This window comes from Arthrobacter sp. 2RAF22 (assembly GCF_052115325.1).
Taxonomy (GTDB): domain Bacteria; phylum Actinomycetota; class Actinomycetes; order Actinomycetales; family Micrococcaceae; genus Arthrobacter.
Window position 1 is genome coordinate 1 of sequence record NZ_JBFRGL010000014.1, and the last position, 56,863, is coordinate 56,863.

Genomic DNA, 56,863 nt, shown 5'->3' on the forward strand with positions numbered 1-56,863 from the left:
GCCTCTTCAAACTCTGCAACAACAACGGCACCTGGACCCAGCTCACCGCCGACCTCACCGCCTACAAAGGCCAAACCATCACCCTCTGGTACAACGTCCACCTCGACGGCTCCAGCCCCGCCGACGACACCTGGATGTACCTCGACGACATCACCCTCACCAACAGGTGAGGCACAGACGCCAAAAATCCCCGCCCTCTACTGAGGACGGGGATTTTTGAGTAGCGCTCCTCCGACTGGACTTGAACCAGTAACCCTTCGATTAACAGTCGAATGCTCTGCCAATTGAGCTACGGAGGAATGAAGCGTGTACAAGCCTAACAAAGGGCTGCCGGGAAACGAAATCGGCGCCAGGGCGGCCCTCAGCTGTCCATGCGGAGCGCGCGGCGCTGCATTTCCAGCTGCATGAGTTCCCGGTTGAGGCGCTGGAACTCCTCCGGCTGGGCCGAGGCGTCCAGTCGCTGCAACTGGCCCATCTTGTCCGCCTTGACCCTGGTGATCTGCAGCTCGAAAAGCCGGGCCAAAATGTCGCGGCAATAGCGCTGAAGCGCTTCGGGCGTGCTGGCCGGCAGTGGGACGACGGCAAGCTCGGAGACCAGGCCTTGGAGCGGTTCCGGAACCTCCTGGCGAATCCCTTCCACCCAGGCCACAGGGTCTCCCGCGTGTGCCAGCCCGGCGGCCCGGATGGCGGTGTGCACGGCTGAGTAGGCCGGAGTGACGAAATGGGACGCTTCAAACCGTTCCCATGCTCCGCCGCTAAGCGCAGCTTCGCCACCCAGTACGGCCGGGTTCTGGATGACCACTTCGAGGGCCTGCCGTTCCATGGCGGCAATGGGATCCCGCGGATCCGGGCGCATGAACGCGATGGGAGCGTTCGACGGCGGTGCTGCCGCCGGCTGGCCGGACTGGCCCGGCGCTGCGCCTTGCCCGTGCCCCGGGGTTCCTGGAGTGCCTGCAGATCCCGCAGTTCCTGTATTGCCCGCCGCGCCGGAAGCAGCGCGTTTGGCGGCCAAGCCCACGGCCCGGCTGACTTCCTCGATGGGCATGCCGAGCCAGCCTGCCAGCTCGCGGACATAGGCGGGACGGATACCGGAATCACGAATCTGCGCCACGACGGGGGCCGATTCCCGCAGGGCGGCGACCCGGCCTTCCACGGTGTCCAGGTTGTGGCGTTTGAGTGAGGCCCGGATAGCGAATTCAAAGAGGGGCCGACGGGTGCCGATCAGGTCCCGGACAGCCGCGTCGCCCTTGAGCTGGCGAAGATCACAGGGGTCCGCTCCGCTTGGTTCCACGGCCACGTACGTCTGCGCGACGAAACGCTGGTCTTCTTCAAAGGCGCGCAATGCGGCCTTCTGCCCGGCGGCGTCGCCGTCGAAGGTGAAGATGACCTCTCCCCCGGTGCCGTCGTCGGACAGCAAGCGGCGGGCGATCTTGATGTGGTCCGTACCGAAGGCCGTACCGCACGTGGCCACAGCGGTACCGACGCCGGCAAGGTGGCAGGCCATGACGTCCGTGTACCCCTCCACCACCACCAGTTGCCGGTCCTTGGCGATGTTCCGCTTGGCGAGGTCGATGCCGTAGAGGACTTGGGACTTCTTGTAGAGCACGGTCTCCGGAGTGTTCAGGTACTTCGGTCCTTGGTCGTCCTCGTAGAGCTTGCGGGCGCCGAAGCCGATGGTGTCGCCGGCGATGTCCCGGATGGGCCAGATGAGGCGGCCCCGGAAGCGGTCGTAAATGCCCCGGTTGCCTTCGGAAAACATGCCCGTCAGCTTCAGCTCAGCGTCCGTGAATCCGCGTCCGCGCAGGTATTTCAGGAGTGAGTCCCAACCCTGCGGCGCGTAGCCGACGCCGAACTGTTCGGCCGCGGTCCGATCGAAGCCGCGGCCATGGAGGAAATTGCGGCCCTCGGCGGCCCCTGCCGTGAGCAATTGGGCACGGAAGAATTCGTCGGCGATCTTGTGGGCATCCAGCAGCCGTTGGCGCTTGCCGACCTCTTCGCGGTTGGGACCCGTGCCGCCGTCTTCATAGCGGAGCTCGTAGCCGATCCGGGCTGCGAGCTTTTCCACGGCTTCGTGGAAGGAGCTGTGGTCCATTTTCTGGACGAAGGAGATGGCATCGCCGTCTTCGCCGCAGCCGAAGCAATGGTACCGGCCCACTTGCGGACGGACAGTGAACGACGGCGAGCGCTCGTCGTGGAAGGGACACAGGCCTTTGAAGGTCCCCAAGCCGGCACCCTTGAGGGTGACGTAGCCGTCCACTACTTCCTTGATATCGGTGCGCTGGCGTACTTCGTCGATATCTTCACGTTTGATCAGGCCAGCCACGTCACCATCCTAGTCGCTCCGCACGGGCAGCCGCGGGCCGCCGTCGGGCTACCAGAGCGAGGGGAGGCTGCCCACGAGGCGTTCGTACATCGCCAGCGCCGAAGCGTCCGTCAGGGACGCCACCTGGTCGATGACAACGCGAAGCCGGGCGCCGTCGTCGGGGGCGTCCCGCCAGTCCGCGGCGAACATCGGTTCCAGATGCCGGTCTCCGCTCGCGTTGAGCACGCCGACGAGGGCGTGCAGGACTTCGCGCTGGCGCTCATAGACGGGCTGCCGATGGTCGGTGGAGATCACGAACGTCGTGGCAAGGCCCTTCATGGCCGCGATCTCGGTGACGGTTTCCTCGGGGACCATGAGTTCCGCAGCGTACCGGGTGAGGTGGTCCGGTCCGAAGTGCGCCCTCGTGGTCTCCAAGGCACTCTGGCAGAACCGGCCGATCAACTGGCTGGTCATGTCCTTCAGCGCGGCCATCGACTTGCGGCTGCCGTCGGCTTCGCGGACCCACACGCTCGTGGCTTCGAGGCGGGCCAAGGCAGCATCGATTTCAGCGGGATCGTTGTGGGGCAAGTACCACTGCTTGGTGTAGCCCACCACGCGGGCCCGGTGGTCCGGATTGTCCAGCCACTTCAGCTGGAAATGGCCGGCAACAATGGCGTCCTCGACGTCGTGGACGGAGTACGAGATATCGTCGGCTAGGTCCATCACCTGGGCCTCGATGCAGGAACGGTTGCCCGGTGCGCCGTCACGAAGCCAGGCAAACACGGGCAGATCGTCCTCGTACGCACCAAATTTGCTGCTGCGCTGTCCGTGGATGACGGGGGCGTCGACGGCGGACCACGGGTATTTGGACGCGGCGTCAAGGCTGGCGCGGGTCAAGTTCAGGCCCGCGGGCCGGCCGTCGGCGGCAAGGACCTTGGGTTCAAGCCGGGTCAGCAGGCGCAGAGTCTGGGCGTTGCCTTCGAAGCCACCGATTGCATGGGCGACCTCGTTGAGCGCCGATTCCCCGTTGTGGCCGAAAGGCGGATGGCCAAGATCGTGGCTCAGGCACGCCGTATCCACAACATCCGGATCGCAACCGAGCGCGCGGCCCAATTCGCGGCCCACCTGGGCCACTTCAAGGCTGTGCGTCAGTCTGGTGCGCACGAAGTCATCGGTATCCGGGGCCACCACTTGGGTCTTGGCCCCGAGCCGCCGGAGCGCTGACGAATGCAGCACCCGTGCCCGGTCCCTTTCGAAGTCCGAGCGGTAGGTATTCTTGCGGGGTTCCTGGACCCAGCGTGCCGAGTCGGCCTCCACGTAGCCTGGAATGCCCGTTGCGTTTTCGGCCGGGCGTGCTGCAGACATCGCTTCAGTTCCCATGGGTATCTGCCTCCTCCGCTTGCCGTGCACCGGCGTCTCTTCAGCCCGTGCCTATGCAGCCAGTTTTCCACGACTCGGGCCGTGCGCGTGCACGCGCCGGTCCGGGCCGCGCTTTAGCCGCCTGAGACGTCGAGTTCGGCTGCGGCGATATCGCGCGTCTGGTCCGCGTCCATCTGCCGGCTGAGAAGCCAGTCCTTGGGCAACGCCGGCTTTTTGGGGGAACCTGCGCGTCCGCGCGGGCCTTCCGAATCGATGCCTGGGTACGGCAGGTCCATGTCCAGCTGGTCCAGCAGCTCGCGCAGGACCTCGAGCGTCGGTACCGTGGCCAGTTTGGCACGCAGCTCCCCTCCCACCACGTAGCCCTTGAAGTACCAGGCCATGTGCTTGCGGATCTCACGCAGCGCCTTGTACTCGTCGTTGCCGAAGGTTTCGATCATGAGCTCGGCGTGGCGGTAGACGCCCTCGGCTACTTCGCGCAGGCCCGGACGGTGGCGCTGGTCGCTTCCCTCAAACGCGGCTTGGAGGTCGCCGAAGAGCCACGGGCGACCTTGGCAACCGCGGCCCACTACGACGCCGTCGATCCCGGTTTCGCGCACCATGCGGACTGCGTCTTCGGCGGACCAGATATCCCCGTTGCCCAGGACGGGAATGTCCGGGAGGGCTTCGCGCAGGCGTGCGATGGCGGACCAGTCGGCCTGGCCGGAGTAGAACTGAGCGGCCGTGCGGCCGTGGAGCGCGACGGCGGCAACGCCCGAATCGCGGGCGATCCGGCCGGCGTCGAGGTACGTGAGGTGGTCCTCGTCAATGCCCTTGCGCATCTTGATGGTCAGCGGGATGTCGCCCTTGGAGGCTTCCTTGACAGCGGTCTGGACGATCGAGGTGAAAAGGTCGATCTTCCAGGGGAGGGCGGATCCGCCGCCGCGCCGGGTGACCTTGGGCACGGGGCAGCCGAAGTTGAGGTCGATGTGGTCCGCCCGGTCTTCTTCGACGAGCATGCGCACTGCCTGGCCAACGGTGACGGGGTCCACGCCGTACAACTGCACGGAACGGACTTTTTCATCGTCGTCATGGGAGATGATGCGCAACGATTCCGGGGTGCGCTCCACTAAGGCACGGGAGGTCACCATCTCCGCCACATACAGGCCGCCGCCGTATTCACGGCACAGCCGACGGAAGGCCGAGTTGGTGATTCCGGCCATCGGGGCGAGGATCACGGGGGTGTCCACCGTGATCCGGCCGAGCTGCAGCGGGGGCAGTTCGAGCTTGGGCGAAGGGGGCGTTGCTACTACAGTCACCCGTCCATTGTCTCAAAGCGGGGCAAATCGACGGGACGGTCGAATACGTGCCTGGCCGCTAGAGCAGCCAGCCGTTGTCTTCGGCGATGCGCACGGCCTCGGCACGCGTCCGGCCGCCGGTCTTGGCCATCGCGGCGGACAGGTAGTTCCGGACGGTCCCTTCGGAAAGCATCGCTGACTTCGCGATGTCGGCTACCGTTCCGCCGTCGGACGCTGCCTTGAGCACCTCCCCCTCGCGTTCGGTCAAAGGGCTGTCTCCCGCGGTCAACGATTCCGCGGCAAGCACCGGGTCCACCACCCTGAGCCCTTGGTGTACGCGGCGTACCGCTTCGGCCAGTTGCCGGGCAGGCGTGTCCTTGACGACGAATCCGGAGGCGCCGGCCTGCATGGCGCGCTTGAGGTAGCCTGGCCGCCCGAAGGTGGTCACCATGAGGACCCGGCAGGACGGCGCGGCCCGCCGCACGGCGGCTGCCGCGCTGATCCCGTCCAGGCCAGGCATCTCGACGTCGAGCATTGCCACGTCGGCGGAGTGCTCGACGACGGCGGCCGCCACCCCTGTCCCGTCGCCCAGTTCGGCGACCACCTCGATGTCCGGCTCCAGCCCCAGCAACGCGGCCAATGCTCCGCGCACGAGCGCCTGGTCGTCTGCGATCACCAATCGGATACTCATACCTCCACCGCCAATCTGAACCCTCCCAGGTCGCTCGGGCCAATGCTGACCGTTCCCCCGGCGGCACCCACGCGTTCACGGATCCCGGCCAGTCCATTCCCGGAGCGGCCCCCGGAGGCCGGACCGACGCCGTCGTCCTCGACTAGAACGCTCGACGCCGTCAACCGGACGCGGCAGCGCGCGGCGCCGGAGTGCCGCACAACGTTGGTGACGCCTTCGCGCAGCACCCAGCCGAAGAGCTCCCGGTGACGCGCCGGAACCTGTTCGACGGTTCCCGGCAATTCGGCGTCGATCCCTGCCGATTCCAGGGCCGTCCGGGCGACTGCGAGTTCCGCCAGGACGTTGACGCCGCGGTAACCGGCCACCGTGGCGCGGACGTCGGCGAGCGCGCCACGGGCCAAGTCCTGCACCGCGGAGATCTCGGCGGCGGCCCGGTCGCGGGCCGGGTACTCGCCGGGGACGGTGTCCAGCATCCTGCCGGCCAATTCGGCCTTCACGGCGATGACCGTCAGGGAATGCCCCAGGATGTCGTGCATGTCCCGGGCCACGCGGCTTCGCTCCGCCGCCACGGCTGCATCGGCCAGTTCAGTCTGCGCTTCCCGGAGCCGTGCGGTCTGCCTGATCAGCCGCGCGAAGGCGGACATCATGAGGCCGAGGGACACGATGATCCCGGCCTGGAGCAAGGCCTGCTCCCCGTTGCCCGTCACCAACTGGGTGGTGAAGGAAGCGAGGGCCAATCCGACGATGAGGAAGAAATCCGCGCGCGGCGGAAGGGACGTCATGGCGATGGCGCAGGCCAGGAACGTCCAGGTCCACAAGGTTTCCCGTCCGATGATGAGGATCATCACCCCGTTCAGCGCCAGCAGGATGAAGACGGACACGATCCCCGCCCGGACGCCCAGGCGCCAACTGATCTGTGGCAGGAAGACGTAGGCGGCGAAGAACACCATCAGGGACGCCGACGCCGCCGTTTTCCAGGCCAGCGGCTCGTCCACGGACCACACGATGTTCCACGTTGGCCAGGCCCAGAGCAGGATGGAGAGTCCCGCGCCGATGAACCAGCCCCGTGGCCCAGGACCGCGGAACATGGCACCGCGGAACATGTTGCCGACGAGCATGTCCCTGAAGGAGGTTCGGCCTTGGCTGCTGGTCATGGTGACCACCCTAGCGGCCTGTTCAGACACGTTTCGTGTCGCGGCGGAACGCCATCGCAGCCCCGGCCACGAAGATTGCGAGCCAGATGAGGACGTTGACGATCCACGCCCAGTCGAACTCGCCGGTGATGGGGCTTCGGGCCAATTGCCCGATCCCGTACGCGGGCGTGAACTTGGCGATGTTCCCGAAGGTCTCCCCCATGATCTCGATCGGCATGAACAGTCCACCGAGCATGGCAAGGATGGCCAGGGCCGGGCCGAGGATCTGCATGACGTTCTGGCTCGGCATAAGGTATCCGACGAACAAGCCCAGGGCCGCGAAGACCAGGGAACCCAGCCAAGCGACCAACCCCGCGGTCAGCCAGGTCTGGGCATCCATGGTGACACCTGCAAGGGCGCCGATGACGAACTGGGCCACGACGGCAACAAGGGACAGCGTGAGGGCGGCCATGGCTTTCACCGCGATGTACGCACCGGGCAGGAGGGGCGTGAGGCGAAGCTGGCGGCTCCACCCTTGGGCACGCTCCACCGCCACTTGGCTGCCGGCGCCCGTAGCGGCGGTCATCGCGGCATAGACCGTGAGGCTGATGAGGATGTACTGGCCGTAGCTGTGCCCGTTGGGCAGGAGCTTGTCCTTGTTGGAGAGGCCGAAAATGAAGAAGAAGACGGCTGGCATGAATACCGTGAACATGATGGTCCGGCGGTTCCGGAGCATCCGCTTGATCTCGATCCAGAGGAACGTGCGGTTGACCCCGCCGGTGGACGGTTTCCGTTCCTGGAGGACTGTTGCCGCGCTCATACGAGGTCTCCTTCAAACGTGATGCTTGTGGATTCCGGCGCGGCATCGTCTCCGGTGAGGGCGACGAAGGCCTCCTCGAGGTTGTTGGCCGCCACTTCGACGTCGTGGGCGCCCGTGTTGTTGAGCAGGAAGCGCACGACGGCGTCCGAGTCGCCCGTGCGGACGGTGAGGCGGCCGCCGTCGTAATCCATGCTTTCGACGGGCGGCATCCCGGCCAGGAGCCCGCGCTCAGCCGCCGGAAGCGAAGCCTTGACGGTTCGGCCCGAGGCAAGGTTCTTGATCTGGGCGGCGGTGCCGTCCGCCACGATGCTGCCTTGCCGGACCAGCACAATCCTGTCCGCGTAGGCGTCGGCTTCTTCGAGGTAATGGGTGGCGAAGATGACGGTCCGTCCGCGCTGGGCGTCGCTCCTGATCGCGGTCCAGAAGTCCCGTCGTCCCGCCACATCCATGCCGGTGGTGGGCTCGTCCAGGATCAGCAAACCGGGATCGGAGACGAGGGCCATGGCGAAGCGCAGCCGCTGCTGCTGGCCGCCGGAACACTTTTCGACCTTGCGGTCGGCGATCTCCAGGATGCCCGCCCGCGCCAGGACTTCGTCCACGGGCCGGGAGGAATCGAACATGGCAGCGTTGAGCTGCACGGTCTCGCGGACGCTGATGTCCCGCAGCAAGCCGCCGGTCTGCATCACGGCTGCCACCTGGCCGCGGGCGATGGCTCCCCGGGGAGTGTGGCCGAAGATGGAGACGCTACCCTGGTCCGGGGCGCTCAATCCGAGGATCATGTCGATCGTGGTGGTCTTGCCCGCCCCGTTGGGACCGAGGAACGCCACCACCTCCCCCGGCTGCACGGTGAGGTCCAGGCCGCGTACGGCGTGGACCTTCCCGAAGCTCTTGTGCAGTCCGGCGGCTTGGACGGCCGGCACACTCGCTGTTGTCATGACTCTCCTTGGCTTTGGTTTGCTCCACTACCCATCAAAGCCGGGATCCGTGTCCGGCGCCCGGGCGTGTGTCACCAATGAGGGATGACAAATGTCATCGGAGGCTAGCGGCGCTCGGCTTCCCTGCGTGCCCGCCTGGTCATGACGACGGCGGCAAGCTCGCCAGTATCGAAGGACTCGAAGGCATCGGTGGAACCGGCGTTTTCAAGCTCGCGGACCTTGCCGTCGTCGTCGAGAGCTGGCGCCGCATCCGCCGCGACGGCAGCCGCGAGCCGCCTCGGACCGGTCGCCTTCACCACCAGCACGGCGATCAAGGTGGTCACGGGGATGGCCAGCACCAGGCCGATGGAGCCCACCAGTGTACGGATGACTTCCTCGGACAACTCGGCACTGGTCAGGGCATCGACCAGCGGACGGTCGTAGAGCATGACGATGATCAGGAGGGGAAGGGCTGCGCCGGCGTAGGCAAAGGCGATGGTGTAGACCGTGGAGGCGATGTGGTCCCGGCCGATCCTCATGGCCGAGGTGAACAGCTTTCGCGCGCCAGTCTCGGGTGCGAGCTCGTAGAGTTCCCACACGGCCGCGGACTGGGTGATCGTCACGTCGTTGAGCACTCCGAGCCCGGAAATGATCAGACCGCAGAGAATGATTCCGGAGAGCGAGATCTTGTCCGACATGTTCACGAGCGTGGCGCCCTCGCTGCTCGCGATCCCGGTCAGGTTGGCCGCATCCGTGGCCCAGGCCGCCAGCAGCGCCGTAATGCCGAGGCCGAAGATCGTACCCAGCAACGCGGTGGAGGTCTTGGCCGAGAATCCGTGGGCGAAATAGAGCACCCCCATCATGATGGCGGTGGAGCCGACCAAAGCCACGAGCAGCGGCGGCTTGCCTTCCACCAGTCCCGGAAGCATGAAGCTCACCATCACCACGTAGGCTCCGGCCAGCCCGAGGAGCGCCCTGAAGCCGCGCCAGCGCGCCACCGCAATGACCACCACGGCATACAGGATCGCCAGAAGGGCCATGGGAACGGTCCGCACGAAGTCGAGGAAAACGTACGACGGCGAGCCGTTGCCCGCCGCTGCGCCCTGCACACCGGAGAGGTTCAGGTAGCGGATGCTGTCCCCCACTTTGACGCCGTGGGACTTGGCCACGTCCGGGTTGATGACCACTTTCACCGGGCTGCCGCCGTTATCCGGTTGCGTGGACGCGAAGGTGCACTGGGAGCCCTGCGGCTGTGCGCCGCTGCTTTGGTTCGTGCCGTTCGTACTCGGAGCCTGCGTACCTTGCGTGCAGCTTTCCTGAGTAACCGCCTGGATCTTGCCCGTATCGAACGTCACCCCGGGAGCGGCCGTGTAGGGGCTCGCGAACGTGATGCCCTCTTTGCTCCCCGATGGCCACATGACCAGCATGGCAACGATCGTGAGTACCGCGATCGGAGCCAGCACGGCCACGAGGAGCCAGTTGGCCCGCCTGCGTGACGCGAGCGCCGTCGGGCTTGGCTCGAAATGCTCCGCGTGTCCGTGTGAATGGCCGTGACCCATTAGCTGCAAAACCTCATGCCCACAAGCCTACGTGGGGCAGCGCTGTGTCCCACCCAACTAGCTCGCAGTTGTTGTCGTTATGAGGGCTCAGAACGACAACAAATGCGTGGGCCCACGCCGCCAGGGTTCCCTGGCCGAGCTTGCGAGGCGAGGGTGGCGGTGGGGATCAGTTGGGCTCGCTTGATACCCGAGTGCTCAGGCGGGTTTGATGTTTTGGTTCACGTGGAAGAGGTTTCCTGGATCGTACTTGCCCTTGATGGCTTGCAGCCGCTCGTAGTTGACCCCGTAGTTGTCACTGATCCTGCTCTGGTCTTCCGCATCCATGAAGTTGATGTAGCCGCTGGCAGCAGAGTGCGGACGGAGAGCCTCCGCGTAGTTCCGGGCCCAGGCAATGTTGGCTTCATTGTCCGCGGGGTCCGGCCATTGTGCCGCGATCACCGGGGCGAACTTCATGCCGCGGTTCGCGAAGGCGGTGTCCTGGGCTCCGACCCGGGCCGCCGCGCCGTCGATCGGGTAGACATGGACGGCGGTGTTGAGGCTGGTCACCGTGGACCCGAACTCCGCATGCGCACCAATGACGCCATCGTTGAGTTCACTGATGAAGTTGGCTTTCCAGTATCCTTGCAGCCCCTTGGGATTGAGCCCGTCAAATGCCACGTTGAGTGCCGGGTACGGCATCGGGGTGATCAGGGATCCGGCTACGGGTGCGGCTTCGAGGAACGGCGCCCAGCGGGATTCGCCTTCGGCCATGTCTCCCGTCCACATCCCGACCACGACGCACACTGGCTTGCCGTGCCATTCTTCCGGAAGGAACGGCACCGGCGGGCCTTGATGGAAGCCGAGGAACGCGCCGAACTCTTCGGGAGCGGAGTCCATGTAATCCCGGTAGAACTTCGCCACCGTCTCGGTGTTCTCAGCTCCATAGATGACAATGCCCACATGGACCATGTCCACCGGGTGCAGCTTGTACTCCAGCGACGTCACCACACCGAAATTACCCCCGCCTCCCCGCAAGGCCCAGAAGAGATCTTCGTTCCGGGTTTCGCTCGCAGTCAGGAACTTGCCGTCCGCAGTCACCACGTCAGCGGAGATCAAGTTGTCACAGGACAGTCCGTGCTTGCGGGCAAGATAGCCGATGCCGCCACCCAGGGTCAGGCCTGCGATGCCGGTGGATCCCACAATCCCGCCAGTGCTAGCGAGTCCGAAGGCGTGGGTGGCGTGGTTGAAATCTGCCCAGGTTGTTCCCGCCTCGGCACGGGCCGTACCGGCGTCGGGGTCAACACGGACCCCGGTACGGTTGACGAAATCTATGACAAGGGCATCGTCCCAGGTCCCGAAACCGGGGGCGCTGTGGCCGCCGCCGCGGATAGCCAATGGCAGGGAATTGTCCCGGGCGAAGTTCACGCTCGCGATGACGTCCGCCACTTGGGCCACCCGGACGACTCCCGCCGGACGCTTGTCGATCATCCCGTTAAAGACGGCACGGGCGGAGTCATAGTCAGGATCGCTGGGAGTGACGAGTTGCCCACGGAGCTGTTCACGGAGTCCGTCGAGGGCTGTTCCATTCATGGGTGTTACCGCCGATTCTCTTCATGAGACCGGATTCGTTCCACCCGCCGCTACCCCACCAGAGCAACGGCCGGGGCTTACGTCGTCATGCCTACACCCAGTGCAGCAGCGCCGTCAAGGGTTCACCCAACTGGCTCGCAGTTGTTGTCGTTATGAGGGCTCAAAACGACAACAACTGCGAGCCAGTTGGGCCAGCCGCAAGCTATTCGCTGACCACCAGGGTGTCCGCACCGCGCAGCTTCGCCTTGCCCAGCTCGAGCAAGGGATCGACGACGGCGCACACGGCCGTCATGGAATCGTCCACTTCAAGGAGCACGGGGTGCTGGTAAGCAATAAGCGCCAGCAGGTCGCGGACCGCCTCCCGCGCCTCGTCATCCGGCAAAAGCGGGTCGTGGCCAAGGAACACTTCCGAGGGCTCGTCCGAGCTGCCCTGGGCATAGCTGATGGCGAAGGCCTGCAGCTTGCCCTTGCGGGTGGCCGGAACGCCGGCGCCAAAGGCACTCGCCTTGGGCGCTCGCAGCACGACGGCTCCGTGGGCCCCTGTCAGATCGTCGAGGAACAGCCGCTGCACGGTGGGGATGCCCAGCTCGCCGGGGTTGTCCCAGTGGTGCACGGCTGTGTAGTACCGGCCGACGACGTCGCTCAGTTCCACCGATCCCGTGGCGAGGTCCTCCACCCGCTCGGAAGCGGCTTCTTCGGAGCCGTCACCAAACACAGGCAGCCTGAGCGGCTCGGGATCCACCACCACAAGCCGGGAACGCTGGATGGGTGCAAGCCCTGCCCACTCGGCGAAGGCGGCACCGGCCGTGCCGGGCTCCACTTTGCTGCGCAGCTTGGTGACGCCCGACGGCGACTGCCCGGCTTCGCGCCGCAGCATGGTCAGGAGCGTGGCCCCGATCCCGCTCCGGCGGTGGTCCTTGGCAACCTCGATGTAGGCCCAGAGACGTTCCGCGTGCAGGGACGCCTCGTGGACCACCCCCGCGGCCACCGGAATTCCGATGCCGTCAACGACGTCTTCCGCCACGATGCACCGGCGCCAAGGCTGGCCCTGGCCGCCGTTGCTCGACGGCGCAAGGGCGGCGCGGAATTGCTGGGCCGGCAGGGTCTCCGGCCCACCCCACATTTCCAGGAGCGCGAGGTCGTCGCCCTCACGCCATTCGCGGTACTCGATGGACACGCTTAGGCGCCGATCAGTCGTGCGGCCAGGTAGCCCTCCACCTTGTCCAGGGACACACGTTCCTGGCTCATGGTGTCGCGCTCACGAATGGTGACGGCCTGGTCATCGAGGGTGTCGAAGTCCACGGTGATGCAGAACGGGGTACCGATCTCGTCCTGGCGACGGTAGCGGCGGCCGATGGCGCCGGCGTCGTCGAAGTCGATGTTCCAGTTCTTGCGCAGCTGGGTGCCCAAGTCCTTGGCCTTCGGGGACAGGTCCTCGTTGCGGCTCAGGGGCAGCACGGCTGCCTTGACCGGCGCCAGGCGCGGGTCAAGCTTCAGGACAGTACGGACGTCGACGCCGCCCTTGGCGTTGGGTGCCTCGTCTTCCGTGTAGGCGTCCACAAGGAAGGCCATGAAGGAGCGCGTCAGGCCGGCGGCCGGTTCAATGACGTACGGCGTGTAGCGCTCGTTGGTGGCCTGGTTGAAGTAGCTGAGGTCCTGGCCCGAGGCCTTCGAGTGGGTGGAGAGGTCGAAGTCGGTGCGGTTGGCGATGCCCTCGAGCTCGCCCCACTCGGAGCCCTGGAAACCGAAGCGGTACTCGATGTCCGTGGTGCCCTTGGAGTAGTGGCTGAGCTTGTCCTGCGGGTGCTCGAAGAAACGCAGGTTCTCCGGCCGGATGCCCAGATCGGTGTACCAGGACATGCGTTCTTTCATCCAGTACTGGTGCCATTCCTCATCCGTGCCCGGCTCGACGAAGAATTCCATTTCCATCTGTTCGAACTCGCGGGTGCGGAAGATGAAGTTGCCCGGCGTGATCTCGTTGCGGAAGGACTTGCCGATCTGGCCGATGCCGAACGGCGGCTTCTTGCGGGACGTGGTGAGCACGTTGCTGAAGTTGACGAAGATGCCTTGCGCGGTTTCCGGGCGCAGGTAGTGCAGGCCTTCTTCACTGGCCACTGGGCCCAGGAACGTCTTGAGCAGGCCGGAGAACTCCTGCGGTTCGGTCCACTGGCCGCGGGTGCCGCAGTTGGCGCAGGCGATGTCCTTGAGGCCGTTTTCGGCGGGACGGCCCTTCTTTTCCTCGTACTCTTCCTCGAGGTGGTCGGCGCGGTAGCGCTTGTGGCAGGAAAGGCACTCGACCAGGGGGTCGGAGAACACCTCGACGTGGCCGGAGGCTTCCCATACCTGGCGGGGCAGGATCACGGAGGAATCCAGGCCCACCACGTCTTCGCGGCCGCGGACAACGCTCTGCCACCACTGGCGCTTGATGTTTTCCTTGAGCTCGGCACCGAGGGGGCCGTAGTCCCACGCGGACCGGGAGCCACCATAGATTTCACCGGCCTGGAACACGAAGCCCCTCCGCTTGGAGAGGGAAATGACCTGGTCGAGGACGGATTTTGCTGCCATGGGTACTCCAATGTTCTACAGGGCCGCTGGGTGCGGTCCGTGGTTGTGCGCGAAGGTAATGCTGTGCAGGAAGCTGCGTGTCCTAGCCTACCGGCCTTTGACCGCTGTCCTGCCTCCGGGACTGGCCCGAATGGCGCTTGGCGGGACGGCGGGAGAGAGCGCGCCCTTCGGCCAAGGCAGCGTGGCGACGATGATGGCGAACAGGGTCAGCAAGGTGCCAAGGATCGTGGGGAAAGCCACCAAGGTTCCCGGAGCCGGCAGGATCAGGTCAAGCGCGAGGGATCCGAGCAGCTGCCCGGCGATCATCCCCAGCCCCGTGACCAAAACACCGAGGCTGCGGACCAACAAAGCAGCCAGGCCGATAAAGACGCACCCCATCGGGCCGCCCACGTAATACCACCACTCAGCAGGAAGGGCGTGGCCGGGACCAAGCAACGACACCTTGATGAGCCAGGCGATCCAGAGAATGACCGTTCCGGCCACGAAATTCACCAGCGTCGCGGCGATGGGGCTGCCGTAATGCATCGTGGCAGTCCCGTTCATGGCTTGTTGGAAACTCATGAGGCAACCCGCCACGACTGGCAACAGGATCGGGAACAGCAAGGACCCGACGTCGGCCGCAGCCCCGAGGCGCGGCGACACGGCCCAGGCGACGGCGGCGATCGTCAGGATGCTTCCCAAAATCCTGACCCCCGTGATCGAGCGTTTCCCGCCGGGACCGATGCCGAGCCGGTCCACGAACAGGCCGCTCACGGTCTGCCCTGTGATCACGGCTACCGTGAACAACGCGACTCCAAGAAGGCCAATGGTGAACGATTGGGCAATCACGTAGAGGGCGCCGATCCCGCCAGCCACCACATAGAACCGCGGAAAGCTGCGCTCCTTGACGGCAGGCACTATCCGGCGCAAACCAGCGCGGCCTTTCGGCAGCGCAAGGCCGATCACGGCGATCAGTACCAGCCCGGTAGTGAAGCTGACGACGGCGGCCGCCACGCCGTCGTCGAGCTTTGCCCCCAGCGCACTGTTGATCCGGCCTTGGACCGGAAGCAGGGTACCGTTGGCCACCGCGAGAAGCAGGCCGGTGAGCAACGGACGGGAGGTGCTTCGGATGGCGGGACGGGACGATTGCGGCACTTTCACCACCTCACTTCAGGCATCATTGCTTGTATGAGCAACCCGGAAATCGAAGAAATCCCCATCCGCGACGACATGATCCGACTCGGCCAGCTCCTGAAGCTCGCCAACCTGGTGGAGGACGGCGTGGAAGCCACGGAACTCATCAAGAACGGCCTGGTCAAAGTCAACGGCGAGATCGACGATCGGCGCGGCCGCCAACTCCATGTCGGCGATACGGTGACCGTCAACGGACAGACGGTGCGGATCGCGGCCGCTTCCTAGGGCAACGCGGGGTCACTTACGGCCCATAACGTACTTCGGGATGGGCCGTAAGTGACCCCGCGTTGCTACGAGAGGACCTTGTGCTCCAGGAATTCGCCAACGTGGCCGATTTCCTGCTGATTGATGCCGTGCCACATGCCTGTGTAGAGCACCTTGGTGAGGTCCGTGTGCTTTCGGACCCAGTCCATGGTGTATTCGATCTTGTCCGGGGTGATAACAGGATCCTGCTGGTCCCGTCCCCAGAAGAGCGGCACGGAACCGTCCAGTTCGGCGTCGCGGAATGCGGGGTCCGCATCGGCGTCGACGGCGAAGCCTGAAAGCCCGACGACGGCGGCAAAGTCCGCCGGGCGCTGCCGCAACAGCGAGGTGGCCATGGCCATGCCCATGGAAAAGCCGAGAAGCGTCACCGAGCTGTGGTTGGACTTGAAGGAGTCCAACCAGGAAAACACGTACTCCGCGGCGTCCTTGACGGCATCGATGGAATAGTCGATGGACGCCGTGAGCGGGAACCACGTGAAGCCCGGGCCCGTCGCGATCGGCGCACGGAGCGAAGCGACGACGAAGTCCTGGGGCAACAAGCCTGCAAGGCTGAAGAGGTCCTGCTCGTTGGACCCGTAACCGTGCAACAGGACCAGCAATGGCTTGCCAGCCCGCTCCTCCTCTTCGTGGGACCACAAAACGACCGGGGCAGGAAAGGCGGAAGCTTGACTCATGGGACTATTCTTGCAGTTACCCATGAGTAACAAGCTACGGGCGCGTGGCGTTGCAGCAAGAGGCAGGATATGGACGTGAGTGACATTGATCCCACGGTGGGACCAAAGCCGGACGAACGGATTCATCCGTGGACCCGCTACGTGGCATTGGGTGATTCCTTTACCGAAGGGATCGGCGACCCCGAGCCCAACAACCCCGGGGGACATCGTGGCTGGGCCGACCGCGTAGCCGAGGAACTGAGCCGGGGACACCGGGATTTCGCCTACGCCAACCTGGCCATCCGCGGGCGGTTGCTTCAGCAGATCCTCGACGAACAACTTGGCCCGTGCAGGGACCTCAAGCCGGACCTCGTGAGCATCTCCGCAGGCGGCAACGACCTCATCCGTCCCGGCGGCGATCCCGACGCCTTGGCCGAGAAACTCGATGCCGCAGTGCAGACCCTGAGTTCCGACGGCGCCACCGTGGTTCTCTTCAACGGTCCGGACACCGCGTCATCGGTCCTCGGCCGGATCCGCGGCAAAGTGGCCATCTACAACGAAAACCTCCGCACGGTGGCCGCCCGCCACGATGCCGTGATCGCCGATATGTGGTCCCTGCGGCAACTCTCCAACTCCCAGATGTGGGACGAAGACCGCCTGCACTTCTCGCCGCTCGGCCATCACACCATCGCGGCGATGGTCCTCGATTCACTCAATGTGCCCCACAACCTCGAGCCGCTGTTCCCCAAGCCGCTCCCCCAGCGCAGCTGGCGCGAGGCCCGCTCGGGCGACCTCGTATGGGCCCGGGAGTATTTTGTCCCGTGGGTCATCCGCCGGATCCGGCACCGCTCCTCCGGCGACGGCATCCTGCCGAAACGCCCGACGCCGGGACCCGTCTTCGGTCCTGCCGACACCATCCTGCCCCGGAGCTGAACGGGAGCCGTGTGGGTCACAGGGAGCGGGGCTAAGCTGGTGAAAGACTAGGGAGGCCCTCCACCGTGAACAATGTGATCTTCTGGATCATCGTCTGCTCTTGGCTGATTCCCATGGGGATCCGCATGTACAACCGATCGCGCCAGCGCAGGCTACGGGACTTCCCTCCGCAGGATTACCCCGGGCAGCCCTATCCTCCGCAGGATTACCCCGGGCAGCCCTATCCTCCACAGCACTACCCCGTCGGATACCCGGAGCAACCCCCGGTCATCTTCCCGGCTGAGCCGCAACCCCCGGTGGGAATGCCCGGACCTCAGGCCGCTCCGCCGTCGTCTACTCCGCAAGCGAACAGCGCGCCCCAGCCGGACAGCGCGCCGCAAGGCTACCGGGCACGGAAACTGGCCGAACTCGACCAGGAGTACAGCGACGGGAAAATTGCCATGGAGGACTACATGAAGCTCCGCCAGGAGATCATGAACGGCTGATTCAGCCGAAGAACGCCTCCCGCAGCTGGGGGCCGAGCTGGCCGATCTCGGTGAGGAAACCGTCGTGCCCGATGGGCGCCTCGATCACATGAACGGGGACTTCTCCGGGCAAGGCCTTGGCCAGCTCGTGCGATTGTTCCGGGAAATAGAGCCGGTCCGAGTCCACCGAGGCAACGAAGAACTTCGCCGTGGCCACGGACAGCGCGTCCTCCAATGAGCCCCGGCCGCGAGTGATGTCGTGGCTCATGAGCGCCTCAGTGATGGCGATGTAGCTGTTGGCGTCGAAGCGCTGGACCAGCTTTCGTCCCTGGTGGTCGAGGTAGCTCTCCACCTGGTAGCGGCCCCGGTCCCCTAAGGCCGCAGCCTGCAGGGGCGCCTCGCCGCCTTGGGCGTTCCTGCCGAAGCGGAAGTCCAGTTCATCCGCCGAACGGTAGGTGATGTGGGCGATCCGCCGGGCAAGGGCCAGCCCCGCCTCGGGCGCTGCCTGGCCGTAGTAGTCGCCGCCCTTGAAGTCGGCGTCCTGCCGGATGGCGAGAGTCTGGGCCTGCGCGAACGCAATCTGTTCGGCAGTGCTGTACGCCCCGATCGAAATCACGGCACATCGCTTGACGCGGTCCGGATAGCTGACGGCCCATTCCAGTGCGCGGGCACCGCCCATGGACCCTCCCACCACGGTATGCCAGCTGTGGATCCCCAAGGCGTCGGCCAGCCGGGCTTCGGCTATGGTGCTGTCCCGCAGGGTGACGAGCGGGAAGCGGGAGCCCCACGGCTTGCCGTCAGGAGCGCTCGACGACGGCCCGGTGCTGCCGTAGCAGCCTCCCACGATGTTGACGGAGACCACGAAGTAGCGGTCCGTGTCGATGGTGGCGCCGGGACCAACGAGTTGCTCCCACCAGCCTTCTTCATCGCTCTCGCCACGGGCCACATGGGTGCTGCCGGTCAGTGCATGCTCCACGAGGACGGCGTTGGAAGCGTCGGCGTTGAGCCGGCCCCATGTCTCGTACGCAAGGACGACCTCAGGGAGGAAACCCCCGGCCTCCAGTTCGAGCCCTCCTACGGAAACATACTTGAGGGTTCCGTCCTGGGTACCGGAAAGGGGTATGGCTGTTGCAGCAATTGTCATTCGTCGACACCTCACATCGCGCTTGCCCGCCGCCAACACAGCGAAGGGCCAGGTCTTCACCCGGGGCACCCCGCCGCGAAAGGAGGGTTGCCGGCCAGCAAGCCGGGGCTGTCGCTGGCACTCATGACCTATGGGAAGAGTCTAGGAAAACCGGACCCCTTCTGACGAAGATTATGACAGCTTTGTGACACTTGGCCGCGTTTTGTTCACGAAGCCGGGGTTGTGGATGTCTGAAATTGAAGAGACGGGTGATGCCTGTGTGACTGGAGATAGAATTGGGCGCAGCAGTCTGCATCCTTCGGATGTCTCCGCCGCCACTGTGCGTCACAGGAAGATTGAAGCTCGTGAAAAAGCCATCCGGCGTCGTTCCAATAGCCCTGTTCTTGCTGGTATCAGGTTTCACCGTGGGAGTGCCGCTGCCGGCGCACGCCGACACGACTCCGGCAGCAGGCGAAGACAGATACGTGGTCCACTACGCCGAAGGCACCGACGTTGACGGGAAGACCGCGGAGCTGCGCTCGCAGGGAGTCTCGGTGGACAAGACGTTCACGCATGCCGTGAAGGCCGCGGTCGTCACGGCGACGCCAGCGAAGGCCGCTGCGTTGGCGAAGTCGAGCCGGGTTGTGTCCGTGGACCGGGATATGCCGGTGCGGATTTCAGACACTCAAGCACCGGCACCCTGGAACCTTGACCGGACCGACCAGAGATCCCTGCCCTTGTCTGGGAGCTACACGCCGCCTTCGAGCGGCGCCGGGGTACCGATCTACGTGGTGGACACCGGCGTGTTGGCCACCCACCAAGACTTCGGCGGACGCGTGACGGTCGGATATAACGCCGTCGGCATTGGAAGCAACAACGGCGTGGACGACGGCAAGGGAACCACAGACTGCAACGGCCACGGCACGCACGTCTCGGGAATCGCAGCAGGAGCCACCTTTGGGATGGCCAAAGCGGCAACGATCGTGCCCGTACGAGCGCTCAACTGCGCCGGGGGCGGATCGTCACTCGATGTCATTGCCGCTCTCGACTGGATCGTTCAGCATCACCAAGCCGGTCAACCCGCTGTCGCCAACCTTAGCCTTAGCCTCCTGACCGGTACGGACCAGAGCCTGGACGCCGCCGTCCAAGGCGCGATTGACAGCGGGATCACGGTAACCTTGGCTGCAGGAAATAGCAGCGTCGACGCGTGCACACGCTCCCCTGGCCGAGTGCCCGCAGCCCTCACCGTGGCTGCTAGCGACCCGAACGACAGCCAAGCAGGGTTCTCCAACTACGGTCCCTGCGTCGACCTGTACGCACCAGGGGTCCAGATCACCTCCGACTGGGCGACCTCGAATACTGCGACCAATGTCCTCAGCGGAACTTCAATGGCCTCGCCCCACGTCGCAGGAGCGGCCGCGATGCTCCTCGCCATGCATCCCTCGTGGAGCCCCGCGCAGGTCTCGGCAACGTTGACCGTCGGCGCAACAGCCGGAATAGTCCAGTCAACCGGAAACTGCATGCCTAACCGGCTGCTGTACGTCAGCCCGTCGCTCTTTTCGCCGTCGCAAGACCCGTTGGGCGGATTTGCGGCCACGACCCCCTGCCGGCAGCTTGACACGCGGGACGGGACCGGTGGCGTCAACGGGCCGGTCGCCCCCGGCCAGACGATCAGCGTCAAGGTTGCTGGACGCGGCGGCCTCCCGGCGACCGGAGTTTCCGCTGTCGCAATGAACATCACGGTGGCCAACCCGACGTCGAACGGCTTCATCACCGCGTACGCCGGCGGAACAAATCGTCCGGCGACCTCGAACCTGAATTTTGCCCCAGGGCAGATCGTCCCGAATTTCGCGATCACGCCGGTGGGGTCGGATGGCACGATTTCCTTCACGAACAGCTCCAACGGCACGGTCCAGCTCATCGCCGACATCACCGGTTACTCCCTCACGCCTGGCGCGTCGCCCGCTCCCGGGACGTTCTCCGCCCAGGCCCCGTTCCGGCAGTTGGATACCCGTGACGGCACCGGTGGCGTCGGCGGACCCGTTGCCCCCGGACAGACCATCAACGTCAAAGTCACAGGCCGCGGCGGTATTCCCTCTTCCGGTGTTTCCGCCGTCGCGATGAACATCACGGTGGCCAATCCCTCGTCGTTCGGCTTCATCACCGCCTACGCTGGAGGGACTCCGCGACCGAACGCCTCGAACGTGAACTACGCCGCGGGACAGATCGTTCCGAATTTCGCCATTACGCCGGTCGCTCCCGACGGGACGATTTCATTCACGAACACCTCCGGCGGAACCGTCCAGATCATCGCCGATACCTCGGGCTATTACCTTGCGGGCACACCGTCAACCGCCGGGGCGTTTTCCGCGCAGGCCCCGTTCCGCCAATTGGATACCCGTAACGGCACCGGCGGGATCAACGGACCTGTTGCCCCCGGACAGACCATCAACGTCAAGGTCGCGGGACAGGGTGGCATTCCAGCGTCCGGTGTTTCCGCTGTCGCGATGAACATCACCGTGGCCAACCCGACGTCGTTCGGGTTCATCACCGCCTACGCCGGAGGAAGCCCGCAGCCGAGCACCTCGAACGTGAACTACGCGACGGGACAGATCATCCCGAACTTCGCCATTACGCCCGTCGCTCCGGATGGCACGATCTCCTTCACCAACAACTCCAACGGCACAGTGCAGCTCATAGCCGACACTTCCGGGTACTACATCGCGGGCTAACCGCGAGATGGGGCGCCCATCGGAGTGGGCGACCCATCACGGAACGAACCGGCGACTGGCCTAGCTGCCCTTGGCCGCCCGGAATCCTGACTCGAGGTCCGCGAGGATGTCGTCGATGTGCTCGATCCCGACGGACAGCCGCACCAGTCCCGGGCTCACGCCGGCCACGGCCTGCTGTTCTGGGGTCAGCTGGCTGTGCGTCGTGGACGCGGGGTGGATGACCAGGGAACGGACATCGCCGATGTTTGCCACATGGGAATGCAGCTCCAAGGCGTCCACGAAGCGCTTGCCGGCGTCGATCCCGCCCCGGATGGTGAAGGACACCACGGCGCCGGTTCCCCGGGGCCCGTACTTCCGTCCTCGTTCGAACCACGGGCTGGAAGGCAGCCCCGCATACGCGACCGATTCGACGTCGTCGCGCCCTTCCAGCCATTGCGCCACTTTGGTGGCGTTGTCCACGTGGCGTTCCACCCGCAGGCTGAGGGTTTCGATTCCTTGGGAGATCAGGAAAGCGTTGAACGGTGAAACTGCCGAGCCGAGGTCGCGCAAAAGCTGGACCCGGGCCTTGAGGATGTAGGAGAGGTTCGCGCCGAGGGCACCGTCCTTGCCGAGGTCGCGGGCATAGACCAGGCCGTTGTAGCTCGGGTCCGGGGTGTTGAAGTTGGGGAACCGCTCAGGGTCCTTGCCGAAATCGAAGTTGCCGGAGTCCACGATGACACCGGCAATGGCGGATCCGTGCCCGCCCAGGTATTTGGTGGCCGAATGCACCACGATGTCAGCGCCCCACTCGATGGGCCGGATCAGGTAGGGCGTGGCGAGGGTGTTGTCCACGACGAGCGGGACTCCAGCCTCGTGCGCGGCGCGGGAGACGCCTTCGATGTCCAAAACGTCCTGGCGGGGGTTGGAGACAACTTCCGCGAAGAACAGCTTGGTGTTTGGCTGCACGGCCTCGCGCCAGTGGTCGAGGTTGTCCGGGTCCTCGACGAAGGTCACCGAGATTCCGAATTTCTTCAGCGTATGCGCCAGCAGGTTGTAGGTGCCGCCGTAGAGGCTCGGGCTGGCCACCACGTGGTCACCGGCCTCGGCGACGTTGAGGATGGCGAACGTTTCCGCGGCCTGGCCGGAGCTCAGCAGGAGCGCGGCCAAGCCGCCTTCCAGGCTCGCTATGCGCTGTTCCACCGCATCCTGCGTGGGATTGCCGATCCGGGTGTAGATGGGCGCCAGCTCGGCGAGCGCAAAGCGGTTGGCAGCGCTTTCCGCGCTGGGAAACACGAACGAGGTGGTCTGGTAGATGGGGAGTGCCCGGGCTCCGGTGGCGGAGTCCGGCTCCTGACCGGCGTGGATCTGGCGCGTTTCGAATGACCATCCTTGGGACATGCGGACTCCTGGTTGTCTGGGCTCTTGCCGTGCTTCAGCTTGCCGGGCCGAAGTATTCAGCCTGCCGGTGTTCGGTTGCCGCCAGTCTAGGGATGGTGTTGCGGGCTCCGGAAGCTTTGTGACGAACACAGTAGTTTTCGGTCCCGGCACGTCCTGAAGTGACTCTGAGCTGCCTTTTCGATACATCCCACCTTGGTTAGGCTTGACTTAGCTGAGAGCTCCATCACAAAGTGCCAAGATGAAGCCATGCGCATGGATCACGTCTCTTACGCTTGTGAACGAGATGGCCTTTTGGCCACCACCGAGCGGATTTCCGCAGCATTGGGAGTGGACGCAGTCCGGGGCGGAGTGCACCCGCGCTTCGGTACCCGGAACATGATCATTCCCCTTGCTGACCACAAATACCTGGAAGTTGTCGAGGTCCTTGACCACCCGGCATCCGACAAGGCACCTTTTGGACAAGCCGTCCGTGCACGCTCCGCCGCGGGAGGTGGTTGGATGGGCTGGTGCGTCGCTGTGGACGACCTGAGCCCGTTCGAACAGCGGCTTGGACGCGCCGCCGTTCCTGGCAACCGCAAGTTCCCGGACGGCCGCGAACTCGTCTGGTCGCAAATCGGCATCCTGGGGCTCATCGCCGATCCCCAGGTTCCCTACTTGCTGCGGTGGGAGGGCGACCCTGCACTTCACCCGTCCCTCGTCTACCCAAGCGACGTCAAGATGTCCAGCCTCACCATCGCCGGCTCCGCGGAGCGTGTCACCGAGTGGCTAGGGGAACCCGTGGAGAAGCCTCTCGAGGACGTTGCAGTCCAATGGATGGCTCCGCACGGAACGCCGGGAATCATGTCGGTAACGTTCGAAACCGCCAACGGAGCCGTCACTATCTGACGGACCATCGGGCCAGGAGTGCCCGGGAAGAACTTCGGCCGCCATATGCGGGTGCCAATGACGTCACCCCGCAGTGGCGGCCGAAACCTTTTAACGCGCTTCAGCCCAGCCCGATTGCCTTGCCGAAGACGCTGAAGCCGACGAACGCCACGATGTCCAGGAGAGCATGGGCCACCACCAGCGGCATGACCCTTTTGGTCTTGGTGTAGATCCAGCCGAACACGAGGCCCATGACGGCATTGCCGATGAAGGGCCCGAAGCCTTGGTACAGGTGGTAGCTGCCGCGAAGGAGCGCGCTGAGCACAATCGCCAGCGTGGTGCTCCACCCGAACTTCCCGAACCGGTCCAGGAGGTAGCCCACGACGATGACTTCTTCGACGACGGCGTGCCGCACCGCGGAGAGGACCAGGACGGGCACTGTCCACCAGTAGGAGTCCAGGCCGCTGGGGATGATCGCCGTCGTAATCCCGAGGGCGCGGCCGGCCGCGTAGAGGCCCAGCGACGGGATCCCGATCAGCGCGGCGAGGCCCAGTCCTTGCAACGCGTCACGGCCCGGGCGGGCGAAGTTGAAGCCCAGCCGGGTGAAGCCCGAGGGACTCTCCGCGGTTTGGCGGTGCAAAGACAGGAAGTAGAACACCAACACCACCGGGACCAGGGCAAACGCGATGTCCAGCAGCTGGTAGGTGAGATCGAAGTACTCGCGCGTGCTCTGCGAGCGGTTGAGCGTGGACGTCGCATGGGCCAAAGGCCCTTGGGTCATCTTGTCCAACAACTGCACCACGGAGTACACGGCCGATTGGCCCAGGGACAGGCCAAGGACGATCAGTACTTCGGCGCGCAACCGGCGCGTTGAGGCTAGGAGCATGCTCCTATCTTGCCTTCATTTGCCTGAGGTTTCCCCTGAGGCGGGTCCACCAGTGTCCGCCTGCGCGGGCCGGGCCACTCGTGAGCCTATGCTTGGTGGGATGAGCGCGCCAGCACGAATCTTCATGATCCGGCACGGCCAGTCCGCCGCCAACGCCGACACTTCCATCTACAACCGTGTGCCCGATTACCGCATCCCGTTGACGGAGCTTGGCGTAGAGCAGGCACGGGCTGCGGGTGAGGCGCTGCGCAGGAAGCTCGACGGCGAACCCGTATGCGTTTACGTCTCTCCGTACCTTCGGGCCTACCAGACCCTTGAGGCACTGAATCTGGGCAGCCTCACGGAAAGAGTCATCGAGGAGCCCCGGCTGCGTGAACAGGACTGGGCCAACTTCCAGATCGCCGGAGACATCGGGGACCAGAAGGAGCTCCGCAACCTCTACGGGCATTTCTTCTACCGGTTCCGCGAGGGCGAATCAGGCTCCGATGTGTATGACCGGATTTCGTCCTTCATGGAAACCCTGTACCGGCATTGGGAGAAACCCGACTACGCGCCCAACACCCTGCTGGTGACCCATGGCCTCACCATGCGGCTCTTCTGCATGCGGTGGTTCCACTGGTCTGTGGAGTACTTCGAATCTCTCAACAACCCGGGCAACGCGGAGCTACGGACACTGATCCGCAACGACCAGGACAAGTACGATCTGGACACGCCGTTCAGCCAGTGGGTGCAGCGCAGCACCGATGAAACCGTGCTGAATGCTCCCCCGATGGTCTTCTGACGGTCACTTATCGAAGCTAGTCGTCCTTGGCCACGATCACTTCGGTGCCGCTTGCTTCAAACGCAGCCTTGTCTTCTGCCGTGATGCCCGAATCGGTGATGAGCCGCCGGAAGTCGTACCCGGCCATTGCCGCGAAGGCACGCTTGCCGATCTTCGTGGAGTCGGCCAGGACATAGGAGTCGGTGGCACGCCGGGCCATGACGGTATTCACCATGGCTTCTCCCTCGTCGGTGATGGTGGGCCCGATCTTGGGATCGACGCCGTTGACCCCGATGAAGGCGATGTCCAAGGCAACCTTCTGCATGATGACATCGGTGTAGGGCCCCACAAGTTCGTAGGAACGCGGGTTCAGGATGCCGCCGGTGACCATGATCTTGATGTTGGGGCGCACGGCAAGCTGGGCTGCGATGTTGATGGCGTTGGTGACCACCGTCAGCATGGGCCGGTTGGAGGGCGCGTTCAGGTCTTCGCGGGTAGAAAGCACCTGGGCCAAAGCCGTGTTGGTGGTGCCTCCGCTGAGTCCGATCACGGCCCCGGGCATGATGAGCTCCGAAGCGGCCAAGGCAATCTGCTGCTTGGCCTCGGCGTGGTCATCCCTGTTGTAGCGCCCCGGAAGTTCGTACGCCACGGATCCCGTGGTCGCACCCCCGCGGGTTCGGCTCAGGAGCCGCTGCTTGGCGAGGCTGTCCAGGTCACGGCGGGCCGTCGCCGGCGAGACGGCCAAGCGGGTCACGATATCCTCGACCTCAACATGCCCTGACTCGGCGAGGAGATCAAGGATGGCTGTCAGTCGATCGTTGCGGGTCATCACGAACCTTCCGAAAATTGGGACTAGTTCACTTTCGCGAACAGCGTCAGCAGACGTGCGGTTTCCAACACCAAGGCGTCACGTCCGGCCTTGATGTACTTGCGGGAGTCCACCACGGAAGGGTTGGCATCCAGGTACTCACGGACGGCGCGGGTGAAGAACCCGTTCAAGTGTGTGGATACGTTGATCTTAGTCATACCGGCCCGGATTGCCGCCACCAGCGTTTCATCTGCTACGCCGGAGGACCCGTGCAGGACGAGCGGCAGCCGGACGGCTTCCTTGAGCCGGGTGATCAGGGCCAGGTCCAGGGCTGCGCTGCGTTCGGTCATGGCGTGCGAGGAACCAACGGCGACGGCGAGGGCGTCGACGCCGGTGGCTTCCACGAAGGAACGGGCTTCGGCCGGATCGGTGCGGACTCCCGGGGCATGGGCACCGTCCTTGCCTCCCACCTTCCCGAGCTCGGCCTCGACGTAGACCCCGTGGTCCTGGGCGTAGGTGGCGACCCGACGCGTGACTTCGACGTTCGCGCGATACGGCAAGTGCGCGCCGTCGTACATGACGGACCCGAAGCCGAGGTCGACAGCCTGCAGGGCAAGTTCTTCGGATTCGGCGTGGTCCAGGTGCAGGGCCACGGGCACCGAAGAGTCCCGGGCGATGGACATGGCACCCCGGGCGATCGGTACGAGTCCGCCGTGGAAACGGACACAGTTCTCCGAGATCTGCAGGATCAACGGAACACCAGCCGACTCCGCCCCGGCTACCAGGCCTTCCGCGGTTTCGAGGTGGATGACATTGAAGGCGCCCTGTCCGATTCGGTTGGCCGTGGCGGTGTCCATGAGTTCCCGTGTACTGACGAGCGTCACAGGGTCTCCTTCCAGCTGAGAATGAGTTGGTCTTCGAGGTCCGCGTAGAGCGGCGAGATCTCGCCGGCGGCGGGCATGAGCACCGCGGCGGCGGACCAGGCTGTAGCCCGGCGGAGGATCGTGGGGATGTCGGTGATGCCGTCGGCGAGCGCGACGGCGGCCGCCGCCACTCCGGCGTCGCCGGCTCCTGTGGGGTTGCCGCTGAGTGGTTCCGGGAGCCGGGCGGCCCAGTACCCTCCGGGGGCGGCATGGTGGAACGCGAGCATGCCGTCGGCGCCGGCACTGACCAGGACCGTCTTGGCCCCGAGCCCGATCAAACGCTCTGCTGCTACGTCCAGGCTGCTTTCCCCTGTTGCTTCGAGGAGCTCGTGGTTGTTGGGCTTGAGGAGGTCCGCCCCGGCGCGTGCGGCGGCGATGATCCCGGGACCGGAGGTATCGACGACGGCGGGAATCCCGGCGTCGTGCGCCAGGCGCACCAGCGCCGGGTAGAAGTCGGCCGGAGCGCCGGGCGGCAGGCTGCCGGAACCGACAAGCACTCCCGGGCTTTGACCGTCCAGGGCGTCGACGACGGCGGCGGCCAGCGCCTGCCATTCTGACGGTTGGAGGGGACTGCCCTCTTCATTGAAGATGGACGTTTCGCCGCCCACCGTATCGACGAGGGCGATGCTGCGCCGAGTGTCCGCGGCGACTGGAACCAGGCGATGCGGCACGCCGCTGCTGAGGAGTTCGGCAGCGAATTCGGCACCCGCCGTGCCGCCGCAGGGCGCGAGTGCCAGCACGGGATGGCCCAGCTGGTGCGCCACGCGCGCAACGTTGAGGCCTTTTCCGCCTGCGCGGCTGAGGGGCGCGGCAACACGATGGCTTGCTCCGGGGGTGATCCCGGCGACGTGGTAGCTCAGGTCGATGGCCGGATTGGGCGTGACGGTGATGACCCGTTTCATGGCCTGGTTCATCGGCTGGTTCATCGCCCCGTCCCCGTGCCGGAGGCGGCCTTCGCAGCCGGGAGCAGTGCCCGGGCCCTCATGGCGGCGCCAAGCAAACCCGCATCCTGGCCCAGTTGGGCGCGCATGATGATGGGCCGGCGTTGGAAATCGAGCAGTTCATCGAGGCGGGAACGCAGTGGCTGCAGAAGTCCTTCTCCGGCTTCGGCAAGCCCGCCACCCACTACCACTGCCTCGGTGCCGATGATGCTGACGCATTGGCTGAGGCTGAACGCGAGGGCGTCCACGGCGTCGGCCCAGATCCGGGCCGCAAGGGCATCGCCGGCTGTGGCCCGTTCGAGGACTTCACGGGCACCGGCGCGCGGAGTTCCGGCTTTGTCGCTGTAACGCCGGGCGATCGCTCCGGCGGAGCCGACGGCCTCGAGGATCGTGTGGCCCGGACCGTCGGGGTCCGGAACGAGGGCGTGCCCCAGTTCCCCGGCGAAGCCGCCTGCGCGTACCGGGTACCCGTCGGAGATGACAGCGGCGGCGATCCCGGTGCCGACCACCATCACCACGACGTTGCGAAAATCCCGGGCCGCTCCGAAACGGAATTCGGCTTCGGCGGCCGTGCTGACATCGTGCCCGAAGGAGACCGGCAGTCCGAGGCGTTGCGCGGCCTTTTCCCCAAAGGGAAAGTTCCGCCAGCCCAGGTTCGCCGAATAGATCCCCACTCCGGTGTCGGAGTCAACGATTCCCGGGACCACAATGCATGCTGCCTTCGCCGGGTGGGCGGGGAATTCAGCGGCAAATTCCGAGGCCAATGCCTCAACGGCGTCCAGGATCGCCTCGCCCGGCCGCAAAGGATCATGCGGCGTAGCCCTGCGGCGTAAACCCAGGACATTCCCGGCTGTGTCGACCAGGCCTGCCTTCAGATCGGTCCCTCCGACATCGAAGGCCAGGACTGCGGATTCAGCGGCTCCGAGAACCATGGGATTGCCTAGGCCGTGGCGTTCAGGACAACAGAGCGCGTGAGGTTGCGCGGGAGGTCGGGGTTGAGGCCGCGCACGCGTGCCCGCTCCAGGGTGACCTTGTGGACCCGTGCCAGCTCGGCGAGCGGGTGCTTGCCGGTATTGACGTAGAGGGCGCCGGTGCGGCCCATGTCGGCGTCCAAGCCCTCGGGCTGCGGGCCGAAGATCCACGTCACCCGGCCAGGGGCGGCGATGGAAATGGGACCGTGCCGGTATTCCATTGCCGGATAGGATTCGGTCCAGCCCTGAACTGCTTCGCGCATCTTGAGGCCTGCTTCGTGGGCCAGGCCAACGGTCCAGCCGGTACCGAGGAAGGTGAACTGTTCGGCGTCGAGCAACTCCTGGGAAACGGGCTCGGCCACTGCCGGACGGGCGTCCTCGATTGCCGTGCCGAGTTCGATGCCCAGGCTCGTCAGGAGGTACACGAGGGCGGTCGTGGCGAAGCGGGTCTGGACCACCGATTTCTCGTCCGCGTAGGGAAGGCCGATCACGGCGTCCGCCAGGGTGGTGATGGGTGAATTCACGTCGCCGATCACCGCGATAGTGCGGACTTTTCCACGCAAGGCTTCCAGGAGCTCAAGCACCTCCGTGGTGGTGCCGGAGCGGGTAATGGCGATGACGGCGTCGTACTGGCGGCCCGCGCTGTTGTGATTGAGGAAGGCTTCGGACGCTGCGAACGCGTCGGTGACGCCCTTGCCTGCGGCTTCGCGGGCGGCGGCATAGCTTTGCGCCATGAACCATGAGGTACCGCAACCGACGACGGCGATCCGCTCGCCGTCGACGGGAAGCAGGTGCTCCGCTTTGGATTGCTCGACGGCCCGCTGCCAGACCTCGGGCTGCGAAACAAGCTCTTCTTCCATGAAGGCCCCGAGGGTGTTGTTACTCATCGCACTTACCATTCCTGTCCGCGCTACTTCGACGCGCTCTTCAACACTCAATCATTTGACGTTTTATGATCCATATAAACACTAAACGATCATATTCAATCGCACAAGGATCGTGCGGCACCTCGGACACGCCCAAGCAAAAGCAGGGCCCCTCCATCTGGAGAGGCCCTGCCTGTGCTGCGAAAGCTGTAGGGAGACGCGTTGCGGAGGCGCCGCTAGACAGCGCGGACGCCCGCCCGCCACACGGCGAAAGTCAGCGGGATTCCGGGCCGGTACGCCAGATGGGTCGCCGACGGCGCCTTGAGCATGTGCAGGTCGGCGCGGTGCCCGACGGCGATCGAACCCACCGCCCGTTCGCCGTCGACGTCAACGCCCGACTCCCTGCCGAGCGCGAGCGCACCGCCGTACGTGGCCGCCCGGACAGCTTCATGGACGCTTAGGTGCATCTGCAGCACCGCCGTGGTGACGCAGAAGGCGATGGAGCTCGTGTAGGAGGTGCCGGGGTTGCAGTTCGCGGCCAAGGCAATCTGCACCCCAGCGTCGATCAGTGCCCGGCCCGGGGCGAGCGGCTGGCGGGTGGAGAGATCGCAAGCAGGCAGGCAAGTGGCAACCGTGCCGCGCGTGCCCGTTCCGGTGGAGGCATCCCAGCCGCTCCAGGTCCCGGCGAGCGCCCCGATGTCTGCCGCCGAGAGGTAGTTGACGTGGTCGACGCTGGCCGCACCGAACTCCACGGCCAACTGCACGCCAGGTCCTTCACCCAGTTGGTTGCCGTGGACGCGCAGGCCCAGGCCCGCGTCGCGGCACGCGGTCAGGACGCGGCGCGACTGCTCTTCGGTGAAAGCGCCGCGCTCGCAGAAGACATCGGCCCACTTCACGTACGGCCGGACGGCGTCGAGCATCGGACCGCAGACGAGGTCCGTGTATTCCTCGGCGTCGGCTCCAGCCGGGACCAAGTGCGCGCCGAGGTAGGTGACTTCATCCACGGTCGCTGCCGCGATGCGGGCACTGCGGGCCTCGTTCTCAAGGTCCAGTCCGTAGCCGGTCTTGCTCTCGAGGTAGGTGGTGCCCTGGGAAACGGCTTCTGCCACGCGCCCGGCAGCGAGCCGGGTCAGTTCCTCGTCGCTCGCTGCGCGCGTGGCGCCCGTGGTGACGGCGATGCCGCCGGCGCTGTAGCTCTGGCCGGCCATCCTGGCCTCGAATTCGGCGGTGCGGTCTCCGGCGAAAATCAGGTGCGAGTGCGAGTCAACCCACCCCGGGAGCACGGCGCGGCCTTCCGCGTCCACGTGCCCATCAGCCGAGGGAGCCTCCGACGCCGGACCGATCCAGGCAATCCGCTCACCCTCGATTACTACGGCGGCATCCTTGAGGACGCGATGCTCCGCGTCCTGGGTCATCAGTTCGCCGATGTTGCTGATCAGTGTGCTCGTCTGCCCGCTCATGAACCTATTGTTCAACGGCGGATGGACCAACGGGCCGCTGCCAGCTCCCTCGGTGTCCGGGATGCCGGACTGATGCCCGGTGCGGTGCCAACGGTCCCCGAACCCAGGATCTCCGCGGCGGCGAGTTCGGCGATGGCGGAAGAGGTCTGGAATCCGTAGCCGCCCTGTCCGGCAAGCCAGAAGAAGCCGGGAGCCTCGGCGTCGAATCCCACCACCGGAACGCCGTCGGCAGCCTCGGTGCGCAACCCCGTCCAGGCTTTCGCCACGGAGCGGATGCCCAGCGACGTGATCGAATTCAGCCGGGCCACCAGCTCCTCCACGTCGCCGGGCCGCGGCCGCGCGTCCTCGGGACCGCTCGGCACCGTTTCCGACGGGGAAATGAGCACCTGTTCCCCCTCGCGCCGGAAGTAGTAGGTGTCATCGGCCGCCGCCACCATCGGGGTGCCCGGCCGAAGCGGGCGCTCGACGTCGACGATGGCCGCCGTGCGCCGGAACGGCTGCAAGCCGAGCTTCTCCACGCCGCTGAGCACCGCGAGCTCGTCCGCCCAGGCACCTGCCGCGTTGACGACGACGGCGGACTGGAAGCCTTCCAGCCCGGCGCCCAATTGCCAGCCGGAACCAAGCCGTTGGGCAGAATGGACCCGGGCGCCGGTAATGATGTCCACTCCCCCGGCCTCGGCGCGCTGCCGGTGGTCTTCCAACAGCACGGGCGCATTGCAGGCGAATGACCCCGTGTCCAGGCCGGCGGCCGTGAAGGCCTCCGGATTCAGTGCCGGGCACAGCTCAAGGGCTTCGGCGTGCGTGATGGGGTGCATGTGTCCGCTGGCTTCCGCCTTGACGGTGGCTTCGTCGCCCACCAGCATGAACGAGCGCGGTTCCAGGACCGGTACCGGCAATCCGGCGTCGCGGGCTGCCATCAGCTCCAGCGTGCGGACGGTGAGTTCCTGCACGACGGCGGGTCCATAGCTGGGGATGAGCTGCCGGGCCGAGCGGGAGGACGTGTGGTACGCCAGTGTCTGTTCGGCTTCCACGAGGGCTACCGAACACTGGCCGGCCAGCGCTGAGGCGAGCGACAACCCGGCGATTCCTCCACCGACAATTACCACATCATAATTTGCAGCCATCCCCCCATCCTGTCAGCGCGCAGGCCCAGATGCGAGTAGCGCCCGGTGCCGAACAGGGCCGCCGGCTATTCCAACGCGGACGGCTTGATGCCGCTGTAGGGGGTCCACCACGTGAGCGGTTCCGTGACAGTGAAGCGCCGTCCGGAGATCGAATCCGCGGGAACCCGCACGAAATGGTCCTTCTTGCCTGATTCCCAAGGAAACAGGGGCAGGGAGAACGTGTTGATGACGTCGTCGAGCTGTTTGACGGGCGCCGCCTTGCCGTGGAGCACAACGCTCCACGCGACGCCCGTGTTGGCGTCGACGCCGTCCACCTCCATGGCCACCGGGAATTCGCCCAAGGCCGCGGCGAGCTTTGTGCCCGCTCCGGTCCTGAAGACCACCGTCCCCTGGTCCACGGTGTAATTGATCGGAAAAATGTCAGGGTGGTCTCCCAGCCACACGGCCAGCCTGCCGACGGACACGCCCCTCAGGAGATTCCAGCATTGCTGCGAATCCAACACTTCGGTCACGGAAGGTGCTGCATCTTTGTCCATGCTGCAGATACTAGGCCTCCTCTCCCCCTCGGGACAGGGCTTAGGCGAAGGGGTTCAGCGCAGGTATTGGAGTTCCTTGAAATGGCCGATGTAGTCGGCCAGGAGCGCTTCTGCCACCCTGACCGAGTCCACGAGCGGGTTCATGGCCATCGCCTTGTAGGCGGAGCGCCGGGAACCCGTGAGCGCAGCGTCGATGGTGGCGCGTTCCACCGCCTTGGCGTTGACGACGAGCCCGCGCGCGTAGTCCGGTAGGGGCTTGGCCGGGAGCACGCGGGCTCCACCCGCATCCACGAGGCACGGCGCCTCGATGACGGCGTCGGCGTCGAGTTCCGCCAGGGTGCCTTTATTGGGGACATTCAGGATCAGTCGGGCCGATTCGCCCTGGCTGATGGCGCGCATGATCGCCAAGGCCACGGCCTCGTAGCCGCCGGAAACCAGGTCTTCGGCGTCGCGTTCGAACGTGCCTGCCGCGTCCCTGTTGCTCTGCATGTATGTCTCTTCGCGATCGAGCTTGGTCTTCTCCCAGAGCCTGAAAGCCGCTTTCGACGACGGGACCCCCTGGGCGGGCTCCGCACCGCCGTCGTTCGCTGCCGCGAGCCCGCTGTAGAAGGACGACTGTTGGCGCGCCAGGTAGGCGCCGCGGGTAATGTGGGCGCGCCGGTCGGCGTCGAGCGCTTCCCGCCTGAAGTAGTAGTAGTGCAGATATTCGTTGGGAACCGCACCTAGGGCTTTGATCCACGAAGCGCCGAACAGCCGGCCCTCCTCAAAGGACTCGATGGCGCCGTCGTCGGCCAGGAGCCGCGGCAAGACATCCGCACCGTCGACCACGAGCCCGCGCAACCAGCCCAGGTGGTTCAGGCCGATGTAGTCGATCTGCACGGAGCCATCCCGAAAGGCAGCCGCGCCGCGGTGGATTCCGGCTGCGAGCAAGCATCGCCTGGCGAGCCCCACCGGCGAATCGCAAATCCCCACCACCTTGTTGCCAAGGACCCGCGTCATGACCTCGGTGATGACGCCGGCCGGGTTGGTGAAGTTGATGAACCAGGCGTGCGGAGCATGCTTCTTCACCGACTCGGCGATATCCAGGACCACGGGAATGGTTCGGAGGGCGTAGGAAATCCCCCCTGCACCGACGGTCTCCTGCCCAATGACTCCGCGTTCCAGTGCGATCCGCTCATCGGCGGCGCGCCCCTCGAGTCCACCCACCCGGATGGCGGAGAAGATGAAGTCGGTGCCGGGCAAGGCTGCCGGCAGCGCTGTGAACGTCCTCACAGCTGGTGCGTCGGGCACCCCCTCGGCCATGTCGGCGAGGACCCTGGCCACCACGCCCAGGCGCGCGGGGTCGGCGTCGAACAGCCTCAGTTCGGTGACCCGGCCGGGCCCATGGTCGGACAGCAACGCTGAATAGACCAGGGGTACCCGGAATCCCCCGCCGCCCAGGATGGTGAGGATCATGGGAACTCAGAGCCCCGCGGCTGCGCGGCTCTTCACGAAGGCCTGGACACACGCCTCGACGTCCTCGGAGCTGTGCGCGGCCGAGAGCTGCACGCGGATCCGGGCCGCTCCCTTGGGTACCACGGGGTAGCTGAACGCGGTGACGAACACTCCGTGGTGGAGCATCTCGTCGGCAACCTTCGCGGCAAGCACGGCGTCGCCGAACATCACCGGAATGATGGCGTGTTCGCCGTCGAGCAGCTCGAAGCCTTCCTCGCTCATGCGGCGCCGGAACAAGGCAGCGTTCTCGAAGAGCCTGGAGCGGAGCTCGCCCGAACCCTGGACCAGCTCAATGGCCTTGATGGTGGCTGCGACGATTGCCGGGGCCAGGGAGTTGGAGAACAGGTAAGGGCGGGCCTTCTGGCGCAGCATGGCGACGATTTCGCTGCGGCCGGAGACGTAGCCTCCGGAGGCGCCGCCAAGGGCCTTGCCGAACGTGCCGGTGTAGATGTCGATCCTGTCCGAAACACCCGCGTGTTCCGGGGTTCCGGCACCGGTGGCTCCCATGAAGCCGACGGCGTGGGAATCGTCCACCATGACCAGGGCGTCGTGCTTTTCGGCGAGATCGCAGATGGCTTCGAGCGGCGCGAGGTAGCCGTCCATGGAGAAGACGCCGTCCGTCACGATGATCTTGCGCCGGGCCGGAGCTTCGCCGCTCGAGGCTTCGATCAGCTTGGCTTCGAGGTCAGCCATGTCCTGGTTGGCGTAGCGGAAGCGCTTGGCCTTGCTGAGCCGGATGCCGTCGATGATCGAGGCGTGGTTCAGGGAGTCGGAGATGATGGCGTCCTCGGCCCCGAACAGGGACTMAAAGACACCTCCGTTGGCGTCGAAGCAGCTGGAGAAGAGGATGGTGTCCTCGGTTCCGAGGAACTGTGAGACCCGGGCTTCGAGCTCAAGGTGCAGGTCCTGGGTGCCGCAGATGAAACGGACGGAGGCCATGCCGAAGCCGCGCTCGTCCATGGCGGATTTGGCGGCAGCGATGATGTCCGCGTGGTCTGCCAGGCCCAGGTAGTTGTTGGCGCAGAAGTTCAGCACGGTGTTCGCCGGCTGGCCGAGCTGGCCTGCGGAGATGTGGCTGGCCTGCGGCGAGTCGATGTGCCGCTCGGTCTTGAAGAGGCCTGCGGTGCGGATCTCTTCAAGTTCGCCCTGCAGCTGGTCTTTGATGCTTGAGTACATGGTGGCTCCTGGTACTGGGGTCTTGGGGAGGACTTTACGGTGTCTTAGAATTCGGCGTTCTAGAGTTCAGTCCAGTCGAGGACAACCTTGCCGCCTGTGCCGGCGCGGGCGATTTCGAAGCCCTTTTCCCAGTCGGTGGCGGACAGCTTGTCCGTGACGACGGCGGAGATGTGGCTGTGCAGCACGGGGTTGGAGGACAGCATGGCACTCATGGCGTACCAGGTTTCGTACATTTCGCGGCCGTAGATGCCCTTGAGGGTCAGCATGTGGGTGACCACTTTGCCCCAGTCGATGTCGATGGACTGGCTGGGCAAGCCAAGCATGGCGATGCGTCCGCCGTGGTTCATGTTGTTGATCATCTCAGGCAGGGCCGTCGGATGCCCGGACATTTCCAGGCCGATGTCGAATCCTTCGCGCATGCCGAGCTCGAGCTGGGCATCCTTGACGCGCATCTTCGACACATCAACGGCGAGGTCCACGCCCATCTTCCGGGCGAGTTCGAGGCGGGGAGCGGACACGTCCGTGATGGCGATCTTGCGGGCACCGGCGTGGCGCGCGACGGCGATTGCCATGAGTCCGATGGGGCCGGCGCCTGTGATGAGCACGTCCTCGCCGACGAGGGGGAAGCTCAGTGCGGTGTGGACGGCGTTGCCGAAGGGGTCGAAGATGGCGCCAAGCTCCGGGGTGACGGAGGGATCGTGGTGGACCCAGACGTTGGTCTCCGGAATGACAACGTATTCGGCGAAGGCGCCGTCGCGCTGCACGCCCACGGACACCGTATGGATGCACATCTGGCGGCGGCCTGCGCGGCAATTGCGGCAGATGCCGCAGACCACGTGGCCTTCACCGGAGACGCGGTCACCGACCTTGACGTCGCGGACGTCCTCGCCCACGGACACCACTTCGCCGTAGAACTCGTGTCCCGCGATCAAGGGAGTCTCGATGATGCTCTGCGCCCAAGCGTCCCAGGACTGGATGTGCAGGTCCGTTCCGCAGATACCGGTGGTCATGACGCGGATCTTGACGTCGCTGGGACCTGCCTCCGGTTCGGGCCGTTCGACGAGTTCAAAACCAGCGTGGGGACCGGACTTGTAGAGAGCCTTCATGGGTCTTCCTAACTCAAGGGATTGGGCCGTTTGTGTGCCGTTTCACTTCATTGAAGCCCCACGGACGGTTTAGCACAACTAGGTTTTTCTCAATCAACGATTTAGCATTTGCTAAATGGAAGTACATCAGCTCCAAATGCTCAGGGAACTAGGAGATCTCGGCAGTGTCAAGGCCGTGGCCGAGACGCTCATGGTCACTCCCTCGGCCGTTTCCCAGCAGCTCGCCCTCCTGCAGAAGTCGGTGGACGTGCCCTTGACCCGCAAGGAAGGCCGCGCCTTGGTGCTCACCGATGCGGGCCGGGTCCTCGCCGACGCCGGAGCCGCCGTCGTGAGCGCCATGGCCGACGCCCAGGCGGCGATCGGCGCGTACCATGACTCCCCGGGCTCCACCGTCACCGTGAGCGCCTTCCACAGTGCGGGGCAGGCTTTGTTCGCTCCGCTCGCGGCCTTGTTGACGACCGCGCGCACCGCGGGTCCGGAAAACAGCGTTCCCCGCGTGAAGCTCGCCGACGAAGACGTCGCACAGGAAGACTTTCCGGGCCTCGCCGCGCGCTACGACCTCGTGCTGGCGCACCGGATGGAGCACAGTCCCGGCTGGCCCACCGACAAAGTAGCCGTCATCCCGCTCGCCGACGAACCGCTCGACGTCGCGTTGCCTGCCGGGCACCCGCTCGCGGCGCGCCGCGAACTCAGGCCGGCCGACGTCGTCGGGCAGCCCTGGGTGACCAGCCGCGACGGATACTCCCCCGCGGACGTGCTGGCCGCCGTCGTCGCCGTCAGCGGGCGTCCGGCGGACGTCCTGCACCGCATCAACGACTATTCCACCGTGGCCTCGCTCGTGGCGGACGGTGGCGCGATAGGTTTGCTCCCGCGGTTCACCGCCCAGCGCGTCCTGGACGCCGGCGTGGTGCTGCGACCGCTCGCGGGGGTGAATTCCGTGCGCAAGATCGACATCCTGGCGAGGCCGGAGACCCTGAAGCGGAAATCGGTCATGACGGTCTGCGAAGCACTACACACCGTCATGACCGAACTCGCCGGCGGCACGCGGCGCTAGAGTTCCCGGACCCGGGCCGGCTGCCCTGCGTTGAAATACTCCACGAGCTCTTCCGGCAAGGCCGGAACCAGCTTCGCGCAACCGTCGCCGCGGAGGGAGTCGGTGGCAAGCACTCCCGCGGCCACGGCCTCCCGGGCCGCGATCGGCGAGGTCGCCGTGGTTCCCCCGTCCTTGGCGAACCGCAGGAACTCTGCGATCAGCAAGGGGTCCGCACCGCCATGGCCGCCTTCGCCGTCACGGACCAAGACCTTCTGGTCGGGCTCGGCGAAACCTGACGTTGTCCGGGTGGTCCATACATAGATCTGATCGCCGGCCCCGTCACCGAAGTTCTCGATCCTGCCCTTGGTGCCGATCACGGTGTAGTTCCGCCAATAGTCCGGGGTGAAATGGCACTGCTGGTACGAGGCAAGCACACCGTTGTCCAGGACCATGTTCATCATCGAGATGTCCTCGACGTCGATCGTCTCGGCGAGGTCCGTCTGCTCGGTGGGGGGCCAATTGTCCACCGAAAACCAATCCCCCATCCGGCGGCCCGTGTTGTCGCGGCGGGACGCGACGTCCCCGTAGACGGCCAGATCCCCGATTGCCTGCACCTTGGTGCTGTACCCCCCGGCGAGCCAGTGGATGACGTCGATATCGTGCGCGCCCTTTTGCAGCAGCAGCCCGGTGGTGTTGGCGCGCTGGGCATGCCAATCCTTGAAATAGTAGTCCCCGCCGTTTCCCACGAAGTGCCGGCACCAAACGGCCTTGACGTCACCGATGGTCCCGGCCTGGATGATGTCCCGCATCTGCACCACCACCGGCATGTGCCGCATGTTGTGGCCCACGTACAGTCGTGTCCCGGTGTCGAAGGCCGTCTGGAGGATGAGGTCGGCTGCTTCGAGCGTGACATCGAGCGGTTTCTCGCAGAAGGTGGGAATGCCCGCTTTGAGCGTCCGGACCGCGACGGCGGCGTGCTGGTTGTCCGGGGTCAGGACCAGCACCGCGTCCAGGCCGGAGGCCAACAAGACGTCCAGGTCCTCGGTGATGACCGCCGTCGGGATCTTCTCTGCTGCGTCAGCCCTGCCGCGCTCGCCCAGATCGCACACAACCGTAACTTCCGAACCGTGGCCGGGCTTGTGCGCGTGGCGCCACAGCGACGACCGCAAGCCGAATCCGACGATGCCTACTTTGAGGTCCATAAGTACTTTCCTAACTAGATAAGTTGATGCGCGCGCGGTGTTTGACCCACGCGCTGCGCGATTCCCTGGTTGACCAGCTCGCGAACCCTCCGGTAATGGAGGGGGTCGTAGCTGAAACTGTCCATAGCGAGGCTGCCGCCGGAGCCGTTCGTATCGATGAGCGCCAGCACCTCCTCGCGACCGGCCAGCTTGGCCAGGAGCGAGAGAGCCCGGTGGTCCCACATGGCCTGGGCGAACACCTTGTAACGGATCGACTCCCACGGCACCCCTTCCGGTCCCGGGTAGACCAGGAAGGCATCGCCGCCCGGGAAGGCTCCCCCGGCACACGTGTCCTTGAACGGGTCCACGGGCGCCAACGAATGGGCCGAGTTATAGAAGTTGAATCCCCAATGCAGGAACCCCGCACATTCCAGGGCGAAGAGATGATGACCCAACACCCTGTTTCGCACCGAGGGCATGGAAATGAATCGGTTGGCAACGCCGGTGTCCTGGGCGACGCAGTAATAGACCCACAGGTCCTTCACTCCGGCGGCCAGGAACGGCGCCACGGCGTCGCTTGCCACCACGGGATTCGGTACTGCCCCACTGCGATAGAACTCAAAATCGCTCAGGGCATCAACCACCGTCAGCCCGTCCAGGAGATCCGCGACGACGCCCTTTGCCCGTTGGTATCCCTCCAGGGCCTCGGCGCCCTCCGGTTCATCGGATATGTGGAAAATGACCCGGTCAAGCGACCAGTGCTCCGCCAGGAAGGAACGCAGGGCCGGCAGCAGCTCGGCCATGAGCTCGCGGTACGAGGACGACGTCGCCGGTACGTCCCAGCCAAACCGCCGCTCCAGGCCTTCCGCGGTTTCGACATAGATCGCCGGAGTCGCTTTGGCCCCCCATTGTGTGAACAAGTGGGCTATTTCCAGGTACTCGATGCCGTGTTTGGCGCAAAGACCAACCCAGCGCTCCAGCCTGCTGAAATCAAAGTGGTAGCCGGAATCATCGCGGATCCCGATCAGTTGGGTGGCCAGCCGCGTTCCCCCAATGGCCGTGTCCAGTGGAGGGGTCCACGTGGGTGTCAGCAGCGAGTTGGCGCCCATCCTTGCCGCGGACCCCATGAAGGCATCGATGATCGACCAATGCTGCTCACTGAAGACCTCGACGCCGTAATGGCTCGCCAAGCCGTCGCAGTGGAACCAATGGGCGTTCACGATCTCCAGTTCCGGGGCGTGCGCATGCACCACAGTGACGCAGAGGTGGGTGGCGAAGAGCGTGTTGCCTTCCGCGTCCCGTACCGAGATCCCGAGTTCATGCTCACCGGCGTTCTCCGCGGATGGCACCACGAAGTCGATCCATGCGGAGGTCCATTGCCCGTAGAGGGGCTTGATCATCCCGTCCGGGGCTGGCCGCAATAGGTCCGGATACAGTCCGGGGGTGTCGCGGTCGTAACCGGCATCATGCTCCGGGAATGCCGCCAATGAACATGGCACCAGCTCAACCTGCGAAATGGAGGTAAATCCTGCCGCCGGACCATCGACTGAGACTTCCAACGCCCCCGACAGCCGGAAGTCGTGCTTCATGGGCGGCCTGAGGGCCACCTGCACCGAGGCGGTCTCGCCGGGGAAAACGGACATCGGAATGGTCCTGTCGAACGGCCGGGGTGGAGCGTCCGGGTAGACCTTTTCCAGGGCATCCACGAGCACGAACGACCAACCGTCTTCCGGGGCCGGGTTCTGTTCCGTCAAGGCTGCGATCCTTTCCTAAGTGAGGCTCTACGTGGGTCTCTACGTGAGTGTCCACGTGAGTCCCTACTTGAGTCCGGAGCGGCCGATGCCCGCCATGACACGCTTCTGCATGAGCAGGAACATGATCAGGATCGGCGCCATGGCCATGAGCGATGCTGCCATGAGGATCGGGTAATTGTTGGCGTGCTCACCCTGGAGGTTCGAAAGCCCGACGCTCAACGGTGCGGCGTTCGCCGTCGACGTCACCACCAAAGGCCACAAGAGGTCATTCCAGGACCACAGCACAGTGATGATGACGAGGGCCCACAGGCCATTGGCCGCGAGTGGCAGCATCACGCGGAAGAAGATCTGGAATGGATTGGCGCCGTCGAGCCGTGCCGCGTCTTCGAGTTCGTCCGGGAGCCCCATGAAGAACTGGCGCATCAGGAACAGGCCGAAAGCGCTGAAGATGCCCGGAGCCACGATGCCGGCAATGCTGTTCAGCCACCCCAGGTTTTGGATGATCTGGTACTGCGGGATCAGGAACAACTGGGACGGCACCATGATGATCGACAAGACGACGGCCAGGATGAGCCCCTTGAACCGGAACTGCATCCGCGCGAAGGCGTAGCCCGCCATCGAGCAGAGGAGCACTTGCCCGATCACCCGGATCACGGTGATTGCCACCGTCACCCAGAGCTGTGAACCGAAATTCATGGAGGTGAAGACGTCCGCGAAGTTGTGCAACTGGACAACGCTGGGCCACAGCGTGGGCGGCGTGCTTTGGACTTCTGCGTTCGTCGAAAGCGACATGACGATCTGGTACAAGAGCGGCGAGATCATGGCCAACCCGCCAATGCCCAGTACACAGTGCGCCAGGACGTTCGAGCCTTGCTTGCCGCCTTTGGTGCCGCCTCGGCTCTTGCCGTTGCCGCCCTTGGTGCCGCGGCTTGAGGGTCCCGGTGGTTTGCCCCCGGCGCGAGAGGGGCTGAATGCAGCTGTTCCGCCCTGCCGCGATTCGACGCCGCTTTTTGTTGAGAGCATCGATTCAGACATAGTTGACCCACCTCTTCTGGATGCGGAATTGGAAAGCGGTCAGAAGAGCGATGATCAGCAGGATCAAGATGCCGATGGCTGCCGCATAGCCCTTGTCGTTCTGCAGGAAGGCCTGGTTGTAGAAGATGTACACGAGGCTTTGCGTCTGCGGCATGGCCAGGTTCGCTTTCCCCATCATCACGTACAGCAGATCGAACAGCTGGAAACCGCTGATGACGGTGACGATCGTGACGAAGAAGATGCTGGGCGTCAACAGCGGAACGGTAATGCTGAAGAATTGGCGGACCCGGCTGGCCCCGTCCATCTCCGCGGCTTCGAAGAGCTCCCGCGGAATCTCGCGCAGTCCCGCGCTGATGATGATGAGGTTGAATCCCAGCGACATCCAAAGCCCCACGGTAGCCACGGCAAGCAGCGCGAACCCCGGCGTCGATGTCCAGTAGGGTCCCTGGATCCCGAACAAGCCCAGGAACCAGTTGATGGGTCCGAAGTCACCGTTGTAGATCAACCTCCATACGATCCCGACGGCGGCCGGCATGGTGATGTAGGGAATGAAGTACAGCGTCCGGTACAGGGCCGCGAAGCGCAGGCCGGGACGCTCGATCAAGGACGCAAGGATGACCGCGATGGGAATTCCCAGCAGCACGACCACCGTGTAGACCAGCGTATTGACGATTGACTGCGGAATGGTGGAATCCGCGAACATCCGCACATAGTTGTCCAGGCCGATGAACTTGGTTCCGCCGAAGACTCCCCACTTGGTGAAGCTGTAGTAGAACGTCTGGACAATCGGCCAAAGGTAGAACACGCCGATGCCCGCGACAGTGGGCACCACGAACAACCATGGCCACCAGCCATCCGATTTCGATTTTCCTTTGCGGCGATGCCCCGCTGGTAGGGCTGCACGGACGCCCTTGGCTGCCGGCGTCAGGGTCTGGGCTTTCATGATTCTTTGGCCAGGGCGGCATTCATCTGGCTGGCAAGGTCCTTTGCGACGTCGGCAACCGGCTTGGTCCCGGCGAACGCCTGCGGCAGCAGGGTGTTCTCGAGTTCGTTCCAGGCGGCTGTATTGGCCGACGCCGGGTAGGGCGAGGCATCCTTGGCCAGGTCAAGGAAGACGCTGAGGTCAACGGAGGGAACAGACTTTACCCAGGCGTCCTGGGTGCCGTTGAAGGCCGGGATGACGGTTCCCGTTTCCGCCTGGATCTTGGCAGCATCCTGGGTTCCCAGGAAGGCCACGAATGCCTGCGCCGCGGCAGGGTTCTTCGCATTGGCGGGAATCACGTTGGCAAGTCCGTGGATCACGCTCTGGTTGCTCTTCGGCCCCTTCGGGAGGCTGACAATGCCCAGATCGTCACCGAGTGCCTTTTGGGCTGGCCCGACGGTCCAGGAACCGTCCATGGTCATAGCCAATTTCCTGGACGTGAACATGTCGCTCGAGGAGGTGTCCGTCAATTGCTGCATCGAGGGTGAAACCCCGGACTCGATCAGGTCGCGCCAGAACTGGAGGCCGGCGATTGATCCGGCGGAGTCGTATCCGGACTTCTTGCCGTCGGTCGAGATGATGGTCCCGCCGGCTTCAATCATCGTGTTGTAGTAGCTGGTCTGGCCACCCGTGAGGTCGCCGGCATAGCCGTAGATGCCTTTGCCCTGGTAGAACTTGGATAGTTTCGCGCCGGCGGATTTCACGTCGTCCCACGTCCAGGTGGACGTCGGTTCGGACACGCCGGCCTCCTTGAAGAGGGCCTTGTTGTAGAAGAGCGCACTGGTGTCGAAGTCCTTGGGGACCCCGTAGAACGCCCCGTTGACGGTGTACAAATCCACGAGTGCCTTGGGGTAATTGGCCGTGTCCACTGCTTTGCCGGACACCAGGCCGTCCAGGGACAACAGCTGGTTGTTTTGCGCGTAAAGCTTGATGTGCGGGCCGTTCATCCAGAAAACGTCCGGAAGGGTGTTGCTGCTTGCCTGGGTTTGGATCTTCGTCCAGTAGGCCGAGCCCTTGGACGGCGTGACGTCGATGGTGACTTTGATGTTCGGGTATTGCTTGTTGAATTCGGTCACGATCTTCTGCATCGCGGGCTTTTGCGCAGCGTCCCAGATGGCGTAGCTCAGCTCCGCGCTCAGGTCCTTCGCGGGAGCGGCGTAGGCGGCCTTGGCTGCGCTACCCCCTGCGGCACTGTTCCCGCCGCAGGCAGCGAGCGAAACGACGGCAGCACCGGCAGCCGCAAAGGAAAGGAATGACCTGCGGGTCACGTTGTGGTTCATAAGAATTCTCCGATGTCTTGGTCAGAAGACCGACGGTCCTTCGGGGCGGGCCCGCATTCGGCGAACAGCCAACCCAACTGGTGTTGTGCAGTTGATCACATCATGTTAATCGTTTAAAGGCAAGATTTCGAATGATCTTTTCTTAACTTTTTCGGGCACAAAACGTCACCAAAGTGCATGGAGGGCGGTTAGAGCGATCACCGGGCGCATGCCTCGACCTACCAAAGGGACAGCCCCGGCTCACGCCGGGAGCGTCGGGTTTCTCATCGGAGGGTCGGATTCACGCCGAGGGCGCTGAGTCCCTCACGATGAGCTTCCACGGGAATTCCAGAATGCCGGCAGGCACATCGGGATTCTCTGCGCGGTCGAGCAGGAATGCGGCCAAGCCATCGAAAAAGCCCTCAGGACCAACGGTGGTCAACGACGGCGTCATGCGCTCGCCTTCCGTGGTGTTGCCGATCCCGATCACTTCGACGTCTTCCGGAATGCGGAGTTGCAGGCGTTGGGCCGCATGGATGGCTGCGATCGCGGCGAAGTCGGTGGTCGCATAGATCGCGGTCGGTCGGTCCGCACGCTGCAGGAGGCGAAACGCTGCGTCGAACGCGCTGAGTCCGTCGCGGTCATACGCCTCGACGTAGTCGTCCCGGTACTCCAAACCAGCCTTGGCAAGGCCGCGGGTGTAGGCACCCAAGCGGATGTCCAGGGTGCTCATCGACGGTGCTGAGGAGATCAGGCAAGCCACGCGGCGGTGCCGCGCGGTGAGGTGCTCCACTGCCAGATCGCACGACGAACCAACCACCGGCCGCACGACGTCGAATCCCTCAGGTTCCATGGTGTCGCTGAAGACCACCAGGCGCTGCAACCTTGCCGCCTGTGCCAGCAGTTCGACATCGCCGGGCTCGTCGGCGCCGTCGATGAATGTCACGTCCGCGTTTTGCCGTTTGAGGGCCACCCGCCAGTCGGTATCGGCCAGGATCATCGGCGTAATGCCTCGTCGGGCCGCGGCCGTACCAACAGCGCGGCTCACATCCAATGCCCACGGATCCGAGATCATGGTCAGTGACAACATGAGCAGGTTCGTTCGTCCGGTGCGGATTGCCCGTGCCGATTGGTTGGGGCGATATCCGAGGGCGAGGGCAGCCTCTTGAACCCGAAGCACGGTAGCTGGTGCCACCCCGGAACCGCTCCTGCTGCCGTCTTTGCCGCTCCTGCCTGAAAGCACATAGGACACGGTCGCCGTCGAGACCCCGGCTGCCGCCGCCACGGACTTGATCGTGGGGCGCATTCGTCTCCTTCGTGGCTAAGCCGCCGGACCACGGGCATGGTGCGGCGGTAGTAGCATCATAGCCAGACGAGCGGGCGCGCAGGGTCAGCTCGAACAGCGTTCAGGAAGAGACGCTCCCGGAGCCCAACCGCCGTCCGCCATCACTGGGCGCAGCAGGCAAGGTACCTGCGATAATGCGGGTGGCCGTGACTGTGGTGCCGCTCTTCGTTCCGGAGACTGCTACAGTGTCGCCCGTCTTCAGGTCGGTGGCCTTGATGGTTTGGGGCGATGGCCGCCGGCCTTGCGTGCCCGTTCCGGAAGCGGGGAGCTTGACGATGGTGGTCGACGATGTGATCGCGTAGCTCTGCGTGAAGCCGTCATCGCTCTTGACGGAAATGCTCGAATCGCTGACGGACTGCACGGTGCCTCGCTGCGACACGAGCGTCGTGTAGCTGCCGTCCTTGTTCTTGACCGTGAACTCACCGTGGATCCCCGGACCTGCGATGCCGCGGGGAAGCACGGGGAACGGCCTGGCCTTGCCGGGCGACGGCGTGGCGGGCGACGTAGCCCCGGGCGACGGCGTGGCGGGCGACGCCGTACTTGTCGGCGTCGCGCTTACCACGTACGTGGGGATGATCTGGCCGGCAGCCCAGACTGCGGCCACACCACCGCCGCTCAAGACGACGGCAATACCGCCGGCGATGAGGGCCTTACGAACCCCCGGAGTCATGGTGGACATGGCCGAATCCTTTCTCCGCTCCTCCCCGGGCCGGTAAGGGGCGGGCAGCAAAGAACTGATGACTCCATGATGACGCTTGAAGCTGTGTGGGGGCTGTGGATCCAGACACAACTGAGTCGCAGTTGTTGTCGTTTTGACGGCTCAGAACGACATTAACTGCGACTCAGTTGGGTGAGGCGCGGGTGGGGTCAGCCTTCGACGCCGAGCCGCTCCAGGATCAGCTGCTTGACGCGTCCCGCGTCGGCCTGCCCTCGGGTGGCCTTCATGACTCCGCCGACGATCGCACCGATGGCCTGAAGCTTGCCGCCGCGGATCTTCTCCGCAACGTCGGGCTGGGCCGCCAGTGCGGCGTCGATCGCTTCCAGCAGGGGGCCGTCGTCGGACACGACCGCGAGGCCGCGCTTCTCGACGATCTCGGCCGGGGTTCCTTCGCCGGCGAGGACGCCGTCGAGTACCTGGGAAGCCATCTTGTTGTTGATCTTGCCGCCCTCGACGAGCTTGTTGAGCTCCACGATGGTTTCCGGCGTGACGCCGAGTTCGGAAGGATCGACGTCGGCTGTCTTGGCGCGTCCGACGATCTCGCCCATCCACCACTTGCGGGCCACGGAGGCGCTGGCACCGGCGGCGATGGTCTCCTCGATGGAGTCCATGACGCCGGCGTTCACGACGTCGCGGAACTCGAGGTCCGAATAGCCCCAGTCGGCCTGGAGCCGCTTGCGGCGCGCCGCGGGCGGCTCGGGCAGCGTGGCGCGGAGTTCTTCGACCCATTCGCGGGATGCCAGGACCGGAACGAGGTCCGGCTCCGGGAAGTAGCGGTAGTCGTCGGCGTCGGACTTTGCGCGGCCCGACGTCGTCGTGCGCGTGTCCTCGTGCCAGTGGCGCGTTTCCTGGATGACCGGCTCGCCGGAGTCCAGGACGGCTGCGTGGCGCTGGATTTCGTAACGGACGGCGTGCTCGACGGCGCGCAGCGAGTTCACGTTCTTCGTTTCGGAACGGATGCCGAAACGTTCGCGGCCGTGCGGGCGCAGCGAGACGTTGGCGTCGCAGCGGACGTTGCCGCGTTCCATCTTGGCGTCGGAAACGCCGAGGTTCTTGACGATTTCGCGTACTGCGGCCACGTAGGCCTTGGCGAGCTCAGGTGCCCGGCTACCCGCGCCCTCGATCGGCTTGGTGACGATTTCGACGAGCGGAACACCGGAACGGTTGTAGTCCACCAACGAATAGTCGGCGCCCTGGATGCGACCGGTGGCGCCACCCATGTGGGTCAGCTTGCCGGCGTCCTCCTCCATGTGCGCGCGCTCGATCTCGACGCGGAACACAGTGCCGTCCGAGAGCTCGATGTCCAGGTAGCCGTCGTACGCGATGGGCTCGTCGTACTGGGACGTCTGGAAGTTCTTCGGGGTGTCCGGGTAGAAGTAGTTCTTCCGGGCGAAGCGGCAGGACTCGGCGATCTTGCAGTTCAGGGCAAGGCCGATCTTGATGGAAGACTCTACCGCCGTTTTGTTCACCACGGGCAGGACGCCGGGCATGCCAAGGTCAACCTCGTTGACGTTGGTGTTCGGCTCGTCGCCGAAGACATTCGGAGCGGAGGAGAACATCTTGGTCTTGGTGTTGAGCTCCACGTGGACCTCGAAGCCAAGGACGGGGTCGTACTTCTCCATGGCCTCTTCGAAGCTGAGGATGGCGTCGGTAGACATCAGTTGGAACCTCCGGCGGTGTTGAATGCGGTACCGAGACCTGCGTTTTTCAATTCAGGTGCCTTCGCCAACAGCGGGCCACCCCACTTCTCTTCAAGCAAGGATTCAAGGACAGCGCCCACGCGGTACAGGCGGGCGTCCTCGCGGGCAGGCGCCAGCAGCTGGATGCCTACGGGCAGGCCGTCTTCGTCGGCCAGGCCGCCAGGCAGGGACAAGCCCGGGATACCGGCCATGTTCGCCGGGATGGTGGCGACGTCGTTGAGGTACATGGCCAGCGGATCGTCCAGCTTCTCCCCCAGCTTGAAGGCCGTCGTGGGAGCCGTCGGCGAAATCAGGACGTCGGCCTGCGCGAACGCGGCGTCGAAGTCGCGCTGGATCAGCGTGCGGACCTTCTGCGCCGAACCGTAGTAGGCGTCGTAGTAGCCGGCGCTCAGGGCGTAGGTGCCCAGGATGATGCGGCGCTTGACCTCATCGCCGAAACCGGCGGCGCGAGTGGCACCCATGACACGTTCGATCGTCATGGGACCGTCCTTGGGCAGGACACGCAAGCCGTAGCGGACGCCGTCGAACTTGGCCAGGTTGCTCGAAACCTCGGACGGCATGATCAGGTAGTAGGCGCCCAGCGCGTACTTGAAGTTGGGGCAGGAAACCTCGACGATTTCCGCGCCGGCCTCCTTGAGCAGCTCAAGGGACTCGTTGAAACGGTTCTCGACGCCGGCCTGGTAGCCCTCGCCGTGGAGTTCCTTGACGATGCCGATCTTCATGCCCGTGACGTTGCCCGTCTTGGCTGCGGCAACGAGCGTGTCGAAGGGGTCCGTCAGCGAGGTGGAGTCGAAGGGGTCGTGTCCGCCGATGACTTCCTGCAGCAGGGCCGAGTCCAGCACGGTCCGCGAAACCGGGCCGATCTGGTCCAGCGACGACGCCATGGCTATAGCGCCGTAGCGGGAAACGGCACCGTAGGTGGGCTTCATGCCGACCGTGCCGGTGACGGCGCCAGGCTGGCGGATGGATCCGCCGGTGTCCGTGCCGAGGGCCAGCGGAGCTTCGAAGGCCGCGACGGCGGCCGCGGAGCCACCGCCCGAGCCGCCGGGGATGCGGTCCAGGTCCCACGGGTTGCGGGTGGGGCCGTACGCCGAGTGTTCCGTGGAGGAACCCATGGCGAATTCGTCCAGGTTGGTCTTGCCCAGGATGGGCATCTTCGCTGCGCGCAGCTTCTTGATGACGGTGGCGTCGTAGGGGCTGTGCCAGCCCTCAAGGATCTTCGAGCCGGCCGTGGTGGGCTGGCCGATGGTGACGATGAGGTCCTTGACGGCGATGGGTACGCCGGCGAGTTCGTGCAGCGCTTCGGCTTCGGCACCTCCGGCGGCGCGTATCGCGTCCACCTCGGCGGCGACGGCGAGCGCCTCTTCAGCGTTGACGTGCAGGAATGCGTTGACTTGCCCGTCAACGTCGGCAATCCGGTCCAAGTACGCCTGGGTGACCTCGACCGACGTGACCTCGCGCGCGGCCAGCTTGGCGGCCAGCTGAGCCGCGGACAGGCGGATGAGTTCGGAGTTGTTCAATTCAGTCATTCGCTTAGTCCTCATCCAGGATTGCCGGAACCTTGAAGCGGCCCTCGAAGGAATCCGGAGCCCCGGACAGCGCCTGTTCGGCCGTGAACGTGTGGCCCACAACGTCTTCGCGGAACACGTTGTTCAACGGAATCGGGTGGGACGTAGCCGGGACATCGTCCCCGGCGGCTTCGCTGACGGACTTCACCGAATCGACGATGACGGCGAGCTCGCCCGCCATCCTGTCCAGCTCTTCGGCACTCATTTCAATGTGAGCCAGACGCGCAAGATGCGCGACGTCGTCACGGTTGATCGCAGCCATGGATCTCCCCTGCAAAGTTCAAATGGTTTTCCGGACTAGTCTACGTGGGTTGGACGACGAACAACGCGGGGTCACTTACGGCCCATCCGGAGGTCCCGAATGGGCCGTAAGTGACCCCGCGTTGCTGGGTGCTTTGTTACCCGATGCCGATGGCTCCCGTCAGCATGCCCACTGCGAGCATGACGACCGAGATGACCGCCGTGCGCCACAGGACCTTCTTGTGGTGGTCGCCCAGTTCCACCTTGGCAAGCGAGACGAGCAACAGGATCGCGGGGACCAAGGGGCTCTGGAGGTGGAAAGGCTGGCCGGTGATGGAGGCCCGGGCCATTTCCGCGCCGCTGATGCCGTAGTGCGCGGCGGTTTCACTCAGGACCGGCAGGACGCCGAAGTAGAAGGCGTCGTTGCTCATGAAGAACGTCATGGGGATGCTGAGCAGGCCGGTGATGACGCCCATGAACGGACCCATCTCGGCGGGGATGATGTGGACCAGCCACGCGGACATTTCCTTGACCATGCCCGTGCCGTTGAGGACACCCGTGAGGACAGCCGCCGCCATGACCATGCTGACCACCGCCACGATGGACGGTGCGTGGGCCACCAACTGCGCGCCTTGTTCCTTGACCTTCGGGAAGTTCACCAGCAGGGCAATCGCGGAGCCCACCATGAAGACGTAGGGCAGCGGCACAAGGTTGGCCACGAGCATGACCATCACGGCGACGGTGAGGCCGAGGTTGAACCAGAAGAGCTTCGGGCGCAGGGTCTTGCGGTGGGGATCGAGTGCGGTGTCGGTCAAGCCGATGTCGGCGAGGTCAACCAAGGTTTCGGTGCGTTCCAGGACCACGACGCCGGAACCTCCGCCGGTGCCAGTCCCGCCGCGGCCCGAGGATCCTGTGCCGCCAGCGCCGCGGCGCGTGCCGCCGTCGAACACGTCCCCTGCGTCGGCGACGTCGCCCCAGATCTCGGGGGCCGTGGCGCGGAGGCGGTTGCGTTCCTGCAGGCCCAGGAGCCAGGAGAACACGAAGACGACGACGAGGCCGGCGATGAGGGACGGGACCATCGGAACAAACACGTCGTTGACGTCGATCTTGAGGGCTGTGGCTGCGCGGGCAGTGGGACCACCCCACGGCAGGATGTTCATGGTGCCGTTGGCGAGGCCGGCCACACAGGTCAGGACCACGGGGCTCATCTTCAAACGGAGGTAGACAGGCAGCATCGCCGCGGTGGTGAGGATGAAGGTGGTGGAGCCGTCGCCGTCGAGCGATACAGCGGCCGCGAGGATGGCGGTACCCAGAACCACTTTGGCGGGGTCGTTGCCCAGCTTGCGGAGAATGAACTTCACCAACGGGTCGAACAGTCCGACGTCGATCATGAGTCCGAAGTAAACGATCGCGAACATCAGGAGTGCGGCCGTGGACGTCATGGACTTCATCGAATCCATAACCATTGGCCCGATGCCAAGACCGGCACCGGCAAACAGGCCGAAGATGGTGGGAACGATGATCAGCGCCAGAACGGGCGTCAACTTCTTTGTCATGATCAGGATCATGAACACCGCAATCATTGCGAATCCAAGCAATACCAGCACAGCCGGCTCCTTACTACAGTGAACGGCATCACGTCGATGTGATGCGCGATACAGAACCTATAGTGGCGACGCTCACAGCAAGGCGTTTGTGGGATTTGATGGACATACTGCTGATTGAGAGCATTTTGCTCATTGTGCTCAGTGCTTCAATGGAGAGGTAGACGTAGAAGTACAGCGCCGCTGCTGCCCCGCTCCAGCCGGCCAATCCCCGCCGGAAGGAGGCAGCATGCCCAAGCTTGCCCTGCGGTTCTCGACGCAGACCCTGCTCTTGCAACTGGGGGTCGTTCTCTTGGTCGTGCTGCTTAGCGGCACCGTGCATGCGTGGCTCGTCTATGGGCGGATCGGGACGGAGGCGGAGAACCAGGCGCTGACTTTGGCACGCACCGTGGCTTCGGATCCCGCGCTCCGTTCCCAGGTCCAAGCCATCAGCAACGAGCCGGGAACGCCGCCTCCCGCAGTGCTCGCGGCCGGCCCCATCCAGGCTGCTGCCGAGGCTGCCAGGAGCCGCACTGGTGCTTTGTTCGTGGTGGTCACGGACGAGACCGGCTTGCGGCTTGCCCACCCGGACTTGGTCCGGCTGGGCGAACGGGTCAGCACGGATCCCTCGGATGCGCTGTCGGGGAAGGAAGTCACCACCCGGAACACAGGCACTCTGGGACCGTCCGCGGGTGCCAAGGTCCCGGTCTTCGCTCCGGGTTCCGCAGGGACGGGTTCCGCAGCCACGGTGGTGGGCGAAGTCAGTGTGGGCTATTCGATGGAGTCGCTCAGCCAGAGCCTTGCCAAGGACATCGTCCCGATTGCCGTGACCGCGGCAGGCTCCCTGGTTGCCGGGGTTCTGGCGTCATTCCTCCTCCGCCGCCGATTGCAACGCCTGACGTTGGGCCTCGAACCCGAAGAAATCAGCACCCTGGTTCATGACCAGGTTGCCGTGCTTCAAGGAGTGGACGACGGCGTGATCGGCATTTCCGCCGATGGCCGCATCACGGTCTTCAATGCCGCGGCCAGGCGGCTGCTCGGCATGCCGGAAGGCGCGGGAACTCCCGGCTCCCCTGCCGCGGCGGGCTCGGACTGGTCCGGCACGGACTTGGCGGGCACCGATTGGGAGAATGCCCCCGTCCCCGCGCAGCTCAAAGCCCTCACGCAACCCTCTGCGCACGACGCCGAAGCCGTGGAAATCGTCGCGGGCGGGCGGGTCTTGGTTGCCAACGCCCGCAAGGCGCTGCACCGCAAAGAGGATCTCGGCTGGGTGGTCATGCTCAGGGACCGCACCGAGCTGCAGCAGCTGACGCGCCAGCTCGACGCCGTGGGCACCATGTCCGCCGCGCTTCGGGCCCAGCGCCACGAATTCGCGAACCAGCTCCATACGATCGCCGGATTCATGAGCATCGGCCAGCACGGCCAGGCCAAGGACTACCTCGCCAGGATCTCCGCCACCGGCCCACTGAAGTTTCCCGTGCAGCAAGCCGAACTCCTCCAGGATCCCTATCTGCAGGCGTTCGTCGGCGCGAAGAGCGTGGAAGCGGACGAGCGAGGGGTGGCGTTGCGGATCGGCCCGGAGACGCTGGTGCGGGAGCATGTCACCGAGCCACAGGACGTCACCACCGTGCTTGGCAACCTGATCGACAACGCCGTCAATGCCGCCGTCGCCGGCTCTTCGACGCAACGCTGGGTGGAGCTTGAGCTGCTCGACGAACCAGGGCCCGACGGCGGCACGCTGCACATCGTCGTCGCGGACTCCGGCGACGGCCTCGGCGGTGTCGAGCCCGAAAGGGTTTTCGTGGAGGGGTTCACGACGGCGGAACCCGCCGAAGGCGTCATCGCCAGGGCAGGCGGGCAGGGACTCGGGCTCGCGCTGGTCCGGCAACTCGCCCGGCGTCGCGGTGGCGACGTGCGCGTCCTGGACCCCGGCTCGTCCGGCGGCCCGGGCGCCGTCTTCATGGCCACGATGCCGGGGGTTACCGGCAAGCCGGGCGATGCCTCATTGGCAGAATCCTCCGCGGCAGCCGAACCACCCGCAGCCGAACGCAAGGAAGGACACCAATGAGCGAAGACTTCAGGGTGTTGATTGTGGATGACGATTTCCACGTCGCCAAGCTCCATGCCGCCTACGTGGACTCCGTGGCCGGTTTCCTGGCCCTGGCCCCGGTGGGTTCGACGGCGCAGGCATTGCAGTCCGTGCATAGCCTTCGGCCGGACCTCGTGTTGCTGGATGTCTACCTGCCGGACGGTTCGGGCCTGGATCTCCTGGGGCAACTCGATGTGGATGCCATGATGCTGACCGCGGCTTCCGACGCCGTGTCCATCAGGACAGCCCTCCGGCGGGGTGCCTTGGCATACCTGCTCAAACCGTTCACCGCCGAATCGCTGTCGCAGCAATTGCGCTCCTATGCCAGATACCGGCGGATCCTGGGCCGGCAGCATGCGGTGGACCAGGACACAATCGAACGGGCCAAGCGGGCGCTCGTCGCGGGGGACGTGGCGCCGTCGGGAAAGCCGCGATCGGCGACCGAAGCATCGGTACTGGAATCCTTGGCGCCGGGGGAACAATACTCGGCCACGGAAGTAGCGGAACGGGTGGGCGTCTCACGCGCCACGGCGCAACGGTACCTGTCCTCGCTGGCCGACGATGGCGCCGTCGAAATCCAACTGCGCTACGGCAGCACCGGCCGCCCGGAACACCGCTACGGCGTCCCCGCGCGACTCTCCCCCAACTGACTCGCCCACCCAAGTAGTTCCCACCCAACTGACTCGCAGTAAGTGTCGTTATGAGGCGTCAAAACGACACTTACTGCTGGCGAGTTGGGCTGTTCAGGCGCTCTTCTGGGCTACCAGTTCGATTTCGACCAGCATTTCCGCGTCGAGGAACGGCAGGACGTGGACCAGGGAAAGGGTGGGCCGGATCTCGCCGAAGACCTCGCCGTGCGCGCGGCCGGCGTCTTCCCATTTGGTGATGTCGGTCAGATAGAGCTTGGACTGCACGACGTCCTCGTAGTCGAAGCCGGCGTCGGCCAGGACCGCACCCAGCTTTTCGAGGATGTATTTGGTCTGCGAGTAGAAGTCGTCACCGACGATGCCATCAGGTCCCGACGCCGCCGTGGCCGAAATGAAGAGCGTGTTGTCCACCTGGACCGCTCGGGAGTATCCAAGTGCCTGTTCCCAGACCGAGCCCGTGCCGAATGTCTTGCGCATGCCGCGCCTTTCTCAGTTTCCGCACCCGGCCCGATGACCGGGGTTTACGAGGAAACTTTATTGCTGGCGCACATCCTGCCGATAAACGAACAGTTTTATGTCGGTCCCGGGTACGAACCAATCTCGCTCCGGTTCGCGCTCGAATCCGGTTTTGGCGTAGAGGGCGTTGGCGCTTTCCCACGTGGCGCCTGTCGTGAGAGAGACGGCGTTGATGCCATCCATGGAGCGGGCTTGGTCGACGACGGCCTGGACCAGTGCTCGTCCCGCGCCGGAGCGCTGAACCTCCGGATCAACCACCAACGTGCGCATTTCGAGTTCGTCCGGAAGGCCGATGTCCGAGAAGTCGCCTCCGGCCTTCGCCGACGTGACGGATCCGATAACCTGGCCGTCGCGTTCGGCGACGAAAACGTCGGCGTACCGGGCGCGGCCGGCCACATCGCGCAGCTTCTCCAGGTATGGGTGGTCCGGGCTGCCATAGTAGCCAGCGGTCACGTAAGACGACATCGTGATACGGGCTACGGCGTCGTAATCTTCGGGCAGGGCGGGACGGACGGTAATCTGCGAATGCACTGATCCATGGTAGTCGCGCCCGAGGTGCCCGGGGTGCCAAAGCGGTGTTTCCGTGACCGAACTATCACCCGGGGCCTAACGCCCGCTCAGATACAAGGCCGTTCCACCCAACGCTCGCTCACTTAAGTGAGCGAGCGTCGGCGGGAAACCCCACATAAGTGAGCGAGCGTCTTAAAGTACGACGGCGGTGGGCGGCTTTGCGTCGTCCCGCCAGCCTCGGACGCCCGCTCAGATATCCACCCCAATCCCCCAACGCCGGCTCAGATATAGGTGAGCGAGCGTCGGGGGAAACCCCCAACGCCCGCTCAGATATGTGAGCGAGCGTCGGCGAGAAACCCCACATAAGTGAGCGAGCGTCGGAGGCCGCTCAAACATTGCTTCGCGTGGCGCCAGATTGAGTCCGGTTTCCGGCTGTGAAGCCCGGTTTCCTGCTGTTGCGGGAAGGTTTCGCGACGCTGGCGCGGGGCGGTTGTCTCGTGGTTGATTGGCGGCCAGGAGACAACGAAAGGAACACAGATGAGCCCCCAGCAACGCACACTCCACCTCAACGCATTCCTCATGAGCACCGGACACCACGAGGCTTCGTGGCGGCTGCCGGAAAGCAACCCGCGCGCCAGCACCGACATCCGGCACTACCAAAACCTCGCACGGATCGCAGAGCGCGGCACGTTCGACTCCATCTTCTTCGCAGACTCCCCCGTGATCTTCGGCGACGTCGGACGCCGTCCCGCGGGCAAGCTGGAACCGACGGTGCTGCTCACAGCGATTGCGGCTGCCACCGAGAAAATCGGCCTCATCGCCACGGCGTCCACCACGTATAACGATCCCTTCAACCTGGCTAGGCGCTTCGCCTCGGTGGACTTCGTCAGCGGCGGACGGGCCGGCTGGAATGTGGTGACAACAGCCGGACCGGAAGCCGCCCGGAACTTCGGCATCGACGATCAGCCCGCCCATGCCGCCCGCTATGAACGAGCGGCCGAGTTCCTGGAGGTGGCCGCCAAGCTCTGGGACAGCTGGGAGGACGACGCGGTCATTGCCGACAAGGAAGCTGGCGTCTGGGCAGACTCAACCAAGGTCCGGCCCATCAACCACGTGGGCAAGCATTTCCGGGTCCGCGGACCGCTCAACGTGCCGCGCTCCCCCCAAGGCCATCCCTTGATTGTCCAGGCCGGTTCCTCCGAGAACGGCAAGGGCCTGGCCGCCAGGTACGCCGAGGCCGTGTTCACGGCCCAGCAAACCCTGGAAGATGCCCAGGCGTTCTACGGAGACCTCAAGGCCCGGACGGTCGCGCTTGGCCGGGCGGCCGAGAGCATCAAGATCCTGCCGGGTATTGTCCCGGTGATCGCCTCCACGCATGCCGAAGCGCTGCGCCTGGAACGCGAACTGGATGAGCTGATCCGGCCCGAATACGCGAGGGCCGAGCTGGCCAAGACGCTCCGCGTGAACCCAGAGGACCTGCCCCTCGACCGCCAACTTCCCGCCGATCTTCCGGACGAGGACTCGATCGAAGGCGCAAAGAGCCGCTACACCCTCATTGTGGAGCTTGCCCGCCGCGAGAAACTCACGGTACGCCAACTGATCGGCAGGCTGGGAGGAGGCCGCGGCCACCTGACTTTCGCGGGAACGCCGGAGCAAGTGGCCGACGCGATCCAACTATGGTTCGAAAACGGCGCGGCCGACGGCTTCAACATCATGCCGGCCGTTCTACCGTCGGGTCTCGAAACCTTTGTTGACCGCGTGGTGCCGGTGCTGCGCCACCGGGGGCTGTTCCGCACCGAATACACGGGCAGCACGCTGCGGGACCACTACGGCCTGGACCGCCCGGCGAACCGCTTCTCGGA

At 65.0% G+C, this 56,863-nt stretch carries 50 protein-coding genes, 1 tRNA gene and 1 riboswitch (1 of these 52 cut by a window edge); of the genes, 10 read left to right on the top strand and 41 right to left on the bottom strand.

What is annotated here, in order from left to right; genetic code table 11:
- Positions 1-226: 226 nt before the first annotated feature.
- From AB4068_RS11680 to AB4068_RS11740, 13 genes are all read right to left on the bottom strand, one after another.
- Positions 227-299 (bottom strand) — tRNA-Asn (locus AB4068_RS11680).
- Positions 300-361: 62 nt separating this feature from the next.
- The gene (gene dnaG, locus AB4068_RS11685) at positions 362-2,323 is read right to left on the bottom strand and encodes a DNA primase (RefSeq protein ID WP_441433468.1); all 1,962 of its coding nucleotides are present in this window, start codon (positions 2,321-2,323) and stop codon (positions 362-364) included.
- Between the two features lie 48 nt (positions 2,324-2,371).
- On the bottom strand, positions 2,372-3,682 hold the full coding sequence (locus AB4068_RS11690) for a deoxyguanosinetriphosphate triphosphohydrolase (protein WP_441433469.1): 1,311 nt from the start codon (positions 3,680-3,682) through the stop codon (positions 2,372-2,374).
- Positions 3,683-3,795: 113 nt separating this feature from the next.
- Positions 3,796-4,977, bottom strand: coding sequence for a tRNA dihydrouridine synthase DusB (gene dusB, locus AB4068_RS11695; protein WP_284989739.1), 1,182 nt, complete (start codon positions 4,975-4,977; stop codon positions 3,796-3,798).
- Between the two features lie 58 nt (positions 4,978-5,035).
- The gene (locus AB4068_RS11700) at positions 5,036-5,647 is read right to left on the bottom strand and encodes a response regulator transcription factor (RefSeq protein ID WP_234750748.1); all 612 of its coding nucleotides are present in this window, start codon (positions 5,645-5,647) and stop codon (positions 5,036-5,038) included.
- Entirely contained in the window at positions 5,644-6,801 is a 1,158-nt protein-coding gene (locus AB4068_RS11705; RefSeq protein ID WP_441433470.1) for a sensor histidine kinase, read from the bottom strand. The genes AB4068_RS11700 and AB4068_RS11705 overlap by 4 nt, the downstream gene beginning before the upstream one ends.
- Before the next feature lie 22 nt (positions 6,802-6,823).
- A complete protein-coding gene (locus AB4068_RS11710) occupies positions 6,824-7,600 on the bottom strand; it encodes an ABC transporter permease (protein ID WP_307052577.1) in 777 nt (258 codons plus the stop codon).
- Positions 7,597-8,535 (bottom strand): ABC transporter ATP-binding protein, encoded by a 939-nt coding sequence (locus AB4068_RS11715; protein WP_307052578.1) that lies wholly within the window; start codon positions 8,533-8,535, stop codon positions 7,597-7,599. Before AB4068_RS11715 ends, AB4068_RS11710 begins: the two co-directional genes overlap by 4 nt.
- 104 nt (positions 8,536-8,639) lie before the next feature.
- A complete protein-coding gene (locus tag AB4068_RS11720) occupies positions 8,640-10,073 on the bottom strand; it encodes a YibE/F family protein (RefSeq protein WP_307052579.1) in 1,434 nt (477 codons plus the stop codon).
- Between the two features lie 195 nt (positions 10,074-10,268).
- Positions 10,269-11,642, bottom strand: a complete 1,374-nt coding sequence (locus tag AB4068_RS11725; RefSeq protein ID WP_441433471.1) for an FAD-binding oxidoreductase — start codon at positions 11,640-11,642, stop codon at positions 10,269-10,271.
- A gap of 202 nt (positions 11,643-11,844) precedes the next feature.
- Positions 11,845-12,819: a GNAT family N-acetyltransferase gene (locus AB4068_RS11730; RefSeq protein WP_441433472.1), complete on the bottom strand. Its 975-nt coding sequence runs from the start codon at positions 12,817-12,819 to the stop codon at positions 11,845-11,847.
- 2 nt (positions 12,820-12,821) lie between these two features.
- Positions 12,822-14,207, bottom strand: a complete 1,386-nt coding sequence (locus tag AB4068_RS11735) for a glycine--tRNA ligase (RefSeq protein WP_059387867.1) — start codon at positions 14,205-14,207, stop codon at positions 12,822-12,824.
- An 87-nt stretch (positions 14,208-14,294) separates the two neighbouring features.
- Positions 14,295-15,350, bottom strand: coding sequence for a DMT family transporter (locus tag AB4068_RS11740; RefSeq protein WP_441433473.1), 1,056 nt, complete (start codon positions 15,348-15,350; stop codon positions 14,295-14,297).
- Between the two features lie 24 nt (positions 15,351-15,374).
- On the opposite strand from AB4068_RS11740, the gene AB4068_RS11745 reads away from it, so the two are divergent.
- Entirely contained in the window at positions 15,375-15,605 is a 231-nt protein-coding gene (locus tag AB4068_RS11745; RefSeq protein ID WP_059387868.1) for an RNA-binding S4 domain-containing protein, read from the top strand.
- Between the two features lie 65 nt (positions 15,606-15,670).
- Here the strand turns inward: AB4068_RS11745 and AB4068_RS11750 are convergent, their stop codons facing one another.
- Positions 15,671-16,318, bottom strand: coding sequence for an alpha/beta hydrolase (locus AB4068_RS11750; RefSeq protein ID WP_441433474.1), 648 nt, complete (start codon positions 16,316-16,318; stop codon positions 15,671-15,673).
- 69 nt (positions 16,319-16,387) lie between these two features.
- On the opposite strand from AB4068_RS11750, the gene AB4068_RS11755 reads away from it, so the two are divergent.
- Positions 16,388-17,230, top strand: coding sequence for an SGNH/GDSL hydrolase family protein (locus tag AB4068_RS11755; protein ID WP_441433475.1), 843 nt, complete (start codon positions 16,388-16,390; stop codon positions 17,228-17,230).
- A gap of 65 nt (positions 17,231-17,295) precedes the next feature.
- A complete protein-coding gene (locus tag AB4068_RS11760; protein WP_441433476.1) occupies positions 17,296-17,715 on the top strand; it encodes a hypothetical protein in 420 nt (139 codons plus the stop codon).
- A gap of 1 nt (position 17,716) precedes the next feature.
- Here AB4068_RS11760 and metX read toward each other — a convergent pair whose 3' ends face one another.
- Complete coding sequence (gene metX, locus AB4068_RS11765) at positions 17,717-18,838, bottom strand: homoserine O-acetyltransferase MetX (protein ID WP_306961357.1); 1,122 nt, start codon at positions 18,836-18,838, stop codon at positions 17,717-17,719.
- Positions 18,839-18,851: 13 nt separating this feature from the next.
- Positions 18,852-18,967: riboswitch (SAM riboswitch) on the bottom strand.
- 215 nt (positions 18,968-19,182) lie between these two features.
- On the opposite strand from metX, the gene AB4068_RS11770 reads away from it, so the two are divergent.
- Positions 19,183-21,549, top strand: a complete 2,367-nt coding sequence (locus AB4068_RS11770; protein ID WP_306961355.1) for a S8 family peptidase — start codon at positions 19,183-19,185, stop codon at positions 21,547-21,549.
- A 60-nt stretch (positions 21,550-21,609) separates the two neighbouring features.
- Here the strand turns inward: AB4068_RS11770 and AB4068_RS11775 are convergent, their stop codons facing one another.
- Entirely contained in the window at positions 21,610-22,926 is a 1,317-nt protein-coding gene (locus AB4068_RS11775) for a bifunctional o-acetylhomoserine/o-acetylserine sulfhydrylase (protein WP_306961353.1), read from the bottom strand.
- Between the two features lie 246 nt (positions 22,927-23,172).
- On the opposite strand from AB4068_RS11775, the gene AB4068_RS11780 reads away from it, so the two are divergent.
- Entirely contained in the window at positions 23,173-23,811 is a 639-nt protein-coding gene (locus AB4068_RS11780; RefSeq protein WP_028266517.1) for a VOC family protein, read from the top strand.
- A 100-nt stretch (positions 23,812-23,911) separates the two neighbouring features.
- Here AB4068_RS11780 and AB4068_RS11785 read toward each other — a convergent pair whose 3' ends face one another.
- On the bottom strand, positions 23,912-24,676 hold the full coding sequence (locus AB4068_RS11785) for a CPBP family intramembrane glutamic endopeptidase (RefSeq protein ID WP_284989751.1): 765 nt from the start codon (positions 24,674-24,676) through the stop codon (positions 23,912-23,914).
- Between the two features lie 100 nt (positions 24,677-24,776).
- Between AB4068_RS11785 and AB4068_RS11790 the strand changes: the two genes are divergently transcribed.
- Positions 24,777-25,457, top strand: a complete 681-nt coding sequence (locus tag AB4068_RS11790) for a histidine phosphatase family protein (RefSeq protein ID WP_059387874.1) — start codon at positions 24,777-24,779, stop codon at positions 25,455-25,457.
- Between the two features lie 16 nt (positions 25,458-25,473).
- Here AB4068_RS11790 and AB4068_RS11795 read toward each other — a convergent pair whose 3' ends face one another.
- The 11 genes from AB4068_RS11795 to tdh form a co-directional block, all read right to left on the bottom strand.
- A complete protein-coding gene (locus tag AB4068_RS11795) occupies positions 25,474-26,265 on the bottom strand; it encodes a DeoR/GlpR family DNA-binding transcription regulator (RefSeq protein ID WP_059387875.1) in 792 nt (263 codons plus the stop codon).
- A gap of 23 nt (positions 26,266-26,288) precedes the next feature.
- On the bottom strand, positions 26,289-27,128 hold the full coding sequence (locus tag AB4068_RS11800; protein WP_441433477.1) for a class II fructose-bisphosphate aldolase: 840 nt from the start codon (positions 27,126-27,128) through the stop codon (positions 26,289-26,291).
- Positions 27,125-28,093, bottom strand: a complete 969-nt coding sequence (locus tag AB4068_RS11805; RefSeq protein WP_441433478.1) for a 1-phosphofructokinase family hexose kinase — start codon at positions 28,091-28,093, stop codon at positions 27,125-27,127. Before AB4068_RS11805 ends, AB4068_RS11800 begins: the two co-directional genes overlap by 4 nt.
- Complete coding sequence (locus AB4068_RS11810) at positions 28,090-29,040, bottom strand: ROK family protein (RefSeq protein ID WP_284989754.1); 951 nt, start codon at positions 29,038-29,040, stop codon at positions 28,090-28,092. Before AB4068_RS11810 ends, AB4068_RS11805 begins: the two co-directional genes overlap by 4 nt.
- A gap of 8 nt (positions 29,041-29,048) precedes the next feature.
- A complete protein-coding gene (locus AB4068_RS11815) occupies positions 29,049-29,966 on the bottom strand; it encodes an SIS domain-containing protein (protein WP_332601460.1) in 918 nt (305 codons plus the stop codon).
- A 215-nt stretch (positions 29,967-30,181) separates the two neighbouring features.
- Positions 30,182-31,405, bottom strand: a complete 1,224-nt coding sequence (gene hutI / locus AB4068_RS11820; protein WP_332601461.1) for an imidazolonepropionase — start codon at positions 31,403-31,405, stop codon at positions 30,182-30,184.
- A gap of 11 nt (positions 31,406-31,416) precedes the next feature.
- Positions 31,417-32,529 (bottom strand): NAD(P)/FAD-dependent oxidoreductase, encoded by a 1,113-nt coding sequence (locus AB4068_RS11825; RefSeq protein ID WP_441433479.1) that lies wholly within the window; start codon positions 32,527-32,529, stop codon positions 31,417-31,419.
- Between the two features lie 65 nt (positions 32,530-32,594).
- Complete coding sequence (locus AB4068_RS11830) at positions 32,595-33,065, bottom strand: pyridoxamine 5'-phosphate oxidase family protein (RefSeq protein WP_059387879.1); 471 nt, start codon at positions 33,063-33,065, stop codon at positions 32,595-32,597.
- A gap of 54 nt (positions 33,066-33,119) precedes the next feature.
- Positions 33,120-34,520, bottom strand: coding sequence for a 6-phospho-beta-glucosidase (locus tag AB4068_RS11835; protein ID WP_441433480.1), 1,401 nt, complete (start codon positions 34,518-34,520; stop codon positions 33,120-33,122).
- A gap of 6 nt (positions 34,521-34,526) precedes the next feature.
- Positions 34,527-35,735, bottom strand: coding sequence for a glycine C-acetyltransferase (locus AB4068_RS11840; protein ID WP_441433481.1), 1,209 nt, complete (start codon positions 35,733-35,735; stop codon positions 34,527-34,529).
- 59 nt (positions 35,736-35,794) lie between these two features.
- Positions 35,795-36,841, bottom strand: a complete 1,047-nt coding sequence (tdh, locus tag AB4068_RS11845; RefSeq protein WP_284989759.1) for an L-threonine 3-dehydrogenase — start codon at positions 36,839-36,841, stop codon at positions 35,795-35,797.
- A 115-nt stretch (positions 36,842-36,956) separates the two neighbouring features.
- On the opposite strand from tdh, the gene AB4068_RS11850 reads away from it, so the two are divergent.
- Positions 36,957-37,895 (top strand): LysR family transcriptional regulator, encoded by a 939-nt coding sequence (locus AB4068_RS11850; RefSeq protein WP_441433482.1) that lies wholly within the window; start codon positions 36,957-36,959, stop codon positions 37,893-37,895.
- Here AB4068_RS11850 and AB4068_RS11855 read toward each other — a convergent pair.
- The 11 genes from AB4068_RS11855 to AB4068_RS11905 all read right to left on the bottom strand — a co-directional run bounded on the left by AB4068_RS11855 (position 37,892) and on the right by AB4068_RS11905 (position 51,263).
- Complete coding sequence (locus AB4068_RS11855; protein WP_332601465.1) at positions 37,892-39,076, bottom strand: Gfo/Idh/MocA family protein; 1,185 nt, start codon at positions 39,074-39,076, stop codon at positions 37,892-37,894. The genes AB4068_RS11850 and AB4068_RS11855 overlap by 4 nt on opposite strands.
- 14 nt (positions 39,077-39,090) lie before the next feature.
- The gene (locus tag AB4068_RS11860) at positions 39,091-40,809 is read right to left on the bottom strand and encodes a DUF4091 domain-containing protein (protein WP_441433483.1); all 1,719 of its coding nucleotides are present in this window, start codon (positions 40,807-40,809) and stop codon (positions 39,091-39,093) included.
- 63 nt (positions 40,810-40,872) lie between these two features.
- Positions 40,873-41,844, bottom strand: coding sequence for a carbohydrate ABC transporter permease (locus AB4068_RS11865; RefSeq protein WP_441433484.1), 972 nt, complete (start codon positions 41,842-41,844; stop codon positions 40,873-40,875).
- Positions 41,837-42,787 (bottom strand): carbohydrate ABC transporter permease, encoded by a 951-nt coding sequence (locus tag AB4068_RS11870; RefSeq protein WP_284989764.1) that lies wholly within the window; start codon positions 42,785-42,787, stop codon positions 41,837-41,839. The genes AB4068_RS11865 and AB4068_RS11870 overlap by 8 nt, the downstream gene beginning before the upstream one ends.
- Entirely contained in the window at positions 42,784-44,106 is a 1,323-nt protein-coding gene (locus AB4068_RS11875; protein WP_306961326.1) for an extracellular solute-binding protein, read from the bottom strand. The genes AB4068_RS11870 and AB4068_RS11875 overlap by 4 nt, the downstream gene beginning before the upstream one ends.
- A gap of 280 nt (positions 44,107-44,386) precedes the next feature.
- A complete protein-coding gene (locus tag AB4068_RS11880) occupies positions 44,387-45,391 on the bottom strand; it encodes a LacI family DNA-binding transcriptional regulator (protein ID WP_306961324.1) in 1,005 nt (334 codons plus the stop codon).
- Between the two features lie 100 nt (positions 45,392-45,491).
- Complete coding sequence (locus tag AB4068_RS11885; RefSeq protein WP_441433485.1) at positions 45,492-46,109, bottom strand: DUF5666 domain-containing protein; 618 nt, start codon at positions 46,107-46,109, stop codon at positions 45,492-45,494.
- A gap of 188 nt (positions 46,110-46,297) precedes the next feature.
- Positions 46,298-47,806 carry an Asp-tRNA(Asn)/Glu-tRNA(Gln) amidotransferase subunit GatB gene (gene gatB / locus AB4068_RS11890; RefSeq protein WP_284989768.1) on the bottom strand — a complete coding sequence of 503 codons (1,509 nt, stop codon included), beginning with the start codon at positions 47,804-47,806 and terminating at the stop codon, positions 46,298-46,300.
- Positions 47,806-49,377: an Asp-tRNA(Asn)/Glu-tRNA(Gln) amidotransferase subunit GatA gene (gatA, locus tag AB4068_RS11895; RefSeq protein WP_306961319.1), complete on the bottom strand. Its 1,572-nt coding sequence runs from the start codon at positions 49,375-49,377 to the stop codon at positions 47,806-47,808. Before gatA ends, gatB begins: the two co-directional genes overlap by 1 nt.
- Before the next feature lie 4 nt (positions 49,378-49,381).
- Complete coding sequence (gene gatC / locus AB4068_RS11900) at positions 49,382-49,678, bottom strand: Asp-tRNA(Asn)/Glu-tRNA(Gln) amidotransferase subunit GatC (RefSeq protein WP_184736130.1); 297 nt, start codon at positions 49,676-49,678, stop codon at positions 49,382-49,384.
- A 136-nt stretch (positions 49,679-49,814) separates the two neighbouring features.
- Positions 49,815-51,263 (bottom strand): CitMHS family transporter, encoded by a 1,449-nt coding sequence (locus AB4068_RS11905; RefSeq protein WP_306961317.1) that lies wholly within the window; start codon positions 51,261-51,263, stop codon positions 49,815-49,817.
- 226 nt (positions 51,264-51,489) lie between these two features.
- Between AB4068_RS11905 and AB4068_RS11910 the strand changes: the two genes are divergently transcribed.
- Positions 51,490-53,307: an ATP-binding protein gene (locus AB4068_RS11910; RefSeq protein WP_441433486.1), complete on the top strand. Its 1,818-nt coding sequence runs from the start codon at positions 51,490-51,492 to the stop codon at positions 53,305-53,307.
- Complete coding sequence (locus tag AB4068_RS11915) at positions 53,304-53,978, top strand: response regulator (RefSeq protein ID WP_306961313.1); 675 nt, start codon at positions 53,304-53,306, stop codon at positions 53,976-53,978. Before AB4068_RS11910 ends, AB4068_RS11915 begins: the two co-directional genes overlap by 4 nt.
- A gap of 93 nt (positions 53,979-54,071) precedes the next feature.
- Here AB4068_RS11915 and AB4068_RS11920 read toward each other — a convergent pair whose 3' ends face one another.
- Positions 54,072-54,452, bottom strand: a complete 381-nt coding sequence (locus tag AB4068_RS11920) for a RidA family protein (protein WP_059387887.1) — start codon at positions 54,450-54,452, stop codon at positions 54,072-54,074.
- A gap of 57 nt (positions 54,453-54,509) precedes the next feature.
- Positions 54,510-55,022: a GNAT family N-acetyltransferase gene (locus AB4068_RS11925; RefSeq protein WP_059387888.1), complete on the bottom strand. Its 513-nt coding sequence runs from the start codon at positions 55,020-55,022 to the stop codon at positions 54,510-54,512.
- A 516-nt stretch (positions 55,023-55,538) separates the two neighbouring features.
- On the opposite strand from AB4068_RS11925, the gene AB4068_RS11930 reads away from it, so the two are divergent.
- On the top strand, positions 55,539-56,863 hold the 5' portion of the coding sequence (locus tag AB4068_RS11930) for an LLM class flavin-dependent oxidoreductase (protein WP_306961308.1). The gene runs 31 nt beyond the window's last position; 1,325 of the gene's 1,356 nt are visible here — the first part of the coding sequence; the start codon lies at positions 55,539-55,541; its stop codon lies beyond the right edge, outside the window.

What these genes read in the sequence shown, in the direction of transcription:
- AB4068_RS11690 (WP_441433469.1), bottom strand. Translation starts at nt 3,682, where the DNA reads ATGGGAACTGAAGCGATGTCTGCAGCACGCCCGGCCGAAAACGCAACG.
- AB4068_RS11700 (WP_234750748.1), bottom strand. Translation starts at nt 5,647, where the DNA reads ATGAGTATCCGATTGGTGATCGCAGACGACCAGGCGCTCGTGCGCGGA.
- AB4068_RS11705 (WP_441433470.1), bottom strand. Translation starts at nt 6,801, where the DNA reads ATGACCAGCAGCCAAGGCCGAACCTCCTTCAGGGACATGCTCGTCGGC.
- AB4068_RS11710 (WP_307052577.1), bottom strand. Translation starts at nt 7,600, where the DNA reads ATGAGCGCGGCAACAGTCCTCCAGGAACGGAAACCGTCCACCGGCGGG.
- AB4068_RS11715 (WP_307052578.1), bottom strand. Translation starts at nt 8,535, where the DNA reads ATGACAACAGCGAGTGTGCCGGCCGTCCAAGCCGCCGGACTGCACAAG.
- AB4068_RS11720 (WP_307052579.1), bottom strand. Translation starts at nt 10,073, where the DNA reads ATGGGTCACGGCCATTCACACGGACACGCGGAGCATTTCGAGCCAAGC.
- AB4068_RS11725 (WP_441433471.1), bottom strand. Translation starts at nt 11,642, where the DNA reads ATGAATGGAACAGCCCTCGACGGACTCCGTGAACAGCTCCGTGGGCAA.
- AB4068_RS11735 (WP_059387867.1), bottom strand. Translation starts at nt 14,207, where the DNA reads ATGGCAGCAAAATCCGTCCTCGACCAGGTCATTTCCCTCTCCAAGCGG.
- AB4068_RS11745 (WP_059387868.1), top strand. Translation starts at nt 15,375, where the DNA reads ATGAGCAACCCGGAAATCGAAGAAATCCCCATCCGCGACGACATGATC.
- AB4068_RS11750 (WP_441433474.1), bottom strand. Translation starts at nt 16,318, where the DNA reads ATGAGTCAAGCTTCCGCCTTTCCTGCCCCGGTCGTTTTGTGGTCCCAC.
- AB4068_RS11755 (WP_441433475.1), top strand. Translation starts at nt 16,388, where the DNA reads ATGGACGTGAGTGACATTGATCCCACGGTGGGACCAAAGCCGGACGAA.
- metX (WP_306961357.1), bottom strand. Translation starts at nt 18,838, where the DNA reads ATGACAATTGCTGCAACAGCCATACCCCTTTCCGGTACCCAGGACGGA.
- AB4068_RS11775 (WP_306961353.1), bottom strand. Translation starts at nt 22,926, where the DNA reads ATGTCCCAAGGATGGTCATTCGAAACGCGCCAGATCCACGCCGGTCAG.
- AB4068_RS11780 (WP_028266517.1), top strand. Translation starts at nt 23,173, where the DNA reads ATGCGCATGGATCACGTCTCTTACGCTTGTGAACGAGATGGCCTTTTG.
- AB4068_RS11785 (WP_284989751.1), bottom strand. Translation starts at nt 24,676, where the DNA reads ATGCTCCTAGCCTCAACGCGCCGGTTGCGCGCCGAAGTACTGATCGTC.
- AB4068_RS11790 (WP_059387874.1), top strand. Translation starts at nt 24,777, where the DNA reads ATGAGCGCGCCAGCACGAATCTTCATGATCCGGCACGGCCAGTCCGCC.
- AB4068_RS11795 (WP_059387875.1), bottom strand. Translation starts at nt 26,265, where the DNA reads ATGACCCGCAACGATCGACTGACAGCCATCCTTGATCTCCTCGCCGAG.
- AB4068_RS11805 (WP_441433478.1), bottom strand. Translation starts at nt 28,093, where the DNA reads ATGAACCAGCCGATGAACCAGGCCATGAAACGGGTCATCACCGTCACG.
- AB4068_RS11810 (WP_284989754.1), bottom strand. Translation starts at nt 29,040, where the DNA reads ATGGTTCTCGGAGCCGCTGAATCCGCAGTCCTGGCCTTCGATGTCGGA.
- AB4068_RS11815 (WP_332601460.1), bottom strand. Translation starts at nt 29,966, where the DNA reads ATGAGTAACAACACCCTCGGGGCCTTCATGGAAGAAGAGCTTGTTTCG.
- hutI (WP_332601461.1), bottom strand. Translation starts at nt 31,405, where the DNA reads ATGAGCGGGCAGACGAGCACACTGATCAGCAACATCGGCGAACTGATG.
- AB4068_RS11825 (WP_441433479.1), bottom strand. Translation starts at nt 32,529, where the DNA reads ATGGCTGCAAATTATGATGTGGTAATTGTCGGTGGAGGAATCGCCGGG.
- AB4068_RS11830 (WP_059387879.1), bottom strand. Translation starts at nt 33,065, where the DNA reads ATGGACAAAGATGCAGCACCTTCCGTGACCGAAGTGTTGGATTCGCAG.
- AB4068_RS11835 (WP_441433480.1), bottom strand. Translation starts at nt 34,520, where the DNA reads ATGATCCTCACCATCCTGGGCGGCGGGGGATTCCGGGTACCCCTGGTC.
- tdh (WP_284989759.1), bottom strand. Translation starts at nt 36,841, where the DNA reads ATGAAGGCTCTCTACAAGTCCGGTCCCCACGCTGGTTTTGAACTCGTC.
- AB4068_RS11850 (WP_441433482.1), top strand. Translation starts at nt 36,957, where the DNA reads ATGGAAGTACATCAGCTCCAAATGCTCAGGGAACTAGGAGATCTCGGC.
- AB4068_RS11855 (WP_332601465.1), bottom strand. Translation starts at nt 39,076, where the DNA reads ATGGACCTCAAAGTAGGCATCGTCGGATTCGGCTTGCGGTCGTCGCTG.
- AB4068_RS11865 (WP_441433484.1), bottom strand. Translation starts at nt 41,844, where the DNA reads ATGTCTGAATCGATGCTCTCAACAAAAAGCGGCGTCGAATCGCGGCAG.
- AB4068_RS11870 (WP_284989764.1), bottom strand. Translation starts at nt 42,787, where the DNA reads ATGAAAGCCCAGACCCTGACGCCGGCAGCCAAGGGCGTCCGTGCAGCC.
- AB4068_RS11875 (WP_306961326.1), bottom strand. Translation starts at nt 44,106, where the DNA reads ATGAACCACAACGTGACCCGCAGGTCATTCCTTTCCTTTGCGGCTGCC.
- AB4068_RS11880 (WP_306961324.1), bottom strand. Translation starts at nt 45,391, where the DNA reads ATGCGCCCCACGATCAAGTCCGTGGCGGCGGCAGCCGGGGTCTCGACG.
- AB4068_RS11885 (WP_441433485.1), bottom strand. Translation starts at nt 46,109, where the DNA reads ATGTCCACCATGACTCCGGGGGTTCGTAAGGCCCTCATCGCCGGCGGT.
- gatB (WP_284989768.1), bottom strand. Translation starts at nt 47,806, where the DNA reads ATGTCTACCGACGCCATCCTCAGCTTCGAAGAGGCCATGGAGAAGTAC.
- gatA (WP_306961319.1), bottom strand. Translation starts at nt 49,377, where the DNA reads ATGACTGAATTGAACAACTCCGAACTCATCCGCCTGTCCGCGGCTCAG.
- gatC (WP_184736130.1), bottom strand. Translation starts at nt 49,678, where the DNA reads ATGGCTGCGATCAACCGTGACGACGTCGCGCATCTTGCGCGTCTGGCT.
- AB4068_RS11910 (WP_441433486.1), top strand. Translation starts at nt 51,490, where the DNA reads ATGCCCAAGCTTGCCCTGCGGTTCTCGACGCAGACCCTGCTCTTGCAA.
- AB4068_RS11915 (WP_306961313.1), top strand. Translation starts at nt 53,304, where the DNA reads ATGAGCGAAGACTTCAGGGTGTTGATTGTGGATGACGATTTCCACGTC.
- AB4068_RS11920 (WP_059387887.1), bottom strand. Translation starts at nt 54,452, where the DNA reads ATGCGCAAGACATTCGGCACGGGCTCGGTCTGGGAACAGGCACTTGGA.